Origin of the sequence: Nonomuraea sp. ATR24 (assembly GCF_041950485.1) — a bacterium.
Taxonomy (GTDB): domain Bacteria; phylum Actinomycetota; class Actinomycetes; order Streptosporangiales; family Streptosporangiaceae; genus Nonomuraea; species Nonomuraea ceibae.
In genome coordinates this window covers 1-55,796 of record NZ_JBGNUU010000022.1, presented here as the reverse complement: position 1 = coordinate 55,796, position 55,796 = coordinate 1, and the positions used below count along the sequence as shown (strand labels likewise).

Sequence of the window (55,796 nt, the reverse complement as noted above, 5' to 3'; positions counted from 1 at the left end):
TCGCTGACCGTCCGGCCGGTGGTCAGCAGCAGCGCCGCGGCGCGCTCCATCCGGCGGGTCAGCAGATACTGGTGCGGCGTCTCCCCGAAGGCCCGCCGGAACTCACGGCTGAAATGCGCCTTCGACATGTACGCGGCCCGCGCCACCTCGGCCACGTCCAGCGGCTCGGCGTAGCGGCTGTCCATCAGGTCCTTGGCGCGTAGCAGGCGCCTGTGCTCCGGAACCGTCCCCATGCGGCCAGTATCGCGAACCGCTATGCGGCCGTGTAGGTGAGCGCCACGACCCCCGTGGCGAACGTCCGGCAGTCGAGGAGCTTGAGCGGCAGCTCGCCGAACCCCTGGTCGAACAGCCGCCGCCCGCTGCCGACGACGACGGGGTTGACCAGGAGGCCCAGCTCGTCGACCAGCCCGGCCCGCAGCAGCGACCTGACGAGGGTCGGGCTGCCGGTGGTGAGGATGTCCGGCCCGTCGCCCCGCCTGAGCGCGGCCACCTCGGCCACGGCGTCACCCTTGATGAGCGTGGAGTTCTCCCACTCGGCCGCCTCCAGGGTGGTGGAGGCGACGAGCTTGGGCGTCTTGTTCATGGCGTCGGCCATCGGATTGCCGGCCTGCGTCTGGTGCGGCCAGAACGCCGCGAACTGCTCGTAGGTGTGGCGGCCCAGCAGCATGGCGCCGACCCCGGCGCGCCGCCTGGCGAGCTCGGCGCCGATCTCGCCGTCGAAATAGGGGCCCTGCCATTTCTCCGGCGACTCCACGACGCCGTCCAGGGAAATGAAAAGACCGCAGATCATCTTGCGCATGGTTTCTCCAGGGAAGGCCTCGTACCGGCTCGGGAACGAGGCTTCCACCGGGCTCAGCAGCACGTCAACGGCGCTGCCTTCTCGAAACCTGCTGTTCTGCGCGGCGCGCTATTTGGCGTCCATCAGCGCGATCCAGTCGTTCACCAGCTTCTCCAGCGTCGCCTTGGCGGCCGTGACCTCGTCCATGCTGCGCAGCTTGGCGTAGGCCTTGCCCTTGGGGCCCGGCTCCAGCAGGCCGGTGTCGTCCGTCAGCAGGGCGCCCTGGTGGAAGATGACCGCGACGCAGTCCTTGAGCCTGGGGTTGAACGTGGCCAGCTCCTCCTTGTAGCTGAAGCTGGGGCCGCCCCATTTCACGTCTTCCTCGATTTCCGGATGCGCGCTGATGATGGCCCTGACGGCGGCCATCTCTTCCTTCAGCGGGTGGTCGAGCTTGTCGAGGAAGTCGTCAACCTTCGCGGAGTTGGACATTTCGCAAAGCTAACACCGGCTGCGGTCCCGTCAGCTTCTTCCATCGTGCTCGACCGGCGTTCCTACTCCTGGCCCTCCTCGGGCAGCCCGTTGTCGAACTGCTTCGGCTGCACGTGCTTGTGCGGCCCGCCCCGCTCGGCCTTGGCCAGCGCGGCGGTGTCCGGGTAGTCGGTGACGAAGGCGTCCACGCCCAGGTCCAGGTGGGCGCGGTACTCGGCGAGCGCGTCACCGTGGTCCGTCGGGACCTGGCCCCGGCGCAGCGGCCCCGGCAGGTACTGGTTCTCGCTGCGGAAGGTGTAGACGCCGATCTTCAGCCCCGCCCGGTGCGCGTCGGACACCAGCGTCGTCGGCTTGCCCCAGCTTCCGTCCGGGTTGACGGGGATGGCGGAGGACTTGTCCGGCCCGATCCACTGCGCGTACTCGGCGATCTTCGCCAGCCCCTCGGGCTTCATCATGTCGGCGTACGTCGTCGGGTCCCCGGCCGCCTTCAGGTCGTACGGCTGGCCGCTGGTGCCGAGCGCCTGCCACAGCGGCACGCGCAGGTCCTTGGCCACCCGCTTCAGGCTCGACGGCTCGAACGACTGCACCACCACGGGGCTGTTCGGCCGGTTGAGCCCGTTGCGCTTGACCGTCTCGATCAGCGGCTCCTCCAGCGGCAGCCCGATGGACCTGAAGTACGTCGGGTGCTTGGTCTCGGGGAACACGCCGACCCGCTTGCCGTACTGGCGCGACATCCGCTCGGCCAGGTCGATCACCTCCTGGAAGGTGAGCACCTGGTAGTAGCCGTTGTAGACGGTGTTGCGCTGGCGGATCGACGGCAGCCGCTCGACCGCGCGCAGCGTCTTCAGCTCGGCCAGGGTGAAGTCCTCCGTGAACCAGCCGGTCACGTTCCGTCCGTCGATGACCTTGGTGGTCCTGCGGGCGGCGAACTCGGGGCGCAGGGACACGTCGGTGGTGCCGGAGATCTCGTTCTCGTGCCTGGCCACCAGCACGTGGTCCTTGGTCGGCACCAGGTCGGGCTCGATCCAGTCGGCGCCCAGGGCGACGGCGAGTTCGTAGCTGCCCTGCGTGTGCTCGGGGCGGTGGCCCGCCGCGCCGCGGTGGCCGATGACGACGACCTGGGACCGGTCCGGCTTCCCCGCCGCCACGGCCGCGGTCGGGGCGGGGGCCGGGGTCGCGGCGGCGGCTCCTCCGGCACCGGCCACGGCTGCGGCTCCGGCGAGGGGGGTGAGGACGGCGAGGGTGGTGGCTGCGATCTTGCGCACGTGAAGCTCCCTGCGGCAGCTGCACCGGAGACTCTCACCGGTGATCACCGCGCGGATTATGGTACGGACCGAAATCCCCCAATGGGACAACAATGGCGAAATTTCCGGTGACCGGCATGGCAACGAGCCTGTGCCTCCGCCGAGCCGGTCACCGGGGGCCGCCGGCGTGCAGGGCTTCCCGCTCCCACTCGGGGCGTGGCTGCGTGTGCAGCCGCCAGTAGTGCTCGGCGATGTCGTCCGGGTCGAAGTCGGTGCCCGGGGCGACCGGACCCGCCACGGTCACGCTCGCCACGTGCACCCCGGCGGGCCCGTACTCCTGGTCGAGCAGCGTGACCAGCGTCCGCACGCCCGCCTTGCCCAGCGAGAGGCTCACGTACTGCGGCTTGGGCTCGGGCATGCCGCCGGTGACGAGGAACGTCCCGTGGCCGCGCGCCGCCATCGCGGGTGCGAGCCGGGCGGCGGCGTTGAGCGCGCCGACCACGTTCACCGCCCACGCCTCCATGTGCCCGCGCACCGACAGCTCGCCCGGCCGGTCGGCCCGGATGATCGCGGCGTTGTACACGACGACGTCCGGCACGCCATGCGCCCTGACCGCCTCGTCGAGCGCGGCGCGCAGCGCGGCCTCGTCGGTGCTGTCCGCCTCCAGCCGCAGGACCGGAACCCCCTCGGCGGCGACCGCCTCCCCCACCGCGCGCAACGTCCGCCCGCTCCGCGCGACCAGCGCGATCGACATCCCCTCCCTGGCGAACCGGCGAGCCACCGCCTGCCCGATCCCCGGCCCCGCCCCGATGATCACCGCACTCGACACCGACATCTCCCCCTTTTTCGTGACCAGTGATAATTGGGGACGGTAAGGCGTCACATCGATGTGAAGGTCAAGCGGAAGGAGCCGGATGCGCATCGGCGACCTCGCCCACCGGACCGGGGTGCACCGGCGGCTGCTTCGCTACTACGAGGAGCAGGGCCTCCTCAGCCCGGCCCGGCTGGTCAACGGCTACCGCGAGTACAGCGAGGCGGACATCGCGACCGTGCGCCACATCCGCGCCATGCTCGCCGCCGGGCTCCCCACCGCGGTCATCGGCCGTGTCCTGCACTGCGTCCACGACACGGACACCGGCCTGCCCGTGCCGGCCGACTGCCCGGCCTTCATCGAGGCCCTGCACCACGAACGCACCCGCATCGCCGACGCGATCGCCGCACTCCAGACCTCCCAGGACCTCCTGGACGCCCTCCTCAACACGGCCCAGCGCCGTCGGGCGTGACCGCGAGCAGGCCGGTCCCCCGCACCTTCGTGTCGCCGCTCAGCGTGAACGGCGTGACGCCGAAGGCGGCGGCCACCTCGGGAGCCAGCTCGAAGGCCGCCACCGTCCACTCCTCGACCTGCTCGGCGCTCGCCGCCCGCAGATCACCGTCGGCCGGCAGCCCGAGCTCCAGCAGCTTCACCCGTTCGCAGGGCAGCGGAGTGCCGAGGGTGAGCGAGGCGTCGTCCGGCTCGCCCGTTGCCGCGTACCGGCGGATCACCTGGCCGTTCTCCGCCACCAGCCAGGCCGACCCGTCGTCCTGCGCGCCGAAGTAGTAAGCCTGCGCCGCTCCGTACCGGTCACTGAGCTCCTGGCACGACCGCAGCACCTCCGCATGCCGCTCACCGCAAGGATCGCACCAGGCCCCCATCACCAGGGTCCAGCCGTCCACCTCGGGAGAGACGAACTCCCGCGAAAGGTGCTCACGGTCCCCCGGCTCGCCATGCCCATCGGCGTCGATCACCGCACGCGCCTCGGCGAACGTGACCGGCCGAGGCGACGACAACCCCAGGATCGCCATGACCCCGGCCTGATCACCGGTGGGAACCGCGATCCAGTAATTCCAGCACGTCGAGATCGGCTCAGCCCGATCACCCGCAGTCGCCCGCACCCGCCCACCATGCCAGAACGCCCGACCTCCGCCCATCCCACGTACGGGGGTGACATTCTCCCTACCCACGCGCACCCAGGAGTGATCGAAGGGGCAGTCTGGAACCATGTCGAAGAATCCGGCAGAGCAGGGGCGGACGGCCGCTCCGCAGCCGTGGCGGGCCGTGCGGATCGCCGCGATCACGGTGCTGGGGGTCTCGGCGCTGACCTGGTTCGTCACCGACCCGCTCCACGTGCCGGAGGACGTGCTGGAGACGCTGGACCAACGGGCCAGCGTGATCGGCATGTTCACCGGCGCGGCCGGGCTCGTCATCGCGACCCTGGGATTGCGCGCCCAACTCCAGAACCGTCCTGCCGACACCGTCCCCTCCCCCACGGTCACCCCGGCCCCCCGACGTCGTACGACCATGCTGCTCGCGACCGTCCCCGCCGCCGCGGCCCTGATCGTGCTGGCCGTCGTCTGGATCGCGCTGCCGGGCGGCCCGCCCCGCTACGAGGCCGAGACGGGCGTGCCCCACAAGGCCGTGCCCCTCAACGGTGTCGACGGCGCGTCGAACCGCGCCTCGATGGGCTATCTGAACGAGCCGGACAGCTGGGTGGACATCCGCGTACAGGCACCCCAGGCGGGCACCTACACCGCGCACGTGCGCTACCGCGCCGGCGACGGCCACGCGCGCCACTTCGTGACGGTTAATGGCCAGGACAGGCAAATCCTGGAATATCCCGCGCTCGGCTGGGGAACCTGGGCGACCGCCTCGCTCCCGGTGAAGCTGAACCAGGGCTGGAACACGCTGCGCTTCCAGCACCACAACAGGTTCGCCGAACTGGACTACATCGAAATCACCTGACCAGATTTGCGCACGCAAAGACGGTCTCCCCTATCGGCGCGCATCACGTCGTTAGAGTGCTTTCGTGATTCTTTCCAGCCGGTCCGCCCGGTTTCCTGTCGCTTTACTCACGGCCCTGCTTCTGCTGACCGCCTGCTCAGAGCGCGTAAGGGGCGCCTCCGTACCTGCGGAAAAGAGCCCATCGGCGCGGCCGTTGGTCGACCTGCGCAAGGAGGTGAAGCGGAAAGGGAAAGTCCTGCTGCACCACATTGCCAAAAGCGGCGAGACTGATTGGACAGGCGAACTGAAGGTGGGGAACTCGTACAAGCTGGCCGTGGACTGCACCGGCTCCTGGGGGGAGCTGGCAATAGTGCTCAGCGAGAGCTTCCGGACGACGCGGCGGTGCAGCGCTGGCTATACCACGTTCACGTTGGACAACTACCCCGCCAAGAAACCGAGACCGCGCACGTTGACCATCAAGGCGCCGCCTGACGCCCGCTGGACGGTGATGGTGGCCGGCATTCACAAGGGGAAGAAATAGGGCAGCGCGGCTATGATCCCGCGATCCGCGACGCCGCACCTGAGACAGAGCGCGCCTTCCTCACCACTGCCCACCGGCTCATCGCGGCCCGCGTACGCCCGGTGTACGCGATGAACGAATCGACGACCCTGCGCCTGGGGCGGGGTTCGTGCAGCCGGCGGATGGCGCTGCTGGGATGGCAGCACCTGCTCCTCCTGTGACCTGTCCGGGCATGTCCTGGCCGATCTGGGCTGCTTCGACTCCCGTGACGACCTGTTCGACCGGCACGGCCAGACCCTGTGCCTGCCGGTACGCATCCCCGCCGATCTCATCATGAGCCGCCGGGCGGCTTGAGCGCCGCTATCCGAGGTCCTGGGCCCGGTGGAGGCCCAGGCTCCGGTTCAGGCGCCCGGTCAGCCGGGTGACCGTGACGCGGGGCAGCAGGCGGGGCGCCCAGGTCATCGCCCGGTTGATCGTACGGCCCGGGTAGGAGTTGACGGCGCCCTTGGCGAAGGCGTCGAGGGTTCTGGCCGCGACGCCTTCGGGGGCGTCGGTGAACGCCGGGTTCATGGTGGCGGAGGTGCCGTCGAAGAACGACGTGTCGGTGGCCCCGGGATGGGCTCCCATGACGCGGACCCCCGTGCCGCGCAGCTCCTCGGCGAGGGCCTCCGTGAACGACAGCACGAACGTCTTCGTCGCCGCATAGCTGGCCTGGTACGGCATCGACTGGAAGACGGCGGTCGAGGCCACGTTGATGATCCCGCCATGTCCCCGGTCGACCATGCGCCTGCCGAGCACGTGGCTCAGCTTCATCAGGGCGGTGACGTTCAGCTCCACCGAGCTGACGTTCCGCTGGAGCGAGCTGGTCAGGAACGGGCCGACGGCGCCCGCGCCCGCGTTGTTGACCAGCAGGTCGACCGTACGACCCTGCCGGTCCAGCTCCTCGACCAGGCCCGTCACGCCGCCGGGCCCGGCGAGATCGGCGGCCACCGGGGTCACCTCGACCTGGTGCGCCTGGCGGATCTCGCCGGCGACCCGGTCCAGCGCGTCGCCGGAGCGGGCCACGAGGACGAGGTTCGCCCCGCGCCGCGCGAGCTCGCGGGCGTAGGCGGTGCCGAGCCCTCTGGACGCGCCGGTGACGAGCGCGGTGACGCCACGGTATCCGTACATGATCATTCCCATCTACTTCGAGTCTCAAACAAAATGGACGCTATCAGCTTCGAGACTCGAAACAAACTGGTACGCTCACGGCATGACGAGGCAGATGCTGGAGCAGGTGGTACGGGCCAACCATGAGCTCTTCATGCTGACCGGTGACCGCATCGCCAAGGCACTCGACGAGCTCCGCCTCACCTACGCGACGGCCCAGGCGCTCTGGGCGATCGACCCCGCGGGGCCCGCGCCGTCGATGAAGGCCCTGGCGGAACGCCTGTTCTGCAACGCCCCCAACCTCAGCTTCGTCGTCAACCAGCTGACCGATCGCGGATACGCGGAACGCGCCGTGGACCCGGGCGACCGGCGTTCGCGGGTCGTGGTGCTGACCGAGCAAGGCCGGCAGGCACGCGAACGCGTCATCGACGTCACGCTCGCCCAAACCCCGTTCGCCCACTGCGACCCCGAAGACCTGAGCCGGCTCGCCGAAATCCTCCAGCGCGTGCTGACCAGGGCGCGATGAGGCCGACCCGGTCGTGGCCTACGAGGGGAGCCACGAGGGCCACCAGGGAAGCACGCAATCACCGGGAGTGCCCTCGCCCGCCAGGTCGTACACCGTCATGGCCACGGGCCCGGCGACGGAGCCGGCGACGGTGAGAGCGAGCAGCAGCACCCCCGGCCACACCCGCCCGGCCGGCCACGGCAGCCGGGCCAGCAGGTGGAAGGACTGCGCGCCGAGCGCCGACAGCACCGAGACGGCCGGGAAGATCACGCTCCTGCTCAGGGCCCAGCCCGTGCCGGCGAACTTCTCACCGGAGCCCAGGTCACCCAGGCAGTAGAGCTGCGCCCGAGCCACCAGGTGAATATCGAGGAACGTCCCGAACGTCGCGCACGCCAGGGCGATGACCGCGGAGAGCCCGCAGCCGAACGCCCAGTAGACCTCACGCGCCTGTGGCCTTCGCCGCACCGTCACGGCGTCATCGAAGCAGACCCGTATGCGGACGACGCGCAGCGTGTGTGCGGATCCGGTGCAGGGAGCCCGCGGCCGGCGTGGTCTCGGCGCGCACGCCGGAGAAGGCCGGCAGGCGTCCCTGCTGAGCCACATGGCCGGGGTACGCATGCCGTCACGTACGGTGCCGGCCGTCATGCGGGCGTCCATGACGAGACCGCCCTGACCGCCCTCAGCTGAGCATCACCCGCCGGGCGGCGGCGTGGCGTCACCGATGTCGCCCGCCGAAGGGTCCGCCACGACCTCGCACGGCTCGACGGGCCCGGTCGTCAGCCGCCCGCTGAACTGCCAGGCGACCCCGGGACGCTCCACCGTGGGCGTGACCGGATTCTCGCTGACCTCGATCATCGCGATCTGGCCCGGCTTGATGTGGCGCGGGTAGATGGTGATGCCGTCCTGCGGGCGAATCGCCTGGTACGAGATCGACTTCTGCAGTCTCTGCCGAAGCCTGGCCTGCGTGGCGGCATCGTTGCTCGACAGCTCCTCCCTGGTCGCGCCGAAGTGGTCACCCTTGAGGAAGGGCGCCCGGTTGTTTCCGCAGCGCTTGCCGAGAGGCAGGTAGGTGATGTCGGCCCGCACCCCCCAATCGGCCAGCTCCTTCTCAAGGTGCTCGGGGTCCCGGAAGTCGTAGATCTTGAGGTTGATCGATCCGTCCTGGTTCTTCGTCAGGGCGTACGCAGGCTCGGCGGAACCGAGCAGGGAAGGCACGGCCACGCCCACCGCGACGGCCGCCGCCACGGCCGCGCCCATCGCGAGCCACCGCCCGGTGCGCCGACCGAACCGGGGCGGCGGCGCGGTCGCCTCCCGGACGAGCCGGAGCCGTTGCCGGGCCAGGGAGCGGGGCGGCTCGTGCTCCAGTTCCTTGATGAGCGTCTTCAGGTCATCCATGATCGTTCTCCTCCAACGGGTTGACTCCGCCCAGCGTGTGGCGGACCTTGCGCCGGGCCCGGTTGAGCCGTGACTTGACCGTGCCGACCGGGATGCCGAGCGCGCGGGCCGCTTCCTCGTACGTCATGTCGCTCCAGGCGACCAGCAGCAGGACGTCGCGGTCGCCCCGCGACAGCAGCGTGAGCGCGTTCAGCAGGACCGTCCGCGACCCTTGGGCGGTCAGCTCGCGGGTGATCGCCTCTTCCGGCCCCTCGACGGGCCGGGCCGGGCTCTGCCGTTCCAGCGCCCGGTAGCGGCTGACCTCGGTCCGGCGGTGGCCGGTGATGAGCCTGGTCGCGATCCCCAGCAGCCACGGCCGGGCATCGCGGTAGGAGCTGTCGTACGCGTCGCGCCGGCGGAAGGCGATCAGGAACGTCTCCCCGACAAGGTCCTCGGCGAGTTCCGGGCCGAGCCGGAAGGAGATGTACCGGTAGAGCGTCGCGGCATGGCGGTCGAACAGGGCGGCGAACTTCTCCGGATCATCGAGCGAGCCTGCGATGATCTCGGAGTCCACCACCGTTGGTGACGTGTCGGTCACCATAGATGATCTGTTTCCAGCATGGGACCCCCTTCGAGATGTCATCTGTGTCTTGTCACGAGAGCCGGAAGTGTTCACCGGTGCCGTCGCCGGGGTCCTGAAACGACGAATCCCGCCCGATCGCGATGATCGGACGGGATCCCGTCGGCTGCATGCCTGGTCAGGGGGTCATGCCGGGCCGGGGTCCTGGACGTCCGGCCCGGTCTCGCCCCCGTACGTGGCGATCTTGTACTCGACCGCCGTGAGGGAGAGGGTGAGCTCACGGATCCGGCGGCGGATGGTGTCGCGATGCTCGACCAGCACATCGAGCCGCTCCGGCACCGTGTGCGCCCCGGAGTCGACGAGCGAGATGTAGTGCTGCAGGTCGCGCATCGGCATGCCGGACAGCCGCATCCGCGTGAGGAACACCAGCCGCCGGACCACGTCGGCGTCGTAGACGCGATGCCCGTTTCCGTCACGGGCCACCTCGACCAGCCCGGCCCGCTCGTAGTAGCGCAGCGTGTGCGGCGAGATGTCGAGAAGGTCGGCGACCTCGGCGATCGTCATCGTCTCGGGCAGATCGCCCAGGTCGGCCAGGCGGTGGATCGCCTCGACCGACAGCGGCCCGTCGTCCCCGAGCGCCGCCAGCGCCCTGGCCATCAGCTCGTCGGTAGCCATGACCACGAGCCTAGACGGGCCGTACCGATGCGGGGACACCCGCGAAGTCGGCGCTGCGGGCGACCTCGGCCCACCGCTCGACCTCGTCCAGGCCGCGCCGGTAGGCGCCCGAGATGCGCTCGACCGCCTCCCGCCCCAGCGGCAGCCGCAGCGGCACCTCGTCGCCGTGCGCGAGGGACACGATGATCTCGGCCGCCCGCACCGGGTCGCCTTCCTGGCGGCCGTCGGTCCCGGCCATGTCCGCCCGGACGTTGGCGAGCAGGTCCCGGTACGTCGCGGACGGCTCGACGAACTCCAGCACGTCGCCCCCGTTGAAACCGGTCCTGAACCGGCTCGGCTCGACGATCATCACGCGGACGCCGAACGGCGCGACCTCCCCGGCCAGGGCCTCCGACCAGCCTTCGAGCGCGAACTTCGACGCCGAGTACGCCGACACGCCGGGGAACGACGTCCGCCCGCCCTGGCTGCTCATCTGCACGATCGTCCCCGTCCCCCGCTCGCGCATGGCGGGCAGCACCGCGCGGATGAGCGCGGCAGGGCCGAACAGGTGCAGATCCATCAGCTCCCGCAACTGCGCGTCGCTGACCTCCTCGACCGCTCCGACCACGGCCCGGCCCGCGTTGTTGACCAGCACGTCGATCTGACCGAAACGGTCGAGACTGTCCCGTACGAGGCGCTCGGCCCCGGCGACGTCCCGGGCGTCGAACGCCGCGACCAGGCAACTGTCCGGGTACTCGGCCGCCAGGTCGGCCACGCTCCCGGGCCTGCGTACCGCCGCCACCACGCGGTCGCCCGCCTTGAGCGCCGCCTCCGCCAGTGCGCGCCCGAATCCGCGGGACGCGCCGGTGATGATCCAAGTCCGTGTTGTCATGGCGTGGACGCTAGGCGTTGGAGCGCGCTCAAACGCAAACCGTCGCCGGCTCGGTCAGATGAGGGGCGAGGTCACCCGCAGGGACCACTCGTCCTCGCGCGGGTTCGCGTCGATCCAGGCGATCACCGGCCGGCCGGTGCCGGTGAGGGACATGGCCAGCTGCTCCGGGACGTTCCCCGCCTTGGCGATCCTCGTGGCCCGGCAGGCGGTGCCCCGGCAGGAATGGACGACCAGGTGCGCGTCGGCGAACGTCGCCACCAGCGCCCGGTCGCCGGAGAGCACCAGGCCGGGCGGGTCCTCGTGACGATCCCCGGCGAGCGTGGCGCTCTGCGCCCTGGAACAGGCCCGGTCCTGGCAGTCGAGCAGCTTGATCGCGCCGGCTGCCGGGTCGCCGTAGGCGATGACCGGCCGCCCGTCCCGCCGTACGGCCAGGGACAGGCCGCGCATCCGGGCCCCGGCTGCCGTCAGCGGCGGTCCCGGTGTGGTCACCGTGGCCGACGCGCAGTCCGCTGTCTCGCAGGTCACCAGGGAGACCGCGCCGCTGTCACCGTCACGGACGGCGGCGACAGGCCGGCCGTCCGGGCCGAAGGCGACCTTCAACGCGTGCTTGTCGGTGGTCCCCGCGATGTCACGCCTCAGCCGTACCGGGGTATGCCGCACCGGATCGGCGCACGCGAGGTCGCGGCACGAGGTGAAGGTCAGCGTCTTGGCGTCGTCGGGCCTGTCGGCCTGAACCAGGACCACGCCGCCCGGGTGGGCCGCCACCGCCAGCCTCGACCACAGGAACTGCCCGTCGTCCTGGGACCACCAGGCGATCGGCTTCCCGGGAGCCGAGCAGCCGGCCTGGTCGCAGGCCGCCAGGCGGAGCCGGTAGTTGCGCTCCGTCTGGTCCCAGTCCCAGGAGGCGACCACCGTCCTGCCGTCGGGCAGAGCCGCGGTCGCGGCGAACCGGTCGGTACGGTTGTCACCCGCGTAGAAGATGTCCAGGTCGGCGCAGGTGAGGTCCGGGCAGGTCAGCATCCTGGGCGCGTCGTCGTCGAAGCCCTGCATGTACATCGCGAGCTTCGGCCCGGGAGAGACGTACAGCGCCGTGAGGTCCCGCGACCACACGACAGGCCCGCGGTCGCCGCCGTCGTCGTCCGCTTCGTCCGCTTCGTCCGCCGGGGACAACGCGGCCACGTGGTCGGAGACCTCCACCCACCCCAGCGGGTTCACCGCGGCGACGGCGCCGGTCACCAGGCCGGGCAGCACGAGCAGCGCCAGGATCGGTGCCGTCCGGGTACGCGCTCCGTCCCGCTCCGGTAACCGGTCGACGATGGCGCGCAGTTCGGGACGGCTCACCTCGTGCCACTGCTTCGCGATGCGGTTCAGGAAGACCACGGCGAGCACGGCGGCCTGTAACGCGGACAGCAGGACGGCGGCGGCCGAGTTCACCGCGACGTTCACCGGATAGGGCAGGCGGTCGGCCACCCAGTCGAAGCCGCCGGCGGCCAGGCCGGGCAGGATGATCACGCCGATCGCCAGCGGGAGCGGCGAGGTGAACCGCATCGTCGCCACGAGCCGGTACGCCCGGCGCAGCGCCGCGAACGGCCCCAGCTCCTCCAGCAGCATGGCGGGCATCGCCAGCAGGCCGGGCATCAGGGCCAGTCCGACGACCACGATCGCCGCGATGCCCGCCCACGGGTTCACGAACACGGTCAACGCCACCCCGGCAGCCGCCGTCAGTGCCAGGAAGGCGACCTGGACGAAGGCGAGCGCGGTGAGCCCTCGCCCCCGACGTACCGCCGCCCGGAGCGCGGACCGCCAGTGCACCGGCCAGCCCAGCACCCGGCCCGCGGCCATGAGCATGGTCGCGCCCCCGGCGACCGCGGCGGCGGGCACGCCGATCAGCACCAGCACGCCGAGCCAGGCGAACAGCGGCACATCCGCGTCCCCGACCAGCTCGATCCGCCCGTTGACCACCAGAAGCCGCCCGGCGGCCGCGATCGGCAACAGCGCCACCGCCAGCAGGCCGACCGGGATCGACAGCACCGTCGTGGGCACCATCAGCGTGAACAGGTGGCGTAGGACGCGCGTGCCCACGATGCTCAATGCCGACGTTCCGACCAGCGCGGCCCGCATGCGTTCCGCCCAGACGTCCGCCACCGCGCCGGAATTCTCTGCCATGCGGAAGATCCAACCAGGCCCGCTTTCAACTCACTGAACAATTCCGGCCGTTCCCGGAACAGGCGGACTCCCTCCCTTGAGGAATTCCGTCCCCCGGCGAACGATCTCCCCACGCGCCCCGCAATTTGACCTCAACCCGCCTTGAGTTCCTAGCGTGATCTGCAATTCCGGTCCGAACGTCCAGGAGGATCACCATGCGGATCAGCACCACCTTGCCCATGACAAAGACCGGCGTGCCTGACATCGCGATGGCGAAGCGCCTTGAGGACCTCGGCTACGACTCGCTCGGCATGGCCGACTTCATCGTCGGAGACGGGACACCGAGCTTCGACGCCATGCTCGTCCTGGCCGCCGCCGCAACGGTGACCGACACGATCGGGCTGGAGTTCGGCGTGCTCAGCCTCCCGCTGCGCCCGACCGCCTGGATCGCCGCGCAGATACAGACACTTCAGCACTTGTCAGGCAACCGGGTCACCCTGGGCGTAGGGATCGGCGGCTTCCCCGGCTCGCCGTTCTGGCGTGCGGTCGGAGCGCCCGTTCAGGGCCGGGGGCGCCGGGCCGACGAAGCCCTGCAAGCGCTCCCCGGCCTGATCCGTGGTGAGGCGACCCAACTGGGCGAGGACGAGGTCACTCTCGGCCCGGCCGCCCCGGTCCCGCCCATCCTCGTCGGCGGGAACTCCGAGGCGGCGATGCGCCGCGCCGTCCGCCTCGGTGACGGCTGGGTGCCCTCCTTGATCAGCCCCGCGGCTCTGCGCAAGAAGGCGGTACGGCTGCGCGAGATCGCCGGCGAGCTGGGCCGCCCGGTTCCGACGATCTCGGTGGGCGGCCATGCGATCCTCGTCGACGACCCGGCCGCCGTCGCCTCCTTCACCCGCATCCTGGTGGACGTGCACGGCATGGCCCCGGAGGAAGCGGCAGCCGTACCCGTCACCGGCACCCCGGCACAGGTGGCGGACCGCCTCCACGCCTACGCGGAGGCGGGCGCCGACACGGTCGGGCTCAGCCTCGACGGCGGGGACTGGACCCGGCAGGCGGAGGCGTTCGCGGAGGCCAGAGCACAACTGACCCATGTCCGGGACGCCTGAAGCAGGCGACCCGCGAACCAGGACCCGAGCCGCTCGACGGGTCCGCGCTCAGCGGACCTGACCGCTGCTCCAGGCCCAGGCGGCGATGCCGACCCGATTGGCGGCTCCCACCTTGCGCTGGATATGCGCAATGTGCGTTTTGACCGTGCCCGGGCTGATGACCAGCTCGGCGGCGATGTCGGCGTTGGTGCGCCCTCGCGCCACCAGAAGGGCGATCTCCAGCTCACGCGCGGTGAGCGGGTCCTTCAGCGGCGGCGGGGCCGTCCGGATCAGGCCCCGGAGCAGCCGGAGGGTCACCTGCGGGCTGATCAGCGTGTCACCTGCCATCGCCGCGCGGACCGCTTCCACCAGCAGGGTGGGGCCCGACCGTTTGAGCAGAAAGCCGCACGCCCCTTCCCGCAGCGCGGTGTGGACGTACTCGTCCAGGTCGAAGGTGGTCACGACGATCACGCGGGTCTCGGCGGCGAGCTGCCGGGTGACCTCCAGCCCGTCCAGGCCCGGCATGCGGATGTCGGCCAGCACCACATCGGGACGCAGGTGACGGGCCAGCTCGAGCGCCCGCGCGCCGTCGGCGGCCTCGCCCACCACGGTCATGTCCGGCTGCGCGTCGAGGATCAGCCGGAACCCGATCCGCACGTCCTCCTGGTCGTCGGCGATGAGAATCCGCGTCGTCATCCGTAACCGCCGGCCGTCATGCGGGGATCCGCGCGGTTACCTGCCAGCCTCGCCGGTCCGGGCCTGCCGCCAGCTTCCCGCCACGCGCCTCCAGCAGGTGGGCCAGGCTCGCCAGCCCGAAACCGCCGGCTCTGGTGCTCTGCGACCTGCCCCCGCCGTCGTCCTCCACCCGTACGCGCAGGACCTCCCCTTCCTTACGAATGTCCACCCGCACGGTCGTGGTGCGCGGTGCGTGCCGGCGTACGTTGGTCAGCGCCTCCGTCACCACCCGGTAGGCCAGCGACGAGACCTCGTGGCGTACCGCCATGCCCGGCTCGACGGCCAGCTCCACCCGCACGGCCGGCGAGAACGCGTCCGCCAGGCGCTCCAGCTCCTCGATCCCCGGCCCCCGCTCGCCCAGCGCGTGCACGGCCCGGTCCAGCGAGGCCAGCGCCCGCTGCCCGGCGTCCTCGATGCGCCGCAGCGCCTCGGCGACCGGCTCCGGCAGCGTGCCGGCCACCACCTGGGCGGCCTGCGCCTGCACCAGCATGCCGTTGAGGTCGTGGGCGACGAAGTCGTGCAGGTCACGGGCGAGCCCGAGCCGCTGCGCCCGCTCGGCCTCCTCGACCGCACGCCGCCGCTTGTCGTCCAGCCCACGCAGGTAGAGCCCGGCCCCCACGGCCGCCACAGCGCCGAGCGCCCACCCGGCACAGGCGCCGAACGCCAGCTGCGGCGGCCCCTGCCACACGGCCCGCAGCAGGATGAAGGCCACCGCGAGCCCGCTCAGCCCCGCGCACACGGCCGCCCGCCCTCCTGGGGAGCGCCGGACGGTGACAGCGGTCAGGACCAGGAGCACCGACACCTCGCCCACCTGCAACGGCGCGCTGCCGCTGACCGTCCCGGTCAGCGGATGCGCCAGCGTGACGGCCAGCGAGAGCGCCCCGGCGGCTCCCGCTCCCCAGGCCACCGGGAGCCGGCGTGCCGCGTCACCACGCCGGCCCTCCGCCTCGCCGTACGCCCTCATGCCGAAAGCCTAACCACGCTCGGCGGCCGGCTCGGCTTCCCTGAGCCCACCGCCTCCGCACACCCGGCAGACCCCGCGGCGGCGCAGGTAGTAGGCGAGGGCGGCGGCGGCCAGCGCGACGCCCCACAGGGGCCACGTCAGCGGCGGCAACCACGTCGCCCACATGCCCCAGTCGTCGAACCCGTGCACCATGCGCAGGCGCCAGTACGTGAGCCCGCCCGACAGCACGATCACCGACACGATCGAGGCGGGAACGACGGCCAGCATCAGCGGCACCGGCCGGCCCGCCCTGAACCAGATCCACCGCGGGTAGATTTCGCCCCAGCGCTGCACGAGCCCCAGCGTGAGAATCGCCCCGGCCAGCCCCATCAGGCTGAGGAACAGCCCGCCCCAGCGCAGCCCCGACTCGTCCAGCCACCGCCAGAACTCCTCGGTGATCCCCAGCGGGATGCCCGCTGCCCAGGCGAAGCGGCTGGCGTCGTACAGGGCCGGGACGGCCGCCGCGACCACCACCGCCCACCGGCCCCAGCGCCGCGCCGCCTGCGGCGTGGCCCAGCGTGCCGGCCCGTACGCGCCCCGCCCGCACATCACGCACCTGGCCGCCGTACGCCGCTGGTAGGCCAGCGCCGCCATCGCCCACAGCAGCCCGCCCACCAGGACGACGAACAGGTTGACCCGCGACCACGGCACCAGCTCCGACATCGGCTGCCCTCCCGGCACCCCGGTGAAGGCGAACACCGCCAGCAGCGGCGCATAGGCCACCAGCATCAGCACCCGGTTGTCGGTGACCACCACCGTCAGGACGACCGCCGCCGCCCAGGCGAACCCCAGCAGCACGGCACGGCCCCGCCGCACCCCTCGCGCGAGCGCCAGCCCGGCGACCGCCCCCAGCACGCCGAGCACCGCGATCACCGGCCCCGCCCGCTCCGGGATCGCCTCCCCGAGCACCGACAGCCCCGGCTCCCAGTCGGGATCGCTCCTGCCGAAGGGGAACCCGCTGCCGCCGAGCGCCCAGTACAGCCCGAGCGCCCCGTAGCCCAGCGCCCAGACGGCCGCCGCGTACCCGGCCCAGTGGGGCCACTTCCCCATGACCTTCCTCATGGCTCAAGCCTCGATCCCGGCCCCGCGCCGCCCTATCCGCCGAACGGCAGAACTTCCCCGGCGTTCACGCCGCCGCCTCTGCAAAAGGACAGAGGGCGGCGGCGCGCCCTTCCCGGATGGTCCGTTCAGAAGATCAGCGCGATCTTCCCGTTCAGGCTCCCCCGCCGGAAATGCTCGTGCGCGGCTTTGACGTGCTGCACGGCGTACTGCGCGTCGACCCGCGCCCTCAGTCGCCCGCCGTCCACAGCCGCGGCGAGTTCGGTGAGGCCGCGGCCGTCCTCGCGTACCTGGTTGACCGTGGTGCGCACCCGACGATGCGACAGGTCGGGGACGGGCCCGGCTTGAGTGGCGATCGAGGCGTACCGGCCGCCGTCGGCCACGGCGTCGGTGACGAAGGCGCCGTAGGTGTCGAAGACGGCGTCGTAGCCGCCCGCCGGCAGGGTGGTCCGGTCGGTGGTGACGTGCTCGGCCCCCAGTTCCCGTACCACCCTGACCTGCGCCTGCCTGGACACCAGCGCGTCCACCTGCGCTCCGCGAGCAACCGCGAGTTGCACGGCGAGCCCGCCGACGGCTCCCGCCGCACCTGCCACCAGCAGCTTGTCTCCCTGGCCGACCTGCAGCCAGTCCAGGGTCTGCAGCGCGGTCAGTCCCGGCAGGGGCAGGGTCGCCGCCTCGGCCAGGCTGATCGACGTGGGCGCCTGGGCGATGGAGGCAGCCGGGATGGCGACGAGGTCGGCCCATGAGCCACGCCCGGTCGCGAGCTGGTGCGACATGCCGAACACCCGCTCGCCCACGGACAGCCCGCTCGTGCCCGGGTCGACGACGATCCCCGCCAGCTCCCAGCCCAGCGTCATCGGCAACGGCGGCGTGCCCTCCCCGATGGCCCCTTCCCGCGTCTTGTCGTCAACCGGGTTCACGGCCGAGGCGATGACCCGCACCAGCACCTCGCCCTCGGCCGGCCGGGGCTCCGGCACGTCGACCAGCGCCAGCACGTCAAGATCTCCGAAGCGGTCGATCCGCAGAGCACGCATACCCAACTCCCCTAGAGTTCGATGAGCGTCCAACTTTAAACGGTGGCCCGTTTCGCGCCGCCGGCAGACCCGGCGAGCCTCCAGTGCCATCGTGACGGTCGCGGACGCGGCGACGCCTTGCACGGTGATCGTTCCGGACCGCCCGGCCGGGATGAATGTCCTGTGTGTCCCAGGACGGCGTCCCTCCCCGCCGGGCTCGTGAACGGCTACCTTGGCTCCTGATCGGAGGGATCGTGACGGCGACCGAGGTGAAGCCGGCGACGGGCCGGGCCGCGTGGTGGTGGTGCGGGCTGACCCTGGCCCTGGCCGCGACGGCCGCCGCCCTGGCGGGCGCCAACGGCAGCGCGCCGGCGCCGGTGCTCCACCTGCTGTTCGTGACGGCCTGCGCCCTGGTGGGCGGCCTGATCTGCGCCCGGCGGCCCGGGCACATGGTGGGCCGGCTGCTCGCGCTGTCCGCGTTCTGCTTCGCGCTGTACGAGGCCACCGGCCAGTACGCGGTCCTCGGGCTGATCACCCATCCGGGGCTGCCGCTGGCCGCGCCGCTGGCCTGGCCGCAGACCTGGCTGTGGGTGCCGGCCAACACGGCGGCGGCCCTGGTCCCGCTGTTCTTCCCCGGCGGGCGGCTGCCCTCCGCCTCCTTACGCCCGTGGCCGGCCGCGGCGGTGGCCGTCGCGGCGGTCGTCGCCGTGCTGAGCGCGCTGCGCCCCGGGCCGGACACCCAGGTGGGCGCCGGCGCCGGGGTGCCCAACCCGCTCGGCGTGCCCGCCCTGGCCTCCGTCGCGCCGGTGCTGGAGCCGGTGCTGGGCGGCGTGCTGGTGGCGGTGTTCGCCGTCGGCGCCGCCGGGCTGGGCAGGCGGCTGCTGCGCAGCGACGGCCCCGAACGCCGCCAGGTCGCCTGGCTGCTCTACGGGGCCGGGATCGAGGCCCTGGTGATCGGGGCCAGGCTGGTGGCGGGGCTCACCGACGACGTCCCCGGCTCCGTGTGGCCCGCCCACGACCCCGTGTGGGAGCTGGTCGCCGCCCTGGGCGCCGCCCTCGTCCCGGTCACCATCGGCGTGGCGATCCTGCGTCACCGGCTCTTCGACATCGACCTGGTGATCAACCGGACGCTGGTCTACGTGCTGCTGTCGGGCTGCGTGACCGGCGGGTACGTCCTCGTGGTCGGCTATCTGGGGGCGCTCTTCCCCGCCCAGGACCTGCCGATCTCCGTAGGGGCCGCCGGGCTGGTCGCGCTGGCCTTCGCCCCGCTGCGCCAGCGGCTGCAGGGCTGGGTCAACCTGCTGACCTACGGCGAGGCCGACGACCCGTACGCCGCGCTCACCCGGCTGGGCCGCAGGCTGGAGAACGCCGCCGGCCCCGACGCCGGGCTGTCCGGGATCGCCCGGTCGATCGCCGAGGCGCTGCGCCTGCCGTACGCGGCGGTGGAGACCGCCGGGGGCGAGCGCCACGCCTACACCGCGCCGGGCCCGGCCGCGACGGGCGACGCGGGCCTGACCCGGCTGCCGCTGACGCACAACGGCCGGCAGGTCGGCGGCCTGATCCTGCGCCCCCGGCCGGGGGAGACCGGGTTCGGCCCCCGTGACCTGCGCGTCCTGGCGGACCTGGCCCGGCAGGTGGCCGTGGCCGTGCACGCCGCACGGCTCTCCGCCGACCTGCGGCGGTCGCGGGAGCGGCTCGTCATGGCCCGCGAGGAGGAGCGGCGCCGGCTGCGGCGCGACCTGCACGACGGCCTCGGGCCGACCCTGGCCGCGCTGACCATGCGGGCCGAGGCCGCCCACGACCTGGCGGCCGACGAGCGCGTACGGGAACTGCTTACCGACATCGTCGGCGACGCCGAGGCCGCGCTGGCCGACGTGCGGACCCTGGTGGAAGGGCTTCGCCCGCCGGCGCTGGACTCGCTGGGCCTGGCCGGGGCGTTGCGCGCCCACGCCGCCCGCCAGCCCTCAGGGCTGCGCGTGGAGGTGCACGCCCCGGACGACGTGCCCGTGCTGCCCGCCGCCACCGAGGTCGCCGCGTACCGGATCGCGAGCGAGGCTCTGGCCAACACGCGCAGGCACGCGGGAGCCACGTACGCCCGCCTGCGGATCGAGCTCGCCGGCGGGAGGCTGAACCTGGAGATCTGCGACGACGGCCGCGGGATCGGGCGGCGGGAGTCCGCCGCGGCGGGCTCGGGGGTCGGGCTGGCGTCGATGCGCGAACGTGCCCTGGAGCTGGGAGGATCCTGCACCGTCGAGGAGCGTCCCGGCGGCGGCACCCGCGTCCGGGTCGAGCTGCCCGCGGGTGGGGAGGGGAACGGCGATGATCAGGATCTTGGTGGTTGACGACCATCCGGGGTTCCGCGCGGGGCTGCGCGCGCTGCTGTCGGGAGCCGACGGGATCGAGGTCGCCGACGAGGCGGGCAGCGGGGAGCAGGCGCTCGCGCTGGCGGGCCGCGCGCAGCCGGACGTGGTGCTGATGGACCTGGAGATGCCGGGCATGGGCGGGATCGCGGCGACCGAGCTGCTGGTCCGCGACCATCCGCACATCAGGGTGGTGGTGCTCAGCATGTCCGACGACGACGACTCGGTGTTCGCGGCCGTGCGGGCCGGGGCCCGCGGCTACGTCCTCAAGGGGGCGCGCAAGGCGGAGATCGTCCGTGCGGTGCAGGTGGTGGCCGAGGGCGGCGCCGTCTTCGGCCCCGCGCTCGGCCATCGCCTGGCCGACTACTTCAGCGGCGGCGGCGAACGGTCCGGGGCGGCGCTGCCCGGCCTGACGCAGCGCGAGAGCGAGATCCTCGACCTGGTCGCCAGGCACCTGACCAATCCGCAGATCGCCGCCCGGCTCGGGCTGAGTCAGAAGACGGTACGCAACCACGTCTCGGCCATCTTCACCAAGCTCCAGGTCGCCGACCGTTCGCAGGCCATCGTCCGCGCCCGGGAGTCGGGCCTGGGCGCGAACGGCTAGCATCTTGCCATTCTGATAATCAGACTATTACAGTAATCCCATTATGGAAGTTGCGCACTCCCTGGGCGGACTGCCCTGCCTCTCCCTCGGGACAGGACCGCCGCTGATCGTCCTCCTCTTCACCCCGCAGGCCGCAGTGCCGGCCGGCTGGGGCCGTCGCTACCTGATGCGGCTGGTCAAGCCCTTCACCGAGCACTTCACCGTCCACGCCCTCACCCGCCGTCCCGGCCTGCCGCCCGACACCACCATGGCCGAACTGGCCGCCCACTACGCCGAGGGGATCGAGGCCGCGTTCACCGGACCGGTGCACGTGCTGGGCCTGTCGACGGGCGGCTCCCTGGCCCTGCAACTGGCCGCCGACCACCCCGGCCTGGTCGCGCGCCTGGTCCTGGGCGGTACGGCCGCCGCACCGGGCCCGATCTGCGAGCGCGCCAACCGCGCCTACGTCGAGCGCGCCAGGCGGGGCCGGCGGCCGAGCCCCCCTCTGGCCGACCTGGTGACGGAGTCGCCGATCGGCCGGACTCTCGTCGCCGCGCTGGCCTGGCTGGCCGACGGCCGCGGGGACCACACCGACGGCGCCACCATGCTCAACGCCGAAATCGGATTCGACCTGCGCGCCCGGCTACCGGAGATCACCGCCCCCACCTTGCTGATCCAGGGCCAGAAGGACCTGGCCTACCCCCTCGAACTGGCCCGCCAGACCGCGGCCGGCATCCCCGGCGCCAAGCTGATCGTCTACCCGGGCCGAAGCCACGGCGCGACGTTCACCGACCCGCGTTTCGCAGCCGATGCGCTGACGTTCCTCCGATCACACTGACCAGGTACGACCCCCGACGTCCAAGGCGAGCATCGCGCACGCGCGGCTTCGTCGGAGTCGCCGGCTAGGGACACGCCTTTCTGTACGGCAGCGCGGGTACGATCTCCCGCCACTGGGCCGCGCTCAGCCCGCCCGCCTTCGCGCACACCGCCGCAGCCAACGCCTCCCCGCCCACGGCGTGCCGCCTGACCGCGCCGTTGCCGTTCACGGTCAGCACCGCCGACCCCTCGCCGGTGAACGCCACGTCGAGCGGCGCCCCGATCTCCGGGTCCTGCCCGCCGCCCTGGTCGAGCAGCGCGCCCAGGTCCGTGCCCGACATCACGTCGACCAGCCGCACCCTGCCCCCCACCTGAAGGCTGGCGAGCAGGTCCTCGCGCGGCGAGTAGGCGGCGGGGTCGCCGAACCCGCGCGCGGTGGCGAGCCTGCGGCGCGTGGCCACGTCCCACACCGTCATCCGCCGCCGCGCGTCGAGCACCACGACCGCCTTGCCGGAGCGGGTGAAATACGCGCGCACCCCCTCCGCGTTCCTGCCACCGCCGCCGAACGCCGGCCCCAGCGCCTTGCCTGCCGCCGTCTCCAGCAGGTGAACGCGGTCGCCCGCCACCACCAGCGTCCGCCCGTTGGCGGAGAAGGCCGCGTACTTCGCCGCGCCCGCCTCGGCCGACCACATGCGCCGCCCGGTCCGCCGGTCCCACAGCTCGACCCCGCCCTTCTCGGTGACCACAACCAGCCTGGCGCCGTCGGGAGAGAAGGCCACCTGCGCGGCGGACGTGCGCAGCGTGCCCTGGACGGCGGCCGAGGCGGTGTCCACGATCCGCACCCCGGGCCCGAACATGGCGACGAAACGGGCGTCCGGGCTGAACACCGCGTACTCCGCCTCCGGCAACGTGCCGACCTTCCTCCCGCCGACGGCCGACAGCTCGCCGTCGCGGACCACGAGCCGCCCGTCGCCGCTCAGCGCCGCCGCGCTCACAAGGTGATCGTCGTCCTCTGTGGTCAGGTCGCCCACGTCCACCGAGAAGACCTGGTCACCCACCAGATAGCGGAACGTACTTCCGTCGAAGGCCCCCTGAACCGCCTCGTCAACTCCCCCTCGTACCTGGACCGTGGTGAGCAGTTGCGTGTCCGACCTGCGCCAGAACTGGATGGACCGCGATGCCACCGTCGCGACGAGGCCGGCGCCGAACACGGCCGCGCCACCGTTCCAGGTGCCCTGGGTGCCGGCGCCGTCCTTGTCGCCGATGAAGTCCTTCGCCCCGGTCCGCAGGTTGGTCAGCTCCAGCAGGCGACCGCGCCGTACGGCCCGCCAGGCCCCGTCCCGGCTGAATGTGCCCGCGGCGGCGGGCCCGAGCGCCTTGGCGGCGCCGGTTCGCAGGTCCCAGCGGGTACGCCGGTCAGCCTCCTCGAGCAGGACGGAATCGTCCCGCTCGAACGCCACGTCGACCCACTCGTTCGTGAAATCCTTGGCAGCGGGGAAGACGTGGTCGCTGATCTTCCTGCCGCTGGCGAGGTCCACCGCGGACGCGCGCCTGGCCGTCACGGTCACCAGCACCTTGCCCGACGGGCTCAGCGTCACGCTGTCCATCGGCTCGGCCCGCCGGGCGCCGCGTGTCCGCAGGAGCCGGCCGTTGCGCACGTCCCACACACGCGTCGCGGTGGAATCGGCGCTGATCAGCGTCCGGCCGTCGGCGCCGAGCGCGCGTACCGTGTCGCCCGCGGTCGACGGGTCGCGGAACATCGCCGTCTCGCGCTGCGCCAGCGAGGCCACCAGGGCCGCCCTGGTGGCCGGCGTGCGGTCCAGCCGCCAGGCCGCCAGGCTCGCCAGCATCGCCTGGTGAGGGTCGCTCCCGCGGGTCGTGGTCGCCACCCCCGCGAGCCTGGCCGCCTCCGACCTGGTCAGCTGCCCGGCTATCTGCTCAGCCCGGCCGTCGGCCACCGCGCCCTGCTGCACGGCCAGCCCGCCGGCCACCAGCGCGATCACCAGCAGCCCGCCCAGGCTCAGCGAGGTCAGCCGGGCTCGCCTGGCCCTGTGCCTGGTCAGGGTGGCCGCCGCGGACAGGAAGTCACGTTCGGTGGGCGACAGGGTGATGTCGCGGCGGGCGGTGGCCGCCCACTCCAACGCGCTGTCCAGGCTGCTGCCTTGGAACAGGTCGCCGTCCCGGCGTCCCGCCGCCTGCCATCGTCGCGCCGCGGCGAGGATCTGCCGGTGTACGGCCAGGCCGTCGCGGTTGGTCTCGATCCACCGGCGGTACCGCGGCCAGGCCTGGGGCAGGGCCGGCCTGGCCAGCCGTACGCCGCCGTCCTGCCTGGCCAGGAAGTAGCCGAACACGGCGAGGATCCTGCGCACGGCGGCCACCTCGTGCGACGCCCGCCCCTCGATGAGCTCGGCCAGCTCGGCGTGCCGGGTCGACAGCTCGCCCGCCTCGTCCACCGTCACCAGCCGCAGTAACACCTCGGGGACCAGCTCTCGCTCGGCCGGATCGAGCATCGCGTACGCCTGCTCGGCCAGCGTGCCGAGTGCGGGATCGTGCCCCTGCGCGCCGATCCCGGCGGCCCGGTGGCCGCCCTGGGCGAGCAGGCGGGCGGTGTCGAGGTCGCCGTCGCCGCTGACCAGCGCCAGCAGCAGCTCGCGGGCGGTCGGCCGCTGGGCCGGCTCCTTGGCCAGCGCCAAGGAGACCAACCGGCGCAGCGTGCCGGGCAGCGCGGACAGGTCGGGGGTGGCCGACAACACCTGGTGCATGACGCTTCCCAGGTTCTCGGCGTGGAACGGATCACGGCCGGTGGCGGCGAAGACGATGACGGCTCCCCAGGCGAACACGTCCGCCGAGGCGTCCGCTCGCTGGCCGATGAACACCTCAGGGGCCATGTAGGTGGGCGTGCCGCTCACCACGCCGGTCGCGGTGAGCGACATCTCGGCGGTCCTGGCGATGCCGAAGTCGATCACGCGGGGGCCGTCCGGGCCCAGCAGCACGTTGTCGGGCTTCAGGTCGCGGTGGATCACCCCGGCGTCGTGGATGGCGGTCAGCGCCGTCGCGATGGCGGTGGCCAGGCGGTGCAGGTCGTCACCCACGAAGATCCTGCCCGCCGTACGCAGGCTCGGGCCCTCCACGTACTCGCTGACGATGTAGGGACGCGGGCCCTCCAGCTTGGCCTCGATGATCGGCGCGGTGCAGAACGAGGCCACCCGCTGGGCGGCCGCCGCTTCCCGGCCGAGCTGGGCCACCTGATCGCCGTGAAGCACCTTGATCGCCACCCGGCGGCCGTCCTCGGCATATGCCTCATACACCACTCCCTGGCCACCGGCGCCGAGCCGCCCGGCCAGCCAGTAACGACCGAGCCGCTGAGGGTCTCCTTCGATCAACACGCCTGGTTTGATGCGATCATCACCGACGAAGTTCCGCCCAAAACACCCACGTGTGCATCGCTGCAGGCAGAGGGCTACGCGCGACGCGGTTCGCCCGCTGCCGGCAGCCACGGCACTGGCCGGCGTTCACCGGGCATCCGGCTGACACCTGAGCACGTACGCGGCCCGCTGCCCGGTGCAGCCTCCGTCACGCACCTGGATGAGGTCCGGAAAGCGCTGGCCTGCTGACAGCACCTGTCTGCGGCTCCAAGGTGTGCACAGCGCCGAAGCCGGACGAAGCGAAGCTCTCGAAGGACGCACCCGGCGGCAAGCCCACGACCACCGCGAGCCTCCGCCCGAAGACACCTACGCAGTCGATGTACAAGATCCGGATTCGGAACCGCCGGCAGCGTCAGAAAGGCCGCCACCTACGCGGCCTGTCGTCCCGAGACCGCAGCACCGGCCACCACCTCCGACGAAAATGACAGCAACGTCATTCTCAACCCGCCAGGCCTCACAGCGCAGTAATTGCCGAGCTCGGAAGCACTTACCCCGGCGACTTCCTCAGGGGCGAGCAACTATTGGGACGATGGCTGCGCCCGTTGACGCGCTGCGGCTTCCAGGTCGCGGTTGCCCTCCTCGTACAGCACCCGGACACGGGAGGAGCACAGTTTCCACTCACCGTCTCGCCGTTCGAGGCCGAGCGTATAGTGGCAGCCGATCACCCAGATAGGGGCATCGGCGGCCTCAGTGATCAGGTGCGTGACACGGGCGTCAAAGCGCGCCGTCGCCTCGGGTTCCTCACCCAGGTCGACCACGATCGGACCCAGCAGGTGTTGCGTAGCATCGAAGCCAGGAAGGAAACTCTGCAGGCCCGATACGAAATCGCCTGCAGACACCCGTTCCGGACCACCCTGTTTCGACGGGTAATCAAGATCAACGAAATCCGTTGCCAGTGCGCCGATCGTTTCCCAATCATGCGCGTCCAGCGCATGAAAGAGCCGAGTCACCAACTCCGCGATCGCTATCTTCTCCATGGATTGCACCACGTCGCTCCTCCGCCTGAATGGTCGCCTGGCCGGTTGACCGGACATGCCGCACCGATGTCCGGGGCCGGCTCCCGGCCCTGCATGCTGGGATGTGACGGCAACACTAAGGAGGCCCTACGTGGCTCACCAAACGGTCAGCTACACAGCGACCGAGTTCCTGCACAGCTGCCCGGGCCCGGTGGTCGAGCCCGACCCGTCGTGCCCGGTAGAGATCACCCTCGCCACGTTGCGCGGACGGTGGACCGCCCTGGTCATCCTCGAACTGCTGCACGGTCCGCGCAGCTTCAGCCAGCTCGCACAGGCCCTGCCCACACTCTCCGACAAGGTCCTCACCGACCGGCTGACCCAACTGGTCGAGGCCGGCGCCCTCAATCGCCATCGCAAGCCGGGCTGGCCGCCAAGAGTGGGCTACGCCCTCACCGAACGCGGCCGCGCCCTCGCACCGGTCCTGCAGGCGCTGTGGGAGTGGGGCTCGACCACCACAGCCCCTCGGCCACGGTAGGCAACTGCCGGAGCGCACCAATGCCTGTGCGGTGCCAAACGGCGAACACTGTTGCTGAGCTAGGGGTTCGCAGGGCAATCAGGTTGCCCTGCGGTATTCGCGAACTCTGGAATTCTGGCGGTCAGAACCACATAAGCCCGAAACCCACATTGAGTGGATCATGAACGAGTACCACGCTGGCAGAAACGGGCCGCGGGACAGCAGAGCCGCTGCTCAGCGCTGGGTCAGCGCCTCGTAGGCAGCGGAGGGGCCGATTTTGAAGGCCCGGGGCTCGGGTCTGTCACCAGACGCAAAGTAGAGCGCCCGCGCTGGTCAGATGGCCCGGACGGCGGTCACCTGCATCTTCCTGGTGGGGTGTTCACGAAAGGCACGGACCCAGGGGTGGAGTAAGGGCTGGGAAGACCGCTTCCCGGCTCACCCCGTGAACGCTTTTCATCCTCGCGCTCTGCCTGGTCATCGACACTCCGTACAAGCGCATCGGTGCGAACGCGATCGCCACTCTGCAGGTTTCCTCCCGCTCGACCTGCCCACCGGCATCCTCGCCGTCGACCGCGCCTATAGCGACCAGGCGGGCCGATCATTTCGCCCGGCCCGCCCGCGCCTTGGGTTACCAACTCGTCCTGGACTACAAACAGGATCAGCCGGCGTCCAAGGCAGCGTCCACGAACGCCCTGCTCATCGACGGCAACCTGGCCTGCCCCCCCTCATGCCCGAACGGCTGGCCCAGGCCACCACCGGTCTGGACGATCAGATCATCCGCAGGCCACCCGAGCAGCTCACCCAACTGATCGCCGCCCGCGAGCCCTACTGGCTCAAGCTCAAGCAAGGCGCCGGCACCCAGAGACGGATCCGGCTGCAATACCCGGCCGCCGGCACCTCCCCCTCGGTGACCTGCCCCCGCCTCAACCGCCTCCACCGCAGCCCGGCCGCGCCACCCACCGCGGTGGACCTGACCAACAGCCGCCAGCGCGCCGCCCACGGCACTGCCAAGCCGACCGTCCTCCTGCCCGCCGACGAACCCCTTCCGCCCCCAGAGGCAAGGGCGACCTAGCACACATCTGTGCTCAGACCACCATCACCTTGCACCCCGATGGCCTCGGCTCGCCCCACTCACGGTCGCCGTCACCAGCCGATTGATCATCTTCGCATTCAACCGGACAGTCACTCAGTTACTCGCCTAGTAACGCAAAGGCCGCTCCCGATCACTCGGAAGCGGCCTTCGACCTGGGTGGAGATGAGGGGATTCGAACCCCTGACCCCTTCGATGCGAACGAAGTGCGCTACCGGACTGCGCTACATCCCCAAGGACTCGACCAGATTAGCAAACTCCAGAGGGTCCTCGCGCCACCCTTTCGGTCGCGCACCGCGTCAGTCGCCCACCGCGCGCCGGGGCGGTTCGGCGTACTGGTCGAAGAGGACGTCCGCCTGCCGGGCCTCGAACTCGATGATCTCCGCCTCCGCCTGCTGGGCGGCGAGCTCGGCGGCGCGGCGTTCGCGGATGCGGCGGGCGCGTTCGCGGGCTCGGGCGGCGCGCTGGCGGCGTTCGCGGTCGACCTGTACGGCCATCCGCAGGAACGCCAGGTAGCCGAGCATGATCACGCCCGAGGGGGCCACGGCCCACCACGGGATGAGCTGGAAGGCGGCCGTCGCGATGGAGGCCGCCACCAGCAGCAGCGTGAAGAACAGCAACCGTCTGCGCCGCGCTACGATGATCGCGCGGCGGCGGGCGCGGAACTGGCGGGGGTCGACGTAGTCGGCCGGCGGGGCGTCGTCCTCCAGGCCCGTGCCCGAGTCCTGGGGCGAGCGGGTCAGGTCGGGGAGCTGGTGTTCGCCGGTGTAGTGTTCCTCGAGTTCGGCCAGTTCGGCGAGGTTCGTCTTGTCCCGGCGCAGCCACATGGGGACCAGGACGCACAGCCACATGATGACGATGGCAAGGTAGAGGAGGGCACCGCTCACGGCCACCTCCGGGCAGCATGAAGACGCCTGTGGGTCATCGGCGTCTTCAAAGTGCTCACGTCACGCACCGTAAGACCGCGTGTCACTGATTGACGAGCATTCGGTGCGGTGTGTCGCGAGATCGTCAAACCTCTTCAATCGGAGAACCACCGTGAGCCGCTGACTCACGCGCGCGACGCCACTGCACCAGCAGGCCGCCGGGGACGTCCTCGACGGTCAGCGCGTAGCAGATGTGGTCGCGCCAGGCTCCGTCGATGTGGAGTTGGCGACGCCGTATGCCTTCTTCCCTGAAGCCGAGCTTCTCAACCACCCTACGGCTTGCCTGGTTCTCGGGGCGGATGTTTGCTTCGAGCCGATGCAATCCAGTGGTGAAGAAGCAGTGGTCGACGGCCAGGGCGAGGGCGGTCGGGGTGATGCCGCGGCCGGCGAGCGCGCCGTCGATCCAGTAGCCGACCTGGGCGGAGCGGGCCGAGCCCCAGACGATGGCGCCGATGGTGAGCTGGCCGGCGAACCGGCCGCCGTACGTGACGACCCACGGCAGGGCGAGCCCCTGGCGGGCTTCGCGGCGCAGGGTGCCGACCATGGAGACGTACGGGCTGAGCCCGGTCTTGAACAGCGGGGTCTCCGGGTTGCTGGGTTCCCAGGGGCGGAGCCAGTCGGCGTTGCGCACCCGGGTGTCGCGCCATACGCGCACGTCCGCCAGCCGGAGCGGCCGGAGGCCGACCGGACCTTCGCTCAGCGCCGCAGGCCAGCCGCGTAGTCGATCCACCACACCATCATCCCCCCAACCGGCGCGATGCCGCCACGGGTCAGGAACCGGGGTGGTCGCCGCCGCGGATCTGGTCGACGGCGTGGCGCAGGATGGGCGCGAGGACGGCCACCCCGTCGCGTACACCGCCGGTCGAGCCGGGCAGGTTGACGATCAGCGTGTTGCCGGCCTGCCCGGCGAGGCCGCGGGACAGGACGGCGGTGGGGACCTGGTCGCGGTTGGCCTGGCGGATGGTCTCGGCGATGCCGGGGATCTCGCGGGTGATCACCCGGGCGGTCATCTCGGGCGTCAGGTCGGTCGGGGTGAGGCCGGTGCCGCCGGTGGTCACGATCACGTCGTAGCCGGAGGCGACGCCTTCGCGCAGGGCGGTCTCGACGGCGTCGCCGTCGGGCACCACGGTGGGGCCGTCGACGGTGCACCCGGCGTCCTGGAGCAGGGAAACCAGGACAGGTCCTGATTTATCGGCGTAAACGCCGGTGAAGGCGCGGTTCGAGACCGTCACCACCAGTGTCCGGATCATCCCCGCCTCCAGATCCCGGTCTTGCCCCCGGTCTTCTCCTCCACCCGCACGTCACTGATCACGGCGGCCGGATCGACGGCCTTCACCATGTCCACCAGCGCCAGCCCCGCCACGGTGACGGCGGTCAGCGCCTCCATCTCGACGCCGGTGCGGTCGGCCGTCTTCACCCGGCAGGTGATCGCCACGCCCCAGTCCTCCACGTCGAGGCTGACCTTCACCCCGTGCAGCGCGATCGGATGGCAGAGTGGCACCAGGTCGGGCGTCCGCTTCGCGCCCATGATCCCGGCGATCCGGGCCACGCCCAGCGCGTCGCCCTTGGGCACCTCGCCGGACCGCAGCAGCTCCACGACCTCGCCCGACAGCAGCACCCGCCCGGTCGCCGTGGCGGTGCGGACGCTGACGTCCTTAGCGGAGACGTCCACCATCCGCGCCGCGCCGGTCTCGTCCAGATGCGTGAACTCGCTCAAAGCCGGATCACCCGCACTTCCTCTCCGGCGGTCAGCGCCGTGACCTCCTCGGGCACCACGATCAGCGCGTCCGCCGAGGCCAGCGCCGCGAGCTGGTGGGAGCCCTGCCCGCGCACCGGCTCGACGACGTCGCCGGCCAGCCGCCCGCGCAGGAACGACCTCTTGCCCTCCGGCGAGCGCACATCGGCGCCGAGCCGGACGGCCGTCGTCTCCGGGAACCCGGCCTCCAGCCCACGCATCCGCCGCAGCGCGGGCCGTACGAAGAGCATGAAGGAGACGAACGACGAGACCGGATTGCCGGGCAGCGCGAACACCGGCACCTGGTCGTCGCCCACCACGCCGAAGCCCTGCGGCATGCCGGGCTGCATGGCGACCTTCTCGAACCGTACGGTGCCCAGCGGCCCCAGGGCCTCCTTGACCGGCTCGTACGCGCCCATCGACACCCCGCCGCTGGTGATCACGGCGTCGGCGCGGACGAGCTGGGCGTCGAGTTGCTCCAGGAACGCGGCCGGGTCGTCGCCCACGGTCGGCGCGCGGAAACCGTCGCCGCCCGCCTCGCGCACGGCGGCGGTGAGCGTGAAGCTGTTGGAGTCCCAGATCTGCCCGTGGCCGAGCGCCAGCCCCGGCTCGACCAGCTCGGCCCCGGTGGCCAGCACGACGACGCGGGGCCGGGGGCGTACGAGAACCCGGCGGCGGCCGACGCCCGCGATAATGCCGAGCTGGGCGGGACCGATCACGGTGCCCGGCCGGAGCACCGTGTCGCCGGCCCGCACGTCCTCGCCCGCCAGCCGGATCGCGTTGCCGACGGCGGCGGCGCGGTCGACGCGGACGGAGACTTTGCCGCCGTCGGTCCACTCCACGGGCACCACCGCGTCGGCCCCGGCGGGCATGGGCCCGCCGGTCATGATCCGCGCGGCGTGCCCGGGGCCGATGGCGAGCATCTCACCGGCCCCGGCGGCCACGTCGTCGATCACCGGGAGCGTGACGGGCACGTCCTGGACGTCGACGGCGCGTACGGCATAGCCGTCCATGGCGGAGTTGTTGAACGGCGGCAGCGGCACCGGCGAGACGATCTCCTCCGCCAGTGTCGTGCCGAGCGCGCTCTCCAGCTCCACCTCGAGCGGCGCGAGCGGCCGCACGGTGGACAGGATGTCAGCGAGGTGCTGATCAACCGACTTCATCGAGGAACTCTCGCAACCACGGCAGGAACTCGGGAGCCAGGTCGGGCCGGTCCGCGGCGAACTTCACCACGGTGCGCAGATAGTCGAGCTTGTCACCGGTGTCGTAGCGGCGGCCCCGGAACAGCACGCCGTGGACCGGCCCGCCCTCGCTGGAGTCGCGCCCGGCCAGCGTGCGCAGCGCGTCGGTGAGCTGGATCTCGTTGCCGCGCCCGGGCGGCGTGTTCTCCAGCACCTCGAACACGGCCGGGTCGATGACATAACGCCCAATGATCGCCCAATTGGACGGCGCCTCGTCGACCGGCGGCTTCTCCACCAGGTCGGTCACGCGGACGACGTCGTCCTCGTCGGTCGCCTCGATCGTCGCCACGCCGTAGAGGGACACCTGCTCCTTGGGCACCTCCATCAGCGCGATGACGCTGCCGCCGAACGTGTCGCGCACCTGGATCATGCGCTGCAACAGCGGGTCACGCCGGTCGATCAGGTCGTCACCGAGCAGGCACGCGAACGGATGGTCGCCGACGTGCTGCTTGGCGCAGAGCACCGCGTGCCCGAGCCCCTTCGGCTCGCCCTGCCGCACGTAGTGCAGGGTCGCCAGCGAGGCCGGCTCACGGACCTGGGACAACCGGTGCTCGTCGCCCTTGGCTTCGAGCACCTCCTCCAGCTCGAACGCGCGGTCGAAATGATCCTCGATCGACCGTTTGTTCTTGCCCGTGACCATCAGCACGTCGAGGAGCCCGGCGGAGGCCGCCTCCTCGACGACATACTGGATGGCGGGCTTGTCGACGATGGGCAACATCTCCTTGGGTGTCGCCTTGGTCGCCGGAAGGAACCGGGTGCCCAGACCCGCGGCGGGCACCACGGCTTTCGTCACAGGGTCGAAGTCAGCCATGAGTAGACCCTAGTGGAGGACCCTGTGGACAAGCTCAACCTGCGCCGTGAGCTGATTTCGGCGCGTGCCTCCCTCACTCCCGGCCAATTGCGCGCCAACTCCATCAAGATCCGCGAAACCCTCCTTGACCAGCCGTGGGTCCAGATGGCCGGGCTCGTCGCCTGCTACTGGTCGATCGGCACCGAGCCGGAGACGCACGGGCTGGTGTTCGCGCTGTGGAAGCACGGCGCGACCGTGATGCTGCCGGTCCTGCGCGAGGACGACGACCTCGACTGGGCGGTGTACGACGGGCCCGACACGCTGGCGCCGGGCCGGTTCGGGCTGATGGAGCCGGTCGACACGCGGCGCGGCACCGGCGCGATCCGCACGGCCGCGCTGGTGATCGTCCCGGCGCTGGCCGTCGACCGGCACACCGGGGTACGTCTCGGGCGCGGCGGGGGATCGTACGACCGGGCCCTGAGCAGGGTCGGGCCGAACGTGCCCACGGTCGCCCTGCTCCACGACGGCGAGCTGCGCGAGGACGTGCCCGCCGAGCCGCACGATCGCCGGGTCCGCTTTGCGATCACCCCCGAGGGACTGACTAGTCTAAAGTGACTACGCACGCACAGAGGGGACTGGATGACGCTTGATGTCTGGCTCCTTCTCGGCGCTGCCATCGTCATCGCCGCAGTCGTGTCCGTACGGGTCGCCCACCGCAGCGGCCTGCCCAGCCTGCTCCTCTTCCTCGGGTTCGGCCTGCTGCTGGGCGACGCGGGGTTCGGCATCCCGTTCAGCGACCCGGAGGTCGCCCAGCGCATCGGCCTGATCGCGCTCGCGGTGATCCTGGCCGAGGGCGGCCTGACCACCAACTGGAACCACGTACGCCGCGCGGTCCCGATGGCGCTCATCCTGGCCACGATCGGCGTCGCGGTCAGCATCGTCGTCGTCGCGGCGGCCGTGCAGGCGCTGCTCGGCGTCGGCCTGACCACCGCGCTGATCCTCGGCGCGGTGCTCGCCCCCACCGACGCCGCGGCCGTGTTCTCCGTGCTGCGCAGGCTGCCGCTGCCCTCCAAGCTGTCCGGCACCCTGGAGGCCGAGTCCGGCTTCAACGACGCCCCCACCGTGATCGCCGTCGTGCTGCTGAGCAGCGCCGCCCAGCCGACCCCCAGCATGGGCTCGTTCCTGCTGGAGACGACGCTGGAGCTGCTCATCGGCGGCGGCGTCGGCCTCGCCGTCGGCCCCGCCGGCGCCTACGCGCTGCGCCGCATCGCCCTGCCGGTGTCCGGCCTCTACCCGATCGCCGTCCTGGCGCTCTCCCTCGCCTCCTACGGCGGCGCCGTCATGCTGCACGGCTCGGGATTCCTCGCGGTGTACGTGACCGCGCTCATCCTCGGCAACTCGCGGCTCCCCCACCGGGCGGCGACCAGGGGCTTCGCGGAGGCGGCGGCCTGGCTGGCGCAGATCGGGCTGTTCGTCATGCTCGGCATGCTGGCCAGCCCCAAGGAGATGCCGTCGGCCATCGTGCCCGGCCTGATCGCCGGCACCGTGCTCGCGCTGGTGGCCAGGCCGCTGTCGGTGATGGTCAGCGCGGCCGTCGCCCGCGTGGGCCGGCTGGCCACGATCACCTGGCGCGAGCAGGCGTTCCTGTCGTGGGCCGGGCTGCGCGGCGCGATCCCCATCGTGCTAGCGACGATCCCGTGGGCGGCCGACGTCCCCGGCTCCAAGGACATCTTCAACCAGGTGTTCGTGATCGTCATCGTGTTCACGCTGCTCCAGGGGCCGACGCTGCCGTTCGCGGCCCGGCTGCTCAAGGTGGCCGCGCCCGGCGAGGCGCACGACCTGGAGGTGGAGTCGGCGCCGCTGGAGGAGCTCAACGCCGACCTGCTCCAGATCAAGGTCCCGCCCGGCTCCAAGCTGCACGGCGTGGAGATCTTCGAGCTGCGGCTCCCGGCCGGCGCCCAGGTGACGCTCATCGTCCGCGAGGGCAGGTCGTTCGTGCCGGCCGCCAACACCCGCGTCCGCGTCGACGACCAGATCCTGCTCGTCACCACCGCCGCCTGCCGCGACCAGGCCGAGACCCGCATGCGCGCCGTCAGCCGCCGCGGCAAGCTGGCCGGATGGTACGGGGAGCGGGGAGTGGAATAGTCGTTTGACCGTATCGGTTACCATTAGCAGTCGCATCGCTCGAGTGCCAAACCCCTGAAGGAGGAGCGCGTGCCGACCTACCAGTACGCCTGCAACGACTGCGGTGAGCAGCTCGAAGTCGTTCAGAAGTTCACCGACGATGCGCTGACCGTGTGCCCGGCGTGCCAGGGCAACCTGCGCAAGGTGTTCTCCGCCGTGGGCATCGTGTTCAAGGGCTCCGGCTTCTACAAGACCGACAACCGCTCGTCGTCGACGTCCGCTCCGGCCACGGCTTCCTCGAAGCCCGCGGAGTCCAAGTCGGCCGAGTCGTCGTCGAAGCCCGCCGAGTCGAAGCCCGCTCCGGCCGCCGCGTCCAACTGACGAGCTAGCGGGGCCTGTCGCCCGCGGCGCCCAGCAGCTCCGGGGCGATCCGGTCGAGGAGCTCCTCCAGTTGCGGGTGCGGCCCCCAGTCGGCCACCAGCCGGCCCAGGGCCTCGCGCGAGCTGCGCAGCAGCCGCAGCGCCGCAGCCTGCCCGCGCTCGGTGAGCCGCAGCCACTCCTCGTCCGCCGACCGCTCCACGTAACCGTCGGCGACGAGCCGGTCCACGTACGGTCTGCCGCGCGCCCTGCTGACCTGGGCGCGCTCGGCCAGGTCGACGGCCTTGACCCAGCCCTCGCCGCCCAGCCTGGCGATGATCCACACGCCTTCGGGCCGCATGCCCTCCAGCCCGGCCAAGTCGCCCATCCGCGCGTAGTAGCCCTTGCGCAGGTCGGCGTCCGCCAGCCGGACGAGGCCCCGCTCGACCTCGGCCAGCGACGACCGCTCTGCCGACGTGGCGCCGAGCCCCTCGCCGATGTCGGAGGCCCGGGTGGTCTGCCTGAGCCGGTGCTCCGGGATGAACCAGGTCAGCACGAACGCCACCAGCATGATCGGCGCCGCCACCCGGAACACCGCGGCGATCGCGTCGGCGTAGACGTGCAGGAAGTCGGCGGCGAGGTCGGACGGCAGCCGCTGGATCGCGGTCGGGTCGCGCTGGATCTGCGCCGGGTCGAAGCCGGGCGGCAGCGTGGTCGTGCGCAGCACCTGGGCCACGTCGGTGCTCAGCGTGGCCGCGAAGACCGAGCCCAGCGTCGCCACCCCGAACGAGCCGCCGATCGAACGGAAGAAGGTCGCCCCGGAGGTGGCCACGCCGAGATCCTTGAAGTCGACGGCGTTCTGCACGACGATCACCAGGACCTGCATGGTCATGCCCAGCCCGATGCCGAGGATCAGCAGGTAGGCGGCCATGACGGCGGTGCCGCTGTGCTCGGTGAGCGTGGACAGCAGGAACATGCCGACGCTGGCGATCGCGGTGCCGGCGATCGGGAAATATCGGTATTTGCCAGTCTTCGAGATGACGAATCCGCTCACGATGGAGAGCGTCAGCGTCCCCGCCATCATCGGCAGCAGGAACACCCCCGACAGCGTCGGCGTCACCCCGTGCACGATCTGCAGGTAGAGCGGCAGGTACGTGAGCGCGCCGAACATCCCGAACCCGACCACGAACCCGACCACCGACGACATCGCGAACGCCCTGTTGCGGAACAGCCCGAGCGGCAGCACCGGCTCCCTGGCCCGCCGCTCCGCCCGAATCCAGCCGGCCACCAGCACGACCGCCGCGACCGCCAGGCCGATGATCACCGGCTCGGTCCACGCGTAGGTGTTGCCGCCCCACGTCGTGATCAGCACCAGGCAGGTGGTCGCCCCGCCGAGCAGCGCCACGCCCGCGTAGTCGATCGTGTGGCGGGTGCGGCTCGCGTCACCGGGCAGCGCCGCCACGATCACCAGCAGCGCGACCGCGCCGAGCGGCAGGTTGACGTAGAACACCCAGTGCCACGACAGATGGTCGACGAACAGCCCGCCGAGCAGCGGCCCCACGATGCTCGACACCGCGAACACCGCCCCGAAGAACCCCTGGTACTTCCCCCGGTCGCGGGCCGACACCACGTCACCGACGATCGCCTGGGCCAGCACCATCAGCCCGCCGCCGCCGAGCCCCTGGACCGCCCGGAACGCGATGAGCTGCCCCATGCTCTGGCTCAGCCCGCACAGCGCCGACCCCGCCAGGAAGATCACGATCGCGGCCAGGAACAGTCTCTTGCGCCCGTACTGGTCGCCCAGCTTGCCCCACAGCGGCGTCGACACGGTGGCGGCCAGCATGTAGCCCGTCACCACCCACGACAGGTGCTCCAGCCCGCCGAGGTCGCTCACGATCGTCGGCAGCGCCGTGGACACGATCGTCTGATCGAGCGCTGCCAGCAGCATGCCGAGCATGAGCGCGACGATGATGAGCCCCAGGCCACGTTGCCGCATGCCTGCGATCATACTCATCGTGAGGATTCGAACACGTTCCGCTGCCGGTTATCCACAGAACGGGGTTCGGGGTCTCGGCGGCCACCCGGCGCGCCGCTAATGTCGGCGCCATGCTCACTCGCGCAGACATCGGCGTCATCGGCGGTTCCGGCTTCTACTCCCTGCTCGACGACGCGGAGGAGGTCGAGGTCACGACCCCCTACGGCCCGCCCAGCGACACCGTCACCGTGGGCCGCATCGGCTCGCGCCAGGTCGCGTTCGTCCCCCGGCACGGCCGCGACCACCGCTTCCCTCCCCACCGCATCCCCTACCGGGCCAACCTGTGGGCGCTGCGCTCGCTCGGCGTGCGCCAGGTCCTCGCCCCCAGCGCCGTCGGCTCGCTCCGGGCCGAGCTGGGCCCCGGCGCGATCGTCGTGCCCGACCAGCTGGTCGACCGCACCTCCGGCCGCGTCCAGACCTATTACGACACCGGCGGCGCCGTGCACGTCTCCTTCGCCGACCCCTACTGCCCCGCCGGCCGCGCGGTCGCCGTCGCCGCGGCGCGGGCCGGCGAGTGGGAGACGCTCGACGGCGGCACCCTGGTCGTCATCGAGGGGCCGCGCTTCTCCACCCGGGCCGAGTCGCAGTGGTTCCAGCGCAACGGCTGGGCCATCGTCGGCATGACCGGCTTCCCCGAGGCCGTCCTGGCCCGCGAGCTGGCCCTGTGTTACACGTCCCTGTCCCTGGTGACCGACCACGACGCCGGTGTGGAGGCGGGCCAGGGCGTCACGCACGACGAGGTCCTGGAGTTCTTCGCGCGCAACGTCACCCGCATGCGCTCGCTGGTCGCCGACGCCGTCCGGTCCCTGCCCGAGGAGCGCTCCTGCCCCTGTGGCGCGGCCCTCGACGGCATCAAGCTCCCCTTCGAGCTGCCGTGATCCGCCTGTGGCTGCGGCGCTGCGAGCGCCGCCGCCGCCTCGTCGCGGCCGCCCTGGCCGCGGCGGGCGTCCTGGCCGCCTTCGTCGCCCTGCGGCCCGCTCCGGGCCCCACGGTGCTGGTCGCCGCCCGCGACCTCGCCCCCGGCGTGCTGCGCCCCGGCGACCTGCGCGCGGTCCCGCTGCCCCACCCGCCCGACGGCGCCCTGCGCTCGGGCGCGGTGGGCCGGGTCCTGGCCGGCGCGATGCGCCGCGGCGAGCCGCTGACGGACGTCCGCCTTCTCCACTCCCTCCGCCTGCCTCCCGGCGCCGTCGCCACTCCCGTACGCATCTCCGACCCCGACGTCGTGCGCCTGATCTCCCCCGGCTCCACGATCGGCGTGCTGGCCGCCCGCGACGGCGCCCCCGCCGCACTCGTCGCCGACGACGTGACGGTCCTCACGATCCCCGACGCCCCCAGCGACCACGGCGCCCTGGTCGTCCTGGCCACCACGCGATCCCAGGCCGCCGACCTGGCCGGCGCCCAGGCGGGAGGGCACCTGTCGATCACCATCACAGAGTGATCGATCCATTACTCTCTGTTGGCATGAGTGGATTCAAGAAGTTCCTGATGCGCGGGAACGTCATCGACCTCGCCATCGCCGTGGTCATCGGCGCGGCCTTCAACGCCGTCGTCCAGTCGTTCGTGGCCGACCTGCTGACCCCGCTGATCTCGGCGTTCGGCGGCCTGCCCGACTTCTCGTCCCTGAAGATCACCATCGGCCAGTCCAACTTCATGTACGGCAACTTCATCAACGCCCTGGTGTCGTTCCTGGTGATGGCCACCGTGATCTACTTCCTGATCGTCAAGCCCTACACCCACTTCAAGGACCGCGCCGAGGCCCGCGAGGAGATCACCCACCGGGCCTGCCCCGAATGCCTCTCGGAGATCCCCAAGGCCGCCACCCGCTGCGCCCACTGCACCGCCGAGCTCACCCCGGCGCCCTAGGGCAGGGTGTCCATCTTCGGGTCGTACTCCCAGTGCCACGGCTCGAACGGGCTGCTGTAGGCCCAGTCCGGGTGGAACCACCCGTACCTCTTGCCGTTCTTCTCCAGCCAGTTGAACTCCGGGGACCGGAACCGCTCCACGCCCCCGCAGAGGTCTACAGCCAGCCCGAGCCCGTGATTGCTGCGCCCCGGCACCGCCGCGAACCCCGGCCGCCGGTAATAGACCGACTGCTGCTCGGCCAGGCTCCGATAGGCGTCGGTCACGCACATCTGCTTGCCGAACTGCCGCTTGAACGCCTCGTTCAGGCTGACGAACGCGATCGTCGCGTCGGCCCGCAGGCTGAACCCCTTCTGCTGGAGCGGGCACAGCATGCTCTTGGGGATCAGTCCGTTCGGATACTCCCCCGCCGTCGCCGCCCGCAGCGGATTGCACCCCAGCGCCGCCCGGCCCACCTTGTCGATCTTGATGCCCATCTTCACCAGGGCCGCGGTGAGCGACTTGACCACCTTGTCCGACCGCTTCCTGAGCAGATCCACCTCGGCGGCCATCTGCGCCTCGGCCAGCAGGTTCCCCGCGCGCAGCTCCTGCGCCTCGGCGGCCAGCCTCTCCGTCTGCTGGATCAGCGCGGTGCTCCGGTCGACCGCCTGCTGCCGCACCATGACGATGTGGTTGATGTTGGCCATGGTCCGCAGGGTGTCGGCATCGGCGTCCCCCGCCAGGAACGGCACGACCGTGTCACTGGCCAGCGGCTGGATGTAGAGCAGCTCCGCCATCTGCGACACCGGCTGCCGGATCTGGGCCAGGTGCCGCTCGGCCTTCGCGAGGGCCTGGAGCTTGCCCTCCAGCTCCTTCTCGGCCGCCTCGAACTCGGTACGCCGCTTGATCAGCGCCTTGTTGGCTTCCTCGAGCTCCTGCGCCGCCCGTTCGGCTTCCTTGCGCAGCTCGGTGAGGTTGGCGGGGTCGGACCGGGTCCCCAGGGCCTGGGTCCCCAGAGCCTGGCGGGTGTCCTGGGCCTGCCGGGCTTCGGCAGGAGCACCCAGCAGGGAAGTCATCGCCACGACGACCGCGATCAGACCTGCTGATCGAGGGGCTGGCACGTTCGACTCCTCCGTTTGCAAACTCGTTACCCGCGTCCGGCACGCACGTTACTACAGCCCCCCGAGTGCCCGGACCGAACTCCGAAGAGCCGTTATGAGGCAAACGACGCTTTTGTACTGCTCCTGGCTTGGGAGGTGGGGGTTGGGGTGTGGCTTCGGGGATGCCGTGGGGGCTTGTGGGTGCTTGCGAGTGCTTGTGGGAGCGCCATCGAAGATCCGATACGTCGTACGGCGGCCCTCTGCCCGACCCGAGGCTCCGCTGCCATGCCGACCCGTTCGCCGCTCCAAGACGATGGAGCACCGATACCGCCTTGCACCGGCTTCAAGGGGTCGGCCTCAGTCGTGACGCCCCCATGTCACCTGAAGGCCACCACGTCACCCTGTGCACTCCCGTACGCCCTGATCCCTGATCTCGTCACAACCCCGACGCCAGATCGCCCGTGAGGCTCACCGCCGGCTGCCGCTCATGCTCCCTGCAGAGCTCCCACAGCCACGTGTCCACCCACTCCCCCGGACAATCGGACTGCGACTCCGACGGGCCCGCGGGAGCCCGCTCCGAAGGCTCCGGGGCCGCCTCCTGGACTGGCGGCGCCGAACTATCCCTCGTAATCCCCACCGCCTGCACCGCCGGCTCCCCGGGAACGTCCACCACCTCCACCCCAGCCTCCGTCTCCATCTTCGTAACAGGCGCTGGCATCGCCGCCACGTACTGCCGCGCCGGATGCGCAGGCGGAGGCACCAGCACCGGAGCGAACACCTTGAACTCCCGCTCCCGGCCCCTCTTGCCCTCGTGCTGGTACTGAGACATCTCCCCCGCCAGCAACCCGCCGGCGAAGATCGCAGGCGCGAGCAACGCCGCGAACAACACCACGGGCCGCCTACGCGCCTGCCTACGTCGCCTACTGTCCACGCGCCGACCGTAACCGCGGGCGACACCACGGCCGGTAACCGGTTGCCATGTGTTTACCGCCCGCCTGCGCACCCATGGCACGGCACGGCCTGGATGCAGGGCCTCGGTGAAGTTGGTGGGGGCTGAGGGCCCACGCAGTGGCAGTCTTTCGCTAGGCTTACTTCGTCCGCCTCCGTAGCTCAGGGGATAGAGCACCGCTCTCCTAAAGCGGGTGCCGCAGGTTCGAATCCTGCCGGGGGCACTCTTCTCCACCAGGCATTCTGGCCTCTGACCTGCGGTTTCACAGCCGCGAGCCTTTTGCCTTGTGGACCTTGATAGGCAGCCGGCGGTGCCCGCATGCAGCCGTAAGACCATGATCAGGGGACATATGCGGGATGATCTTTGCAGCATATGTCCCAGGTCAGGCCGCATTTTCGGGCCATCAGGGATCTCGGCAACCCGCTCCGACCGTCCGGCGCGGGGTAAACAAACCCCGCTGATCGTGCCAAATACGGGCGCACAACTCGAGCGTCACCCCGTTTCACAACGGCTCGACACCAACGCCAAATGAGTCAACCTGCACCTTGCATGAAGGCGTCCCTGGAGGTGCCGTTCAGCGGCGCCGGTTCCAAGGCTGCCGCCGTGGCCGCCTGCCGCTACATGGGCGAGCCCTCCGCCCCTTCCCTCGAGGAAGCCGTGCTGGTGGCCATTCGGGCTCGGGCAGGGGCTATTGCGTGCATCGTGAGCCACCGCTACATCGACAAGCTGCTCGGCCCTCGGTGGCGGAGGGCGAGCCGCCTGGGAACGCCCGGAGTGATCGGGCCGCTCAACCGGCGACCGGCACGTCACGGCAGTACGCCTCCATGGCAAGCCTTCCTCCGCCGGTAATATCATGATCAACCCCATCGAGGTCGGAGCCTGATGCTTAAGCTGCCGCTCAAGCCGTCCTTCCGGTACGTGCACGAACCGCTGAGGGATGACGAGGAGGTCATCCCGCTCCTGGGCAACACACGGCTCATCGGCGAACTGATGCACCGGCTGCGCTATTCGCGAGGAGGCACCTTCCTCATCACAGGCTTCCGGGGTGTTGGCAAGAGCACGGTGATAACGCGTGCGGTCGAGGGGATCGCCGCCGAGGCAGCCACGAACGAGATCGTGGTGCCGATCACGATCAACGTGGCCCGCCCCATGCCCCCTGATCAGTTGCTCTTCGCTCTTGTGCGCCGACTCTACGAGACACTGCAGGACCGCCGCGTACTCAAACGGCTGGACGAGACCACACGGCGAGCGGTCATGCTGGCTCACATCCGGACGTCGTTAGGACTGAAGCAGACACGCTCCGACGCGAGGGAGCGCGGCACTTCCCTGACCATCGGCATGGGCCCGGGCGCCTCCAAGTTGACCGGTCCCGCCGGATGGCTGGCGCCCAGTGCGGGTCTGACGTCCAAGCGGACGCGGTCTCTGGCCGTAGAGGCGTCCTATCTCACCTATTCGGACAGCGACGTTGAGCACGACCTCGGACGGATCATCGACCTCCTCTCCAGGGCCAAGCCGGGCCGGCGTAGGTGGTGGCACAGAGCCAAGCCCCGCGTTCATCTCATCGTCGTTCTGGACGAGGTTGACAAGCTGACCTCGGAGCCGTCCGGGCTCGCGGAGGTTGAACGACTGCTGGGCAATCTGAAGAACACGCTCACCATGCGTGGCGCGCACTTCCTGCTGGCAGCCGGCCCAGACCTGCACGATCACGCCGTCCTTGACGCCAGCCGGGGCAACAGCGTTTACGAGAGCATCTTCGCCTGGCAGCGATACGTACCGTGCAGCTGGGACGCGCCGGACCTGCTCCTCAGGGCGGTGCTCGCCGAAGACGCGGGCGCGGATGCCGAAGAAGTCGTCCGGTATCTGCGATTCAAAGCCCGTGGCATCCCACGGCGGTTGCTGCAGGAGTTCGGCGAGTTTGTCCACTGGGAGGACGAGCACCCCTTCCTCGTCGTCGGCGTGCAGGACAGGTCCCGGATTACCTTCTATGCGCAGGTCGAGGAACTGCTCGAGTCCTACTTCCAGCAAGGCCGTTCGGACCGGCTCTTCCGAGAAGATATCGACGATGACCGCTGGCGCATGGCCGGATACTTTGTCATCGATTGGATCCTGCGCCGACAGGGGGACCCGTTCACCGTCGCCCACGTCTGTGGATCGGCCGAGAAGCCCGAACTCGACCCCCTGCTACGGCTCGCGCAGCCGGACGTTGAGCAGTTGCTGCGCCATCTGACCAAGCACGACTTCCTGACGGTCGTCCGGGACCCGGATCGGCCTGACGCAACACGTATCGTGAGCGATAGTCAAGACGGCGCACTCGTGTGGTACAAGCTCGCTGATGATGTGAAACGTCGACTTCTAGGGATCGTCTGGGGGAACGCAAGCGAACGAGCGGCGCTGGACGTGTCACTCCGTCTGCCCTTGCCCTCCCGAGAGACTACTGCGTCGGAGTCGGTGCCGGCTGCCATGCCCACTGATCCACCATCGGAGCGTGACCTGGAATCTGTATTGCGCACCGTCGCCAGCCGTTATGAACTGGTCGAGGCCATAGGTGCGGGCGGCATGAGCATGGTTTATCGAGCACGCGACCTGGTGACGCAGCGGGAGGTAGCAGTTAAAGAGCTACGGAGCGGCAGTGGTCCTGAACTCCAGCAACGTTTTCGTAGAGAGGTGAGGATCCTCCGCGAGCTTCGACATCCGCGCGTCGTACGCATGTTCGGCGTAATCGAGGACGAAGACAAAACCTTCATCGCCATGCAATTGGTGCCAGGATTAACGCTGCAGCAGACGGTGAACGAGAAGGGACCTTTGGGCCTCGCAGCCACCGTACTTCTCGGACATCAGATCGCCGAAGCACTGGAATACCTGGAAACCCAGCAGGTCAGCCGCATCGATCTGAAGCCTCATAACATCATGATGGCGCCCGATCGCGGTGCTGTGCTGATCGACTTCGGCCTCGCCAAACGAGCCGACCTCGCTGACATCACGGTGACGGACGGCATCGTCGGCACGCCTGCCTACATGGCGCCCGAAAGCGTTAAAGGCGGCCGAACGGACATCAGAACCGACATTTACGCGCTCGGGCTCGTTCTCTATTTCGCCCTGACAGGACGCTCGCCCTACTCCCGCGAGGAAGACATCCAGGGCATCATGGCCGCTATCCTGCAAGGAAGGGGGGACATGACGCCATTGGCCGACATGGCGTACATGCACGACATCATCTCCAAGGCACTGGCGACCGATCCTGACGACAGATTTCAGCATCCTGCGGAGATACGTGATGCCTTGGCGGCCACACCCGACGGTTCGGCTCAAGGCCTTTGACCGACGCCTTCCAAATACCTGCGTAGCAGGCTCGTGCTCAAGAGGCTTTATATCGGCTTGCCAGCCGGGTCGTCGCAGCGGAAGTCAGATCCGATCGACCGGAATCAAGGGAGCAGGTGTCGCAGGACTTGCGCGGCATGCTGGGCGGCGACTTGGTTGTGGTCGTCACTCTTTCTGAGACCGGCGTGATCGGAGATCCCGAACACGATCGCCCACCCGTTCTCGTCTTGCGGGTTATTCTGCGCGTCGTATGCCTGTACAAGCCCGCGAACCTCCAGGTCCACGGCGAGGATCTTGTCGTTGAACGCCTTCAGCTCTTCAAAGTTTTCGGAGCCTGCGTCGGCGATCACCACGTCGCCCGACCCGATCGGCCCAGCGTGCACACGAAAAACGTCATCGGCGTCTGGACGCCTGGCAGGCTTACCGCAGTCCGTAAAGAAGGAGTTAACCGCGTCACCGACCGCGGATGAGGTTCTCGCTCCTGACCTCTGCGCAGTCTCCCGCCGGGGAGTTCTTCGCGCAGCTCGTAGTGGACGACATGCGTGGCCGACCACGTCGCCGACCGCGACGTCCGCGTGGATGCCACCGCCGCTGCCGACCAGGACGATCACGGCGGGGTGCGAGGGCACCGCCGAACACCCCCTGCTCCAGCATCCGCATTCCGGTGACGGCGACGGCCAGGTCTCTGCGCCTTGGAGACAACGTTGGCTCCGGTCGGGCCCAAGTGACGTAAGGCGCTGCCGCCCAGGCTGGGGCCCGTTCAAGCCGCTGGTCAATCAGATGCTGCAGGTGGATTAAATGCGTTTTCCAAGCAACCGCGCGCCTATCAGCCAGGGTGCGTCAGGCGAACATAGCGTTCACGGCCCGGCTCACCTCCGCTTGGGGAACCTTTTCGCGTTGACGTTCGAAGGCGATCCACGCCCTTCCTTCCGCGGCGACCCCCTCCAGTACGTGCAGAGCGTTACCGAGACCGGCCGTGCCGAGAGTCAGCTGTGAGGCGTTCTGCGGATCCCTGTCCTCGGTCTCCGTGACATCTGTGGGCGGGTCCGTCACCTTGACCTTGATCGGGTCGCCGTTGGTCAGGGTCAGCTCGAAGACGTTCTCTCCGTTGTCGGTCTCGGCCACCTGGACGGAAGTGAACGCGTCGTAGCGGTAATTGATGCGCGCCCGGCTGCGGGCGGTGGCCTTGCGAAAGTCGAGGTGCTGGGTTAATTGCCGCGCACCGTCCTTAGTGAGCAGGAAGAGCAGAATCTTGTATTTCGAATATCGCCATGGCCCGTTTTCGATGCGTGCCCGGTCGTAGAAGGGCGTGGCGGGCGCCTCGATGAACGCGTGAGCGAGGACGTCCTGCCGTTTCAATCGGTAGAGATCCATCGCCTGCTCCATCAGCACCTTACGGTCGCACTCGAGCCATCGGGCCATCTCAAGGTCGTCCGGTCTGTCGTCGAGTTTGCGCTTCCAACGGTCAAAAGCCGCCCGGCGGCCGGCCAGCAGCCGCTCCTTCTCTCTCTTGTCGGCCGAGTGGCGCCTGTACTCCGCGGCGATGCGCAGCCAGAGGCGGGCCGTCGACCAGACCGAGGCCAGGGCGACGATCGCGGCCAGCGACACGAACAGCGGTCTGACATGCGCCGCGCTCCAGACCAGGAAGCCGCCTGCCACGATCGCCGCGATCGAGGTAAGCACGCACCTCATTTTCAGGAGCACGGGGACGCGCAACTTTTTGCGGTAGTCCCACAGTGTTCCCTCCTCCCAGCGCCGCGCGACGTCGGCGACCAGATATCTGGTGAGCCAGGCGACACGCTTGGCGTTGACCGTGCTCTCCCGGTAGAGAGTGACCACCTCGTCGCGCAGGGCACGCCGGATCCCCACCGTCTCCGACAGCCAGAGAACCGGGTCCGCGTCGCGTGGGGCGTACCGCGCGAAGTAGTGGCTGAACTGTCGGTCGATCTTGCTCGCGAAGACGTCACCGCGCGTGGTGACGGCCGGCTTGTGCTGATACTCGCGGTCTTTCGCCTGACGTCGCTCCTTCATCCACCTCCACTCCACACCGCTGCGCACACTCACGTAGCAGCTGGCCGTGAGACTCAGTAGGGCAAACAGCGCCACCGTCTCGTTGTGCTGCCAGGCCGTGGCGCCGACGAAGCCGACGGTCACCAGGGCCAGCGCGGTAGTCGCCATGGCCGCCGTCCAGACGCCGGGTCCGACGAGGACGGGGTCCGCCGGCCGTACCCGTGCGCCGATGGGCTCAGGTTGGAAGAACTTCCACGCCCGGCCCAGCCGGTTCAGCGCGTAGCGGTCGTGTTTGGCCGCCTCAAAGGCGCCAACAGTGCACGTTGATCGTGCGACCGCCCTCACGCACCTTCTTGGTCAAGGCGTCCAGCCAGACGAAGGTGTACGGGCCGGCGTCCAGCGCCCGGGTGCGGAACGCCTTGACCTGCTCATCCAGCACCTTGGCCATCTGCGAGACCTGGCTCTTGGAGATGTGCTTGATGCCGAGCTGCTCGACCAGCTTGTCCACCCGCCGGGTGGAAACGCCGAGCAGGTAGGACGTGGCGACCACGCTGATCAGCGCCTGCTCTGCCCGTCGGCGTCGCTCCAGCAGCCAGTCCGGATAGTAGGACCGGACCGCAGCTTCCGAATCGCGAGCTCGACGGTTCCTGCGCGGGTGTCCCACTCGCGCGCCCGGTAGCCGTTGCGGGAGTTGGTCCGCTCGTCGCTGCGCTCGCCGTAGGCGGCCCCGCACAGGTTGTCGGCCTCGGCCGACATCAACGCTTCGGCCATGGTCTTCACCATGGATCGCAACATGTCAGGGTCATCGGTCTCGATCTGCTTCGCGAGCCACTGCGCGGGCGTCACACTGTTGTCTGCGGCCATCGACTGGTTCTCCTTCGATCTTGATCTAGCTACTCGAAGGATCACTCGATGGCCGTCTTCATTTCACGACGCCACGCCTGTGACCAGGCCAAACTCGTACACCACTCCCGTGGACGCAACCTCGAGGAGTCCACCGAGTTCGGCCAGGCGTCACCAGACGAGGTAACCGGCGAGATCGCTGACGTGTACGAGGTCCTTCGCGCTCTGGCCGCGGTCCACGGGCACGACTGGGCCACGATCGAAGAGGTGGCAGCGGCCAAACGTGAAGAACGCGGAGCCTTCCGCGAACGCCTCTACCTCGCGTGAACGCACCCGTCCACGCGAACACTGCGGTCCTATGTCCGCGTCGGTCACAACCGACCGGAGCTTTCAGACGCTGATCGGAAGGCTCCGCGCCAGCGCACGAGCAGAAGCGCGGACGCCGCTCAGGTAGGAGTGGAAGGCGTGGTGACGGTTCTGATCTAGGTTGAGGGGCAGGTCCAGCCGAGCAATCAGCTCGGATTCGCCCTCCCAAGGCGCATCATGCTCGATCCAGCACACACGGGCGTACTCGGCCATCCAGTCCGTCAGTTCCTTCTCGCCGGCCTGGCCGAAGGTCAGTCGCTTGCCGCTGCCTACCCGGCGGAGTTCGAGCCCGAGCAGGCAGCCAAGAGTGAGCCTCAGAGTGGATCCTTCGGCGTTGCCCCGGAAGTGATACCGGACCCGGCTACGGAGGTTCTGCTTGCTGGCCCGGGTCGCCATGCGGCGAGGCGCGATTCCCACATAGAGGAGACGGTCGGCGGCCAGGCTGGGATGCGGTGGCTGAGTGAAGTGCCACCCATAGATGCCCGCGGCAGCCGGCACCGGACCCGGGCGGCCGAGAACTTCCGCCGCCTCCCACAGCTTGGCCGGCTCGAGCAGTTCGGCAGTGTTCATCCTTGCCTCCCAGGCCGGTCGGTATGAGGAAGTTAGTGCACGCCACCGACAAACACGCAGCCTAGGCGCGCTGCTCCAGCAGCCCTGCGAGGAACTCCTGAGTCGCCGGGTCGACCGAGTACAGTGCGGTGCCCATCATGCCGCGCGTCAGCAGCACCTTGTAAGTGTTGCGGATCAGCTGATCCGCCTGCTCGTCGCTGACTCCCTTCTTCATCAGCGCCGGGTCCTTGCTGGAGCTCCGGACGGTGACCAGTTTCCCGTCCCGATACACGAGGTCCGGGCCGAAGATCACCCCGTTCCAGTCGTACTCGAAGCCCTGGGCGGTATAGACGCATCCCACCTGCTCGAACCCGCCATCAGCGGTGGCCCAGAGGGCGCTGGCCGGGGCGTTCCCTACAGCCCTGTCCCCCTTGACGTTCCAGGGCCGCGCCCAGTCGCCGACCCGTACGTCCGCGACCAGGCTGTCATCCGCCGGGGCGCTCCAGGGCCAGCAGAACCCCGCCGTCATCCGTGCCGAGAATTCCGCTTCCAGCTTGCTCCTCAGCAGGGCCTCCAGTTCGTAGGGCGACTCGGTGAGAGAGACGGCGAAGTGATCGTCACCCGTCCACGGCTCCGGAGCACCGCTATCCAGGCCCAGCAGCCGCAGCACCCACTCCTCGTACTTACGGCTCCCGCCACAACGGAACTGCGCATCCAGGTCGATCCGGTGTACGGCCAGACCGAGCGACTCGGCGTAGGCCGTGATGTCGGCGACCCGCCCCATCTCGCCAGGCCGTACCACCTGATGCTCGTCCAGCAGGAACACCGGCACCCTCGCCGCGGCGATCAGCTCATCCAACTGTGGCCGGCCCGTCCGCTGTGCCGACTTGGTGAACCTGTTCTCCGAGGTCTCGCGGATGCGGTGGGCCTCGTCACAGATCAGCACGTCCAGTTCGTTCGACTTCGCGGTCATGAAGTTGTTGAAGTACTTGAACATCCCCTTCAACCGCGTCGAGCCCTTGGCGACGACTCGCCTCATCGTCTCGGTGAAGGAACGTGAGCCGGTGGCGTGCAACGCCGAGTATCCCCGGTCGGAAAGTTCCCCGAGGAGGGACAGTGCGATGACACTCTTGCCAGAACCCGGCCCACCAGTGATGATCACGACCTGCTTCGAATTGCCTGCCCGAGCCTTCTCCACTGCGTGCAGCACCATCTCGTAGGCCAGGCGCTGTTCGGCCAGTAGGACGAACTGGTCACGCTTCTTGATCTCGCCAGCGGCCACCTTCAGCAGTTGCTTGGACGGGCGGATGGCACTGGACAGCAGCCGATCGGCCGCGGCGGCTCCCGGTTCAGGGGCGAACTGGGCCTTGAGGTAGTCGACGAACTGGCCCCGGCGCGTCTTGCTGAAGAGCCGCGTGCGCTCGTCCTCGACGTGGTCGTAAAGGTCGTGGATGTCTGGATCGCTGGCGTTGTGCAGGTACGCCACCCCGCGCACCGCGTTCCTGTGCTGCTCCAGAGCCCCGACGAAGTCGGCCAGGTATTCGCAGTAGCCCCGCACCTGGACGACCGGGTGCAGCTTGGGCCGATCCCCCATGCCCGGCACCAGGACCAGTTCGGCGTCGTCCTCGTACAGCTCGGCCTGGCTCCACTGCTTCAGCTCGACGATCAGGTAGGAGTCGGCTCCCGTCCGCCGGTCGCGCCCGGCGAGGATGACGTCGGCCCGCTTGCTGGTTAACGGGAGCTGGTACTCGATGAGCATCTCCACCCCACCGAGGCCGGCTTCCACCAGGTCACGGGCCAGAATAGGGATGCTGCGGTCCCAGGACTTGCGTTCGCCCTTGCCCGGGCTGATGCCTTGCGTGGAGCGCAGGTAGTCCGCGATCACGTCGCTGAGGACGCGCTCGGCCACGGACTCGGACACCAGCTGAACCAGACTTTCCGCCGAATGCCGGAAGACAGCCACGGATCTACCCCCAGGCAGCACGAAGGACTCGTGCGGTATGGGGGCATGTCCGGTATCAAAACGGAAGCCCGTCGGGCCGCATCACGGATACGCCTGAAGATTACCGGGATCTTCATACCTTCCCGCCCCGATCAACCAATCCCTCCTGCGGGGTCCGCTGGCAATCATCGCCGCCACTCAACGAGCTTGTGCCTGGCAGTAGCACGCACCGCCCGACCCGCCACGCTGTTCCGAATCCCGTTGCCCTTGTCAGCAGATCAGCGGATCGAGTGGACGGAACGCATCGCCGAGGTCCATGACGCTGTTCGAGGTCGTCCGGCTCTCGCAACATCTGTGAGGCGTGGGGGAATGGCCGGTACACCGTCGGACTCACTATGAACGCTAGGCACAGGATGATCTCTAAGGTCGGCAGAAATGCCAGCAGATTTGCGCAGGTCACGCTGCGCAAACTGCAGTAGCCGTCCTGCTACTGGGGAGCGTTCATGGGCACGCCGTCATAGTTGAGCAAGCGAGCACCAAGCTTGGCCAGCATCACATTGGTGGTGCGGTCGACGGAGTACAGCACGGTGCCGCGCATTCCGCGGGTAGCAAGCACCCTGTAGGTGTTGCGGACCAGGAAGTCGAAGTCGAGCGCGTTCTCGACCGACCTGTCGCGGTTCTGGCTGATGTCGGCCTGCCAGCCTCCGTCACGCCAGACCAGGTCGGGGCCGAAGATGACGCCAGCCCAGGCGTACTCGAAGCCCTGAGCGGTGTAGATGCAGCCGATCTGACCGTGGCCGCCTGGGTGCGTCGCCCATAGCGTGTGCGGCGGCTTATCACCGACCCACTCGTCCCCCTTGACGTTCCATGGTCGGTTCCAGCCGTTGATGCGGACGTCGTCGGTAAGGGTGCCGTTTCGGGGGAACGTCCAGGGCCAGCAGAAGCCGGCCGCGATGCGGGCGCTGCTGTTGGTTTCGGCGGCGCGCTTGTTGAGGAACTTCTCCATCGCCTCTGGGGTGGGGGCGACGTACAGTTCATAGTTCTCCCGAGGCCGCCAACGGTGCGGCGGCTCTCCAGCCACCAGGCCAAGTAACTGCTCGACCCAACGGATGTACTCCGGGTCGCCGCCGCAGCGGAACTGGCTGCGCAGGTCGATTCGCAGGACCTCGTGCTTCATCTCCTTGGCCGCGTTCTCAATGAGCTGGATGGTGCCGTCTTCGCCGGGGCGCACCACCTGGTGCTCGTCCAGCAGGAAGACCGGTACATCCGCCGCCTCGATGAGCTGCTTGACCTGGGACCCGCCCGTGCCGGGTGTCTGGCGCCTGAGCCGGTGCGCCTCATCGGCGATGAGCATGTCCAGCTTCGAGCGTAGGGTTTCGAAACTGTTGAAGTACCGGAAAATTCGCCTGGCGCGCGTGTCCTCGCCAGCGTACTCCCACAGCGTGCGGGTGAAAGATCGGCTGCCAGTGGCGTGCGCAACCTTCAGCCCATCCCTACTGCACGCAGCCAGCAGTTCCAAGGCGATCACACTCTTGCCCGTGCCGGGACCGCCCACAATCAGCACGACTCGCTTGTTGCCCCGGCGGCTGACCGCCAACTGGGCCTTCACGTACTCGACGGCTTTACGCTGCTCGTCCAGCAGCGGAAAGACAGAACGTCCGCGCACGCTCTTGCTGACTGCGGTCATCAGGCTCTCCGTCGGCGACACCCGGGCGGACAGCAGGTCGCGGGCATACTCAAGTGCCTTATTACCCGAGAGCGTCCTTGTGAGCATGGCCGCGAACCGCTCACGTTCCTCTGGTTCCTTCCCGTACATATGCGTACGCTTCGCGCCGCTCTCCAACTGGTCTTCATCTCGAATCGTCTCAAGGAGCGCGGCGGGCATGTTGTGTAAGTTGACCAAGCTCATCACCTTGGCGGTCCGTAACATCGGCACGAAGTCGCGCAACGCCTGCCGGTATCCGTCGGCTTGGGTTGCCGGGTGAAGGCTCGGGTTGCGGCCGGGCGCGTTCGGCACATGCACCATCTGCGTGCCGCGCACCGGCCGGATCTGCGACCACTGCTTGTTCTCCACCACTACAACGCAGATCTCGCCGGTTGCGGGTTCGCTTCCGACCAGAACGATGTCCATGCGCACGTCACAGATCGGCGCGGTCAGCTCGATCAGCACCTGTACGTCCTGCAGGCCGGCATTGATTAGCAGGTCGACGACCGTGGGAATGCTGCCGCCCCACGAGGCGCTCTCGCTCTCTCTCGGCTTCGCTCCATGCACCGAAACGAATCGTCGGCGCAGTTCCTCGACCAGATGACTCTGGACGATGATCTCGGCGAGTTCACCGGCACTGCCCCGATACAGACAACGCAACGCCACAAGAGCGCTCCTTCGGAACGCCGGCCAGCCTTGCGGCTGACAGACGGGACGGGGGCGAAGGGATGGTGCGAGGCGTACTGTAGCTGTGATTGCCGACAATTCAGGACAGATCAGTGCAACACTCGTCGCAGATATAGACAGGCACCTCTCGCCGGCCGAACTGCGAGCCCGTTCATCTCGCCTCGCAGGAGGCGGTGGTGTATGCCTACTCCGATCAGGCAGCCGTCACGATGACCGTGCCGTTCAGCGAGGAGTAAATCTCGTCGTGCCCTGCGTGCGGCAACGACGACTACCGCGGCAGCACGGTCGTCGGCCATCTCCGCCTGGAGCCCACCAAGCAAGGATCGAACCCCCGCCGCCACGGAGCGGAAGAGCACCGGCTTCATCGCAGCTCGCTATAGATGGAAAGAACGGATGTACGAGCGAGAGATGGTCGGATAAGGTCCGGACGTGCGCCATGTTGCGTATTCGAGGGCAATTGCCGCGACGCTTATCTGTTTCGCGGCCTTGACCGCCTGCTCGGGCGAGTCAGAGCGGCCGACATTGGCGGAGGCATCACGGCAGCTCGTGAGCGACGGTGACGCGGTGGTTGCGGGCATCGAGGCAGGCCTGACCGAGCTGACAAGAGAACGTGCCGACCGGGACCGAGACTCGACCTGCCTCAACGATGAGGAGCAGCGCTTCTACATCGCCAAGGGGAACTTCGCGAATCCGTCTGCGGAGAGTGCGACCAACCTTGTTGGGCTGCTGAAGGGCCAGCTCATCGGCAAGGGATATTCCACTCAGGTCGTGGATAATCTCGATCTTTGGGAAGACGATGTGAGTGTCGCCGTGGTGGTCAATCCTGAGACAAGGGTGACCTTCGTCCTGCTCGCCCGCATGAACTCGACACCTAACGTCATGATCGTCGGGAAGACGGAGTGCTATCCCGTCAACGCCTGAATGCAGTCACATGGGGTCAGGTACACGCGCGGCATCTTCTCGGAGCTGCTTAGCGCGCCGGCGAAGGTTCTCGGCGGTGGCCAGGCACGAATTTTCCAGCTCGGCCAGTTCGCGTCTCAGGCGAGCCGCATGCGTGAGGTACCGCTCGGCAGCCTGCCCTTCCCAGAACGGTTTGCTGTCGCCTGGTTTGGCAGGAATGCCGTCGAAGGCGTCGGCCAGTGTCCTGGCGTACCTGACTAAGGTGGAGGCGAGCGCCTCCTTCTCAGCCGCCTCACGGAGGAGTTGGTGTTTGACGGGCATGGTCAGCCACCCCGTCTTTCCAGTGCGTCGAGCAAGGCATCGTGGATCCGACCTTCCATCGCGTCTCGCATCATGGCCGTCTCGGATGCGGTCAACGCCTTCTGTCCGTTCTCTCTGAGCGAGCGGCTCAGCCATTCGACCTGTTCGTTCACGAGGGTGCTGGCGATCGACCGGGCTGTATCTGGCGTCTTCTTGTCGAGGTAGTCCGTGATGAGGTTCTTCATCACGTCTTTGAAGTCGTCGAGCCCCTTGTCCTTCCCCGTGGACGCAAGGGCACTGTCCATAGGTAGGTACTTGTTGTTGATGAAGTCGACCGGTATGAGGAGGAAGCCGGCCAGGCGGTCAGCGTACTCGTCGTCGCTCCACTCCGCATAGGTCGAGCCGGCCAGCAGCAGGTTCGTCAGCGCACCTGTTCGCTCGGCCAGGTTGATGTGCGCTTCTCGTCCGTAGTTGCTCGGATCGAAGGGATGGAAGCGCCCCATGTCCAGCTGCTTCATGTAGTCCGTACCCGCCTTCATCAACGTGTCGGCCGCGGTGGAGTCCTGCATCAGCGCGCCGAGGAACCGGGCACTCACTGTGGGGTCGAGCTTGTCCCAAGGCGCCCTGGGCTCCAAGTACGGCACCTCCGGCGCGTTCCGCTCTGCCTGGCCTCGGGCGAGCTTGTCGAGGATGGGCGTGATGTCCTGAGCCAGAACCCGGCTGATCGGCGAATCGGCGAAGGTGCCGATGCCGCCACCCACCCACAACGTGTGCTCGGATCCGATGCTGTTGATGACCGTGATCCAGGCCCGTTCCCGCATGTCGTCAGCCCCGGCGCCGGGTTTCAAGGCCCCATGCAGCGCCCTGGCCAAGGTCTCCTCGTACGCAGGAACGCCTAATGACCTGATGGTGTAGGCGTCCAGCATGACCCCGGCTTCGTTCGGATGCTCGGCCAGCAGGCGCCGGAATGCCTCCGGATTCGCCTCGTACGCCTTGGCCAGGTTGTGCAGGTTCCAGTTCGGATCGGTGGGGAACGTGTCGGAGTTCGGTGGGCGGGTCAGCAGGTTGGTCGCCACCCGGTTGAGGAACGTGCCGGACTGCGGGGCCAGCGCGACGAGGCTGGAGAGGATGTCCGATGGGGCTGTCTCGATCATCTTCTGCCACTCGTTCCCGAGTCGCCCGGAGCTCTCAGCGGCGGCGAAGGCTCTGGCCAGCAGGCCGGGCGAGGATTCACCGGCGCGCTTGAGCGTGTCCGGGGTCAGTCCTCTACGCGCTCCCGCGGCTTGGGTGTTCATCCAGTCGCGAATCAACTTCTGGAAGGTCGTGGGACCGAGTGCGGTCAGCAGGGCTGCCGAGTAGCTCGGATCGTCGATCCTGCTCTTGAGCGCTGCCAGGGCCTTCTCTACCCCGGCCCAGCTCGGCCCGGACAGGAACTGGTCGTGGTAGTTGAGCGCAGCAGTGATGACACCCGCGTCCCGCTTGGCCGCCTCTGTGGCCTCGGTGGCGCTGTTGAAGGGGAAGGTGCCGGTCAGCATGCCCGTCTGCTGGGTCGGCACGATCCGCTTGATGGTGTCGATGCGCCACTTGAGATCCTGCTGCGACTCGTGAAAGAACCACCAGGTGCGGTGCATCGGGGCAACGCCTTCGCGACCGGCCCACTCCTCGCCCGCCTCCGCGATCGCCGCTTCGAGCCCCGGCCGTGCCCTGGCCAGGACATCCTTCCCCGCTTCCATCTGGCGGATCAGTTTCCCTGCGCCGAGGGGATCGATCCCGACGAACTCCCCCATGGCCCCTCCCCAAGGGCGTGGCTACAGATCAGGAGTCAAACACAACGGATGCACCAAGTGAACCCGTAATAAGGTGCCATATTGAAGCGGAATAGCCGATGTACAGTTAGTCGCAATAAGTCCATACATGGTGCACCATAGGCTCGATGTCCGGCTTTCGGTGCCGTCCATAGCTATTCCAAATCACGGCTCACGAGCCGTTTATGCGCCGCATGATTGACGCGTGAAGACCCACGACTCCGGTTGGTCTCGACCTCTCGAGCCCTCCGCCAGCGACATCGCTGCCGAAGTCATCCAACAAAGCCTCATAAGCGTTGCCGCCCCTCTGGCGGACGTCGAGCCCACGCAATTCATCAGCCGCGTTATGGATGCCTGGCGCAAACGCCACCAGCAGCACAGCGTCAAGCCGGTTCTCACGCTCGTCTGCGGCTACGCCGGTTGAGCTTGCTCCGCTCCGACGGACACCATCGTTGTGGTGGTCAGGCCGCTGCGACTGCCTCGTAGTCGGCGGGGCTACGGTAGCCCAGGCTGCTGTGCAGGCGGTGCAGGTTGTACCAGCCCTCGAT

Annotated in this window: 55 protein-coding genes, 2 tRNA genes and 1 pseudogene (1 of these 58 running past the window's edge); 21 read left to right on the top strand and 37 right to left on the bottom strand. The window is 69.4% G+C overall.

Features of this window, described 5'->3' with window-relative positions:
- From ACBI99_RS37260 to ACBI99_RS37240, 5 genes are all read right to left on the bottom strand, one after another.
- On the bottom strand, positions 1–233 hold the 5' portion of the coding sequence (locus tag ACBI99_RS37260; protein WP_357586162.1) for an AraC family transcriptional regulator. It extends 181 nt beyond the left edge of the window; the window shows 233 of its 414 coding nt (coding positions 1–233); it begins with the start codon at positions 231–233; its stop codon lies off the left edge, out of view.
- Between the two features lie 20 nt (positions 234–253).
- Entirely contained in the window at positions 254–799 is a 546-nt protein-coding gene (locus ACBI99_RS37255) for a dihydrofolate reductase family protein (RefSeq protein WP_357586160.1), read from the bottom strand.
- Positions 800–907: 108 nt separating this feature from the next.
- Positions 908–1,267: a DUF1801 domain-containing protein gene (locus ACBI99_RS37250; protein ID WP_219500232.1), complete on the bottom strand. Its 360-nt coding sequence runs from the start codon at positions 1,265–1,267 to the stop codon at positions 908–910.
- A 62-nt stretch (positions 1,268–1,329) separates the two neighbouring features.
- Positions 1,330–2,532 carry a glycerophosphodiester phosphodiesterase gene (locus ACBI99_RS37245; protein ID WP_308125602.1) on the bottom strand — a complete coding sequence of 401 codons (1,203 nt, stop codon included), beginning with the start codon at positions 2,530–2,532 and terminating at the stop codon, positions 1,330–1,332.
- A gap of 148 nt (positions 2,533–2,680) precedes the next feature.
- On the bottom strand, positions 2,681–3,346 hold the full coding sequence (locus tag ACBI99_RS37240; RefSeq protein WP_246643900.1) for an SDR family NAD(P)-dependent oxidoreductase: 666 nt from the start codon (positions 3,344–3,346) through the stop codon (positions 2,681–2,683).
- A 79-nt stretch (positions 3,347–3,425) separates the two neighbouring features.
- Between ACBI99_RS37240 and ACBI99_RS37235 the strand changes: the two genes are divergently transcribed.
- The gene (locus ACBI99_RS37235; protein WP_219500229.1) at positions 3,426–3,794 is read left to right on the top strand and encodes a MerR family transcriptional regulator; all 369 of its coding nucleotides are present in this window, start codon (positions 3,426–3,428) and stop codon (positions 3,792–3,794) included.
- Here the strand turns inward: ACBI99_RS37235 and ACBI99_RS37230 are convergent.
- Positions 3,766–4,353, bottom strand: coding sequence for a hypothetical protein (locus tag ACBI99_RS37230; RefSeq protein ID WP_375074633.1), 588 nt, complete (start codon positions 4,351–4,353; stop codon positions 3,766–3,768). The two genes, ACBI99_RS37235 and ACBI99_RS37230, sit on opposite strands and share 29 nt — an antisense overlap.
- 196 nt (positions 4,354–4,549) lie before the next feature.
- Between ACBI99_RS37230 and ACBI99_RS37225 the strand changes: the two genes are divergently transcribed.
- Positions 4,550–5,290, top strand: coding sequence for a hypothetical protein (locus tag ACBI99_RS37225; RefSeq protein ID WP_357586152.1), 741 nt, complete (start codon positions 4,550–4,552; stop codon positions 5,288–5,290).
- Between the two features lie 64 nt (positions 5,291–5,354).
- Positions 5,355–5,810, top strand: a complete 456-nt coding sequence (locus ACBI99_RS37220; protein WP_375074632.1) for a hypothetical protein — start codon at positions 5,355–5,357, stop codon at positions 5,808–5,810.
- Positions 5,811–6,149: 339 nt separating this feature from the next.
- Here the strand turns inward: ACBI99_RS37220 and ACBI99_RS37215 are convergent, their stop codons facing one another.
- Positions 6,150–6,959 (bottom strand): SDR family NAD(P)-dependent oxidoreductase, encoded by an 810-nt coding sequence (locus ACBI99_RS37215; RefSeq protein ID WP_375074631.1) that lies wholly within the window; start codon positions 6,957–6,959, stop codon positions 6,150–6,152.
- A gap of 82 nt (positions 6,960–7,041) precedes the next feature.
- On the opposite strand from ACBI99_RS37215, the gene ACBI99_RS37210 reads away from it, so the two are divergent.
- Entirely contained in the window at positions 7,042–7,464 is a 423-nt protein-coding gene (locus ACBI99_RS37210; protein ID WP_375074630.1) for a MarR family winged helix-turn-helix transcriptional regulator, read from the top strand.
- A gap of 18 nt (positions 7,465–7,482) precedes the next feature.
- On the opposite strand, the gene ACBI99_RS37205 is transcribed toward ACBI99_RS37210, so the two are convergent.
- From ACBI99_RS37205 to ACBI99_RS37180, 6 genes are all read right to left on the bottom strand, one after another.
- Positions 7,483–7,914, bottom strand: coding sequence for a hypothetical protein (locus ACBI99_RS37205; RefSeq protein WP_375074629.1), 432 nt, complete (start codon positions 7,912–7,914; stop codon positions 7,483–7,485).
- A 219-nt stretch (positions 7,915–8,133) separates the two neighbouring features.
- Positions 8,134–8,838, bottom strand: a complete 705-nt coding sequence (locus ACBI99_RS37200) for a hypothetical protein (protein WP_375074628.1) — start codon at positions 8,836–8,838, stop codon at positions 8,134–8,136.
- Positions 8,831–9,418: an RNA polymerase sigma factor gene (locus tag ACBI99_RS37195; RefSeq protein ID WP_375074627.1), complete on the bottom strand. Its 588-nt coding sequence runs from the start codon at positions 9,416–9,418 to the stop codon at positions 8,831–8,833. Before ACBI99_RS37195 ends, ACBI99_RS37200 begins: the two co-directional genes overlap by 8 nt.
- A gap of 165 nt (positions 9,419–9,583) precedes the next feature.
- A complete protein-coding gene (locus ACBI99_RS37190; protein WP_375074626.1) occupies positions 9,584–10,072 on the bottom strand; it encodes a MerR family transcriptional regulator in 489 nt (162 codons plus the stop codon).
- 10 nt (positions 10,073–10,082) lie between these two features.
- A complete protein-coding gene (locus ACBI99_RS37185) occupies positions 10,083–10,943 on the bottom strand; it encodes an SDR family NAD(P)-dependent oxidoreductase (RefSeq protein WP_246643898.1) in 861 nt (286 codons plus the stop codon).
- 54 nt (positions 10,944–10,997) lie between these two features.
- Complete coding sequence (locus ACBI99_RS37180) at positions 10,998–13,109, bottom strand: hypothetical protein (protein WP_375074625.1); 2,112 nt, start codon at positions 13,107–13,109, stop codon at positions 10,998–11,000.
- Positions 13,110–13,327: 218 nt separating this feature from the next.
- Here ACBI99_RS37180 and ACBI99_RS37175 point away from each other — a divergent pair, with 218 nt between their 5' ends.
- Positions 13,328–14,194, top strand: a complete 867-nt coding sequence (locus ACBI99_RS37175) for an LLM class flavin-dependent oxidoreductase (RefSeq protein WP_375074624.1) — start codon at positions 13,328–13,330, stop codon at positions 14,192–14,194.
- A 48-nt stretch (positions 14,195–14,242) separates the two neighbouring features.
- Here ACBI99_RS37175 and ACBI99_RS37170 read toward each other — a convergent pair whose 3' ends face one another.
- From ACBI99_RS37170 to ACBI99_RS37155, 4 genes are all read right to left on the bottom strand, one after another.
- Positions 14,243–14,869, bottom strand: coding sequence for a response regulator transcription factor (locus tag ACBI99_RS37170; protein WP_219500201.1), 627 nt, complete (start codon positions 14,867–14,869; stop codon positions 14,243–14,245).
- A 16-nt stretch (positions 14,870–14,885) separates the two neighbouring features.
- Positions 14,886–15,872 (bottom strand): sensor histidine kinase, encoded by a 987-nt coding sequence (locus tag ACBI99_RS37165; protein ID WP_219500199.1) that lies wholly within the window; start codon positions 15,870–15,872, stop codon positions 14,886–14,888.
- Between the two features lie 9 nt (positions 15,873–15,881).
- Positions 15,882–16,973: a hypothetical protein gene (locus tag ACBI99_RS37160; protein ID WP_375074623.1), complete on the bottom strand. Its 1,092-nt coding sequence runs from the start codon at positions 16,971–16,973 to the stop codon at positions 15,882–15,884.
- A 125-nt stretch (positions 16,974–17,098) separates the two neighbouring features.
- Positions 17,099–18,004, bottom strand: coding sequence for an NADP-dependent oxidoreductase (locus tag ACBI99_RS37155; protein ID WP_375074622.1), 906 nt, complete (start codon positions 18,002–18,004; stop codon positions 17,099–17,101).
- A 233-nt stretch (positions 18,005–18,237) separates the two neighbouring features.
- On the opposite strand from ACBI99_RS37155, the gene ACBI99_RS37150 reads away from it, so the two are divergent.
- From ACBI99_RS37150 to ACBI99_RS37140, 3 genes are read left to right on the top strand one after another with little or no spacing between them, the layout of a single operon-like run.
- Positions 18,238–20,325 carry a histidine kinase gene (locus ACBI99_RS37150; RefSeq protein ID WP_375074621.1) on the top strand — a complete coding sequence of 696 codons (2,088 nt, stop codon included), beginning with the start codon at positions 18,238–18,240 and terminating at the stop codon, positions 20,323–20,325.
- On the top strand, positions 20,303–20,947 hold the full coding sequence (locus ACBI99_RS37145; RefSeq protein WP_219500190.1) for a response regulator transcription factor: 645 nt from the start codon (positions 20,303–20,305) through the stop codon (positions 20,945–20,947). Before ACBI99_RS37150 ends, ACBI99_RS37145 begins: the two co-directional genes overlap by 23 nt.
- Positions 20,948–20,990: 43 nt before the next feature.
- On the top strand, positions 20,991–21,764 hold the full coding sequence (locus ACBI99_RS37140; RefSeq protein ID WP_375074620.1) for an alpha/beta fold hydrolase: 774 nt from the start codon (positions 20,991–20,993) through the stop codon (positions 21,762–21,764).
- A gap of 64 nt (positions 21,765–21,828) precedes the next feature.
- On the opposite strand, the gene ACBI99_RS37135 is transcribed toward ACBI99_RS37140, so the two are convergent.
- Positions 21,829–25,128 (bottom strand): WD40 repeat domain-containing serine/threonine protein kinase, encoded by a 3,300-nt coding sequence (locus ACBI99_RS37135; protein WP_375074619.1) that lies wholly within the window; start codon positions 25,126–25,128, stop codon positions 21,829–21,831.
- 557 nt (positions 25,129–25,685) lie between these two features.
- Complete coding sequence (locus tag ACBI99_RS37130; RefSeq protein WP_375074618.1) at positions 25,686–26,144, bottom strand: nuclear transport factor 2 family protein; 459 nt, start codon at positions 26,142–26,144, stop codon at positions 25,686–25,688.
- A gap of 130 nt (positions 26,145–26,274) precedes the next feature.
- Between ACBI99_RS37130 and ACBI99_RS37125 the strand changes: the two genes are divergently transcribed.
- Together ACBI99_RS37125 and ACBI99_RS37120 are read left to right on the top strand one after the other, a co-directional pair.
- Positions 26,275–26,658 (top strand): helix-turn-helix domain-containing protein, encoded by a 384-nt coding sequence (locus ACBI99_RS37125; protein ID WP_308125601.1) that lies wholly within the window; start codon positions 26,275–26,277, stop codon positions 26,656–26,658.
- A 706-nt stretch (positions 26,659–27,364) separates the two neighbouring features.
- Positions 27,365–27,709, top strand: a complete 345-nt coding sequence (locus ACBI99_RS37120) for a hypothetical protein (protein ID WP_375074617.1) — start codon at positions 27,365–27,367, stop codon at positions 27,707–27,709.
- Between the two features lie 178 nt (positions 27,710–27,887).
- Here the strand turns inward: ACBI99_RS37120 and ACBI99_RS37115 are convergent.
- From ACBI99_RS37115 to galU, 7 genes are all read right to left on the bottom strand, one after another.
- A tRNA-Ala gene (locus ACBI99_RS37115) sits at positions 27,888–27,961 on the bottom strand.
- A 65-nt stretch (positions 27,962–28,026) separates the two neighbouring features.
- Positions 28,027–28,614 carry a hypothetical protein gene (locus ACBI99_RS37110; protein ID WP_375074616.1) on the bottom strand — a complete coding sequence of 196 codons (588 nt, stop codon included), beginning with the start codon at positions 28,612–28,614 and terminating at the stop codon, positions 28,027–28,029.
- 124 nt (positions 28,615–28,738) lie between these two features.
- Entirely contained in the window at positions 28,739–29,383 is a 645-nt protein-coding gene (locus tag ACBI99_RS37105) for a GNAT family N-acetyltransferase (RefSeq protein WP_375074615.1), read from the bottom strand.
- Between the two features lie 40 nt (positions 29,384–29,423).
- Complete coding sequence (locus ACBI99_RS37100) at positions 29,424–29,903, bottom strand: MogA/MoaB family molybdenum cofactor biosynthesis protein (protein ID WP_357586117.1); 480 nt, start codon at positions 29,901–29,903, stop codon at positions 29,424–29,426.
- Positions 29,900–30,370 (bottom strand): cyclic pyranopterin monophosphate synthase MoaC, encoded by a 471-nt coding sequence (gene moaC, locus ACBI99_RS37095; protein WP_219500182.1) that lies wholly within the window; start codon positions 30,368–30,370, stop codon positions 29,900–29,902. The genes ACBI99_RS37100 and moaC overlap by 4 nt, the downstream gene beginning before the upstream one ends.
- Positions 30,367–31,551, bottom strand: a complete 1,185-nt coding sequence (glp, locus tag ACBI99_RS37090) for a gephyrin-like molybdotransferase Glp (protein WP_375074614.1) — start codon at positions 31,549–31,551, stop codon at positions 30,367–30,369. Before glp ends, moaC begins: the two co-directional genes overlap by 4 nt.
- Positions 31,538–32,440 carry a UTP--glucose-1-phosphate uridylyltransferase GalU gene (galU, locus tag ACBI99_RS37085; protein ID WP_219500178.1) on the bottom strand — a complete coding sequence of 301 codons (903 nt, stop codon included), beginning with the start codon at positions 32,438–32,440 and terminating at the stop codon, positions 31,538–31,540. The genes glp and galU overlap by 14 nt, the downstream gene beginning before the upstream one ends.
- A 24-nt stretch (positions 32,441–32,464) precedes the next feature.
- Between galU and ACBI99_RS37080 the strand changes: the two genes are divergently transcribed.
- From ACBI99_RS37080 to ACBI99_RS37070, 3 genes are all read left to right on the top strand, one after another.
- Positions 32,465–33,034: a 5-formyltetrahydrofolate cyclo-ligase gene (locus ACBI99_RS37080; RefSeq protein ID WP_219500169.1), complete on the top strand. Its 570-nt coding sequence runs from the start codon at positions 32,465–32,467 to the stop codon at positions 33,032–33,034.
- A gap of 24 nt (positions 33,035–33,058) precedes the next feature.
- On the top strand, positions 33,059–34,564 hold the full coding sequence (locus ACBI99_RS37075) for a potassium/proton antiporter (RefSeq protein ID WP_219500167.1): 1,506 nt from the start codon (positions 33,059–33,061) through the stop codon (positions 34,562–34,564).
- Positions 34,565–34,633: 69 nt separating this feature from the next.
- The gene (locus ACBI99_RS37070; protein ID WP_219500165.1) at positions 34,634–34,924 is read left to right on the top strand and encodes an FmdB family zinc ribbon protein; all 291 of its coding nucleotides are present in this window, start codon (positions 34,634–34,636) and stop codon (positions 34,922–34,924) included.
- Between the two features lie 4 nt (positions 34,925–34,928).
- Here ACBI99_RS37070 and ACBI99_RS37065 read toward each other — a convergent pair whose 3' ends face one another.
- The gene (locus ACBI99_RS37065; RefSeq protein ID WP_375074613.1) at positions 34,929–36,896 is read right to left on the bottom strand and encodes an MFS transporter; all 1,968 of its coding nucleotides are present in this window, start codon (positions 36,894–36,896) and stop codon (positions 34,929–34,931) included.
- A 110-nt stretch (positions 36,897–37,006) separates the two neighbouring features.
- Here ACBI99_RS37065 and ACBI99_RS37060 point away from each other — a divergent pair, with 110 nt between their 5' ends.
- Genes ACBI99_RS37060 through mscL form a run of 3 tightly spaced genes read left to right on the top strand, consistent with a single transcriptional unit; the run spans position 37,007 to position 38,798 of the window.
- Positions 37,007–37,813 carry an S-methyl-5'-thioadenosine phosphorylase gene (locus ACBI99_RS37060; RefSeq protein ID WP_219500161.1) on the top strand — a complete coding sequence of 269 codons (807 nt, stop codon included), beginning with the start codon at positions 37,007–37,009 and terminating at the stop codon, positions 37,811–37,813.
- A complete protein-coding gene (locus ACBI99_RS37055; RefSeq protein WP_357586107.1) occupies positions 37,810–38,373 on the top strand; it encodes an SAF domain-containing protein in 564 nt (187 codons plus the stop codon). The genes ACBI99_RS37060 and ACBI99_RS37055 overlap by 4 nt, the downstream gene beginning before the upstream one ends.
- Positions 38,374–38,396: 23 nt before the next feature.
- Positions 38,397–38,798: a large conductance mechanosensitive channel protein MscL gene (mscL, locus tag ACBI99_RS37050; RefSeq protein ID WP_219500158.1), complete on the top strand. Its 402-nt coding sequence runs from the start codon at positions 38,397–38,399 to the stop codon at positions 38,796–38,798.
- On the opposite strand, the gene ACBI99_RS37045 is transcribed toward mscL, so the two are convergent.
- Positions 38,795–39,895, bottom strand: a complete 1,101-nt coding sequence (locus ACBI99_RS37045) for a D-alanyl-D-alanine carboxypeptidase family protein (RefSeq protein WP_375074612.1) — start codon at positions 39,893–39,895, stop codon at positions 38,795–38,797. The genes mscL and ACBI99_RS37045 overlap by 4 nt on opposite strands.
- 415 nt (positions 39,896–40,310) lie before the next feature.
- Positions 40,311–40,766, bottom strand: a complete 456-nt coding sequence (locus ACBI99_RS37040) for a hypothetical protein (protein WP_375074611.1) — start codon at positions 40,764–40,766, stop codon at positions 40,311–40,313.
- Between the two features lie 207 nt (positions 40,767–40,973).
- Here ACBI99_RS37040 and ACBI99_RS37035 point away from each other — a divergent pair.
- Together ACBI99_RS37035 and ACBI99_RS37030 are read left to right on the top strand one after the other, a co-directional pair.
- Positions 40,974–41,046, top strand: a tRNA-Arg gene (locus ACBI99_RS37035).
- Between the two features lie 659 nt (positions 41,047–41,705).
- Positions 41,706–44,141, top strand: a complete 2,436-nt coding sequence (locus ACBI99_RS37030) for a serine/threonine-protein kinase (protein ID WP_375074610.1) — start codon at positions 41,706–41,708, stop codon at positions 44,139–44,141.
- 104 nt (positions 44,142–44,245) lie between these two features.
- On the opposite strand, the gene ACBI99_RS37025 is transcribed toward ACBI99_RS37030, so the two are convergent.
- The 3 genes and pseudogenes from ACBI99_RS37025 to ACBI99_RS37015 all read right to left on the bottom strand — a co-directional run.
- Positions 44,246–44,494, bottom strand: coding sequence for a hypothetical protein (locus ACBI99_RS37025; protein WP_375074609.1), 249 nt, complete (start codon positions 44,492–44,494; stop codon positions 44,246–44,248).
- A 487-nt stretch (positions 44,495–44,981) separates the two neighbouring features.
- Positions 44,982–46,496: a hypothetical protein gene (locus ACBI99_RS37020; protein WP_375074608.1), complete on the bottom strand. Its 1,515-nt coding sequence runs from the start codon at positions 46,494–46,496 to the stop codon at positions 44,982–44,984.
- Positions 46,468–47,015: pseudogene (locus tag ACBI99_RS37015) on the bottom strand (transposase); the annotation flags it as partial. The gene ACBI99_RS37020 and the pseudogene ACBI99_RS37015, both read right to left, overlap by 29 nt.
- Before the next feature lie 48 nt (positions 47,016–47,063).
- On the opposite strand from ACBI99_RS37015, the gene ACBI99_RS37010 reads away from it, so the two are divergent.
- Positions 47,064–47,321 (top strand): nucleoside triphosphate pyrophosphohydrolase, encoded by a 258-nt coding sequence (locus tag ACBI99_RS37010; protein WP_375074607.1) that lies wholly within the window; start codon positions 47,064–47,066, stop codon positions 47,319–47,321.
- A gap of 63 nt (positions 47,322–47,384) precedes the next feature.
- On the opposite strand, the gene ACBI99_RS37005 is transcribed toward ACBI99_RS37010, so the two are convergent.
- The 3 genes from ACBI99_RS37005 to ACBI99_RS36995 all read right to left on the bottom strand — a co-directional run bounded on the left by ACBI99_RS37005 (position 47,385) and on the right by ACBI99_RS36995 (position 52,222).
- Complete coding sequence (locus ACBI99_RS37005) at positions 47,385–47,930, bottom strand: GIY-YIG nuclease family protein (protein WP_375074606.1); 546 nt, start codon at positions 47,928–47,930, stop codon at positions 47,385–47,387.
- A gap of 61 nt (positions 47,931–47,991) precedes the next feature.
- Positions 47,992–49,872 (bottom strand): DNA/RNA helicase domain-containing protein, encoded by a 1,881-nt coding sequence (locus ACBI99_RS37000; protein ID WP_375074605.1) that lies wholly within the window; start codon positions 49,870–49,872, stop codon positions 47,992–47,994.
- Positions 49,873–50,338: 466 nt separating this feature from the next.
- Positions 50,339–52,222 (bottom strand): DUF2075 domain-containing protein, encoded by a 1,884-nt coding sequence (locus tag ACBI99_RS36995; protein ID WP_375074604.1) that lies wholly within the window; start codon positions 52,220–52,222, stop codon positions 50,339–50,341.
- 450 nt (positions 52,223–52,672) lie between these two features.
- On the opposite strand from ACBI99_RS36995, the gene ACBI99_RS36990 reads away from it, so the two are divergent.
- Positions 52,673–53,164 carry a hypothetical protein gene (locus ACBI99_RS36990; protein WP_375074603.1) on the top strand — a complete coding sequence of 164 codons (492 nt, stop codon included), beginning with the start codon at positions 52,673–52,675 and terminating at the stop codon, positions 53,162–53,164.
- Positions 53,165–53,170: 6 nt separating this feature from the next.
- Here the strand turns inward: ACBI99_RS36990 and ACBI99_RS36985 are convergent, their stop codons facing one another.
- Positions 53,171–53,464, bottom strand: a complete 294-nt coding sequence (locus tag ACBI99_RS36985) for a hypothetical protein (protein ID WP_375074602.1) — start codon at positions 53,462–53,464, stop codon at positions 53,171–53,173.
- Between the two features lie 2 nt (positions 53,465–53,466).
- Complete coding sequence (locus ACBI99_RS36980; RefSeq protein WP_375074601.1) at positions 53,467–55,230, bottom strand: hypothetical protein; 1,764 nt, start codon at positions 55,228–55,230, stop codon at positions 53,467–53,469.
- A 223-nt stretch (positions 55,231–55,453) separates the two neighbouring features.
- Between ACBI99_RS36980 and ACBI99_RS36975 the strand changes: the two genes are divergently transcribed.
- A complete protein-coding gene (locus tag ACBI99_RS36975) occupies positions 55,454–55,672 on the top strand; it encodes a hypothetical protein (RefSeq protein WP_375074600.1) in 219 nt (72 codons plus the stop codon).
- The last annotated feature ends 124 nt before the right edge of the window (positions 55,673–55,796 follow it).

Coding starts and splice junctions, on each gene's coding strand:
- ACBI99_RS37255 (WP_357586160.1), bottom strand. CDS start 799: ATGCGCAAGATGATCTGCGGTCTTTTCATTTCCCTGGACGGCGTCGTG.
- ACBI99_RS37250 (WP_219500232.1), bottom strand. CDS start 1,267: ATGTCCAACTCCGCGAAGGTTGACGACTTCCTCGACAAGCTCGACCAC.
- ACBI99_RS37240 (WP_246643900.1), bottom strand. CDS start 3,346: ATGTCGGTGTCGAGTGCGGTGATCATCGGGGCGGGGCCGGGGATCGGG.
- ACBI99_RS37235 (WP_219500229.1), top strand. CDS start 3,426: ATGCGCATCGGCGACCTCGCCCACCGGACCGGGGTGCACCGGCGGCTG.
- ACBI99_RS37230 (WP_375074633.1), bottom strand. CDS start 4,353: ATGGCGATCCTGGGGTTGTCGTCGCCTCGGCCGGTCACGTTCGCCGAG.
- ACBI99_RS37225 (WP_357586152.1), top strand. CDS start 4,550: ATGTCGAAGAATCCGGCAGAGCAGGGGCGGACGGCCGCTCCGCAGCCG.
- ACBI99_RS37215 (WP_375074631.1), bottom strand. CDS start 6,959: ATGTACGGATACCGTGGCGTCACCGCGCTCGTCACCGGCGCGTCCAGA.
- ACBI99_RS37210 (WP_375074630.1), top strand. CDS start 7,042: ATGACGAGGCAGATGCTGGAGCAGGTGGTACGGGCCAACCATGAGCTC.
- ACBI99_RS37200 (WP_375074628.1), bottom strand. CDS start 8,838: ATGGATGACCTGAAGACGCTCATCAAGGAACTGGAGCACGAGCCGCCC.
- ACBI99_RS37195 (WP_375074627.1), bottom strand. CDS start 9,418: ATGGTGACCGACACGTCACCAACGGTGGTGGACTCCGAGATCATCGCA.
- ACBI99_RS37190 (WP_375074626.1), bottom strand. CDS start 10,072: ATGGCTACCGACGAGCTGATGGCCAGGGCGCTGGCGGCGCTCGGGGAC.
- ACBI99_RS37185 (WP_246643898.1), bottom strand. CDS start 10,943: ATGACAACACGGACTTGGATCATCACCGGCGCGTCCCGCGGATTCGGG.
- ACBI99_RS37180 (WP_375074625.1), bottom strand. CDS start 13,109: ATGGCAGAGAATTCCGGCGCGGTGGCGGACGTCTGGGCGGAACGCATG.
- ACBI99_RS37175 (WP_375074624.1), top strand. CDS start 13,328: ATGACAAAGACCGGCGTGCCTGACATCGCGATGGCGAAGCGCCTTGAG.
- ACBI99_RS37170 (WP_219500201.1), bottom strand. CDS start 14,869: ATGACGACGCGGATTCTCATCGCCGACGACCAGGAGGACGTGCGGATC.
- ACBI99_RS37165 (WP_219500199.1), bottom strand. CDS start 15,872: ATGAGGGCGTACGGCGAGGCGGAGGGCCGGCGTGGTGACGCGGCACGC.
- ACBI99_RS37160 (WP_375074623.1), bottom strand. CDS start 16,973: ATGAGGAAGGTCATGGGGAAGTGGCCCCACTGGGCCGGGTACGCGGCG.
- ACBI99_RS37155 (WP_375074622.1), bottom strand. CDS start 18,004: ATGCGTGCTCTGCGGATCGACCGCTTCGGAGATCTTGACGTGCTGGCG.
- ACBI99_RS37145 (WP_219500190.1), top strand. CDS start 20,303: ATGATCAGGATCTTGGTGGTTGACGACCATCCGGGGTTCCGCGCGGGG.
- ACBI99_RS37140 (WP_375074620.1), top strand. CDS start 20,991: ATGGAAGTTGCGCACTCCCTGGGCGGACTGCCCTGCCTCTCCCTCGGG.
- ACBI99_RS37130 (WP_375074618.1), bottom strand. CDS start 26,144: ATGGAGAAGATAGCGATCGCGGAGTTGGTGACTCGGCTCTTTCATGCG.
- ACBI99_RS37120 (WP_375074617.1), top strand. CDS start 27,365: ATGCCCGAACGGCTGGCCCAGGCCACCACCGGTCTGGACGATCAGATC.
- ACBI99_RS37100 (WP_357586117.1), bottom strand. CDS start 29,903: ATGATCCGGACACTGGTGGTGACGGTCTCGAACCGCGCCTTCACCGGC.
- glp (WP_375074614.1), bottom strand. CDS start 31,551: ATGAAGTCGGTTGATCAGCACCTCGCTGACATCCTGTCCACCGTGCGG.
- galU (WP_219500178.1), bottom strand. CDS start 32,440: ATGGCTGACTTCGACCCTGTGACGAAAGCCGTGGTGCCCGCCGCGGGT.
- ACBI99_RS37075 (WP_219500167.1), top strand. CDS start 33,059: ATGACGCTTGATGTCTGGCTCCTTCTCGGCGCTGCCATCGTCATCGCC.
- ACBI99_RS37065 (WP_375074613.1), bottom strand. CDS start 36,896: ATGCGGCAACGTGGCCTGGGGCTCATCATCGTCGCGCTCATGCTCGGC.
- ACBI99_RS37060 (WP_219500161.1), top strand. CDS start 37,007: ATGCTCACTCGCGCAGACATCGGCGTCATCGGCGGTTCCGGCTTCTAC.
- mscL (WP_219500158.1), top strand. CDS start 38,397: ATGAGTGGATTCAAGAAGTTCCTGATGCGCGGGAACGTCATCGACCTC.
- ACBI99_RS37030 (WP_375074610.1), top strand. CDS start 41,706: ATGCTTAAGCTGCCGCTCAAGCCGTCCTTCCGGTACGTGCACGAACCG.
- ACBI99_RS37010 (WP_375074607.1), top strand. CDS start 47,064: ATGGCCGTCTTCATTTCACGACGCCACGCCTGTGACCAGGCCAAACTC.
- ACBI99_RS37005 (WP_375074606.1), bottom strand. CDS start 47,930: ATGAACACTGCCGAACTGCTCGAGCCGGCCAAGCTGTGGGAGGCGGCG.
- ACBI99_RS36985 (WP_375074602.1), bottom strand. CDS start 53,464: ATGCCCGTCAAACACCAACTCCTCCGTGAGGCGGCTGAGAAGGAGGCG.
- ACBI99_RS36980 (WP_375074601.1), bottom strand. CDS start 55,230: ATGGGGGAGTTCGTCGGGATCGATCCCCTCGGCGCAGGGAAACTGATC.